Annotated in this window: 46 protein-coding genes, 1 tRNA gene and 2 pseudogenes (2 of these 49 running past the window's edge); 16 read left to right on the top strand and 33 right to left on the bottom strand. The window is 71.7% G+C overall.

Features of this window, described 5'->3' with window-relative positions:
- Positions 1-151, bottom strand: partial view of a hypothetical protein gene (locus ACZ6WH_RS22090; protein ID WP_469730003.1) — the 5' portion only. The gene continues 419 nt to the left of window position 1, outside the view; the window shows 151 of its 570 coding nt (coding positions 1-151); its start codon is at positions 149-151; its stop codon lies off the left edge, out of view.
- 399 nt (positions 152-550) lie between these two features.
- On the opposite strand from ACZ6WH_RS22090, the gene ACZ6WH_RS22085 reads away from it, so the two are divergent.
- A complete protein-coding gene (locus ACZ6WH_RS22085; protein ID WP_469730002.1) occupies positions 551-1,291 on the top strand; it encodes a response regulator transcription factor in 741 nt (246 codons plus the stop codon).
- A gap of 5 nt (positions 1,292-1,296) precedes the next feature.
- Positions 1,297-2,724 (top strand): sensor histidine kinase, encoded by a 1,428-nt coding sequence (locus ACZ6WH_RS22080; protein ID WP_469730001.1) that lies wholly within the window; start codon positions 1,297-1,299, stop codon positions 2,722-2,724.
- Positions 2,725-2,775: 51 nt separating this feature from the next.
- Here ACZ6WH_RS22080 and ACZ6WH_RS22075 read toward each other — a convergent pair whose 3' ends face one another.
- Together ACZ6WH_RS22075 and ACZ6WH_RS22070 are read right to left on the bottom strand one after the other, a co-directional pair.
- Complete coding sequence (locus tag ACZ6WH_RS22075; protein WP_469730000.1) at positions 2,776-3,582, bottom strand: polyphosphate polymerase domain-containing protein; 807 nt, start codon at positions 3,580-3,582, stop codon at positions 2,776-2,778.
- Positions 3,579-4,325, bottom strand: coding sequence for a DUF4956 domain-containing protein (locus ACZ6WH_RS22070; RefSeq protein WP_432856559.1), 747 nt, complete (start codon positions 4,323-4,325; stop codon positions 3,579-3,581). Before ACZ6WH_RS22070 ends, ACZ6WH_RS22075 begins: the two co-directional genes overlap by 4 nt.
- A gap of 318 nt (positions 4,326-4,643) precedes the next feature.
- Between ACZ6WH_RS22070 and ACZ6WH_RS22065 the strand changes: the two genes are divergently transcribed.
- Together ACZ6WH_RS22065 and ACZ6WH_RS22060 are read left to right on the top strand one after the other, a co-directional pair.
- Positions 4,644-5,627, top strand: coding sequence for a phosphatidylinositol-specific phospholipase C (locus ACZ6WH_RS22065; RefSeq protein ID WP_469729999.1), 984 nt, complete (start codon positions 4,644-4,646; stop codon positions 5,625-5,627).
- Between the two features lie 145 nt (positions 5,628-5,772).
- Complete coding sequence (locus tag ACZ6WH_RS22060; RefSeq protein ID WP_469729998.1) at positions 5,773-7,719, top strand: serine/threonine-protein kinase; 1,947 nt, start codon at positions 5,773-5,775, stop codon at positions 7,717-7,719.
- 87 nt (positions 7,720-7,806) lie between these two features.
- On the opposite strand, the gene ACZ6WH_RS22055 is transcribed toward ACZ6WH_RS22060, so the two are convergent.
- Complete coding sequence (locus ACZ6WH_RS22055) at positions 7,807-9,093, bottom strand: adenylosuccinate synthase (RefSeq protein WP_361553709.1); 1,287 nt, start codon at positions 9,091-9,093, stop codon at positions 7,807-7,809.
- A gap of 299 nt (positions 9,094-9,392) precedes the next feature.
- Between ACZ6WH_RS22055 and ACZ6WH_RS22050 the strand changes: the two genes are divergently transcribed.
- Positions 9,393-10,346 (top strand): diacylglycerol kinase family protein, encoded by a 954-nt coding sequence (locus tag ACZ6WH_RS22050; RefSeq protein WP_469729997.1) that lies wholly within the window; start codon positions 9,393-9,395, stop codon positions 10,344-10,346.
- An 81-nt stretch (positions 10,347-10,427) separates the two neighbouring features.
- Here ACZ6WH_RS22050 and ACZ6WH_RS22045 read toward each other — a convergent pair whose 3' ends face one another.
- The gene (locus ACZ6WH_RS22045; RefSeq protein WP_432856569.1) at positions 10,428-10,958 is read right to left on the bottom strand and encodes a GbsR/MarR family transcriptional regulator; all 531 of its coding nucleotides are present in this window, start codon (positions 10,956-10,958) and stop codon (positions 10,428-10,430) included.
- A gap of 123 nt (positions 10,959-11,081) precedes the next feature.
- Between ACZ6WH_RS22045 and ACZ6WH_RS22040 the strand changes: the two genes are divergently transcribed.
- A complete protein-coding gene (locus ACZ6WH_RS22040; RefSeq protein ID WP_469729996.1) occupies positions 11,082-12,092 on the top strand; it encodes an ABC transporter ATP-binding protein in 1,011 nt (336 codons plus the stop codon).
- The gene (locus tag ACZ6WH_RS22035; RefSeq protein WP_469729995.1) at positions 12,089-13,726 is read left to right on the top strand and encodes an ABC transporter permease; all 1,638 of its coding nucleotides are present in this window, start codon (positions 12,089-12,091) and stop codon (positions 13,724-13,726) included. The genes ACZ6WH_RS22040 and ACZ6WH_RS22035 overlap by 4 nt, the downstream gene beginning before the upstream one ends.
- Positions 13,727-14,195: 469 nt before the next feature.
- On the opposite strand, the gene ACZ6WH_RS22030 is transcribed toward ACZ6WH_RS22035, so the two are convergent.
- The 13 genes and pseudogenes from ACZ6WH_RS22030 to ACZ6WH_RS21970 all read right to left on the bottom strand — a co-directional run bounded on the left by ACZ6WH_RS22030 (position 14,196) and on the right by ACZ6WH_RS21970 (position 29,434).
- Entirely contained in the window at positions 14,196-14,852 is a 657-nt protein-coding gene (locus ACZ6WH_RS22030; RefSeq protein WP_399718233.1) for a response regulator, read from the bottom strand.
- A 332-nt stretch (positions 14,853-15,184) separates the two neighbouring features.
- Positions 15,185-16,453 (bottom strand): annotated as a pseudogene (locus ACZ6WH_RS22025) (sensor histidine kinase); the annotation flags it as partial.
- Positions 16,454-16,799: 346 nt separating this feature from the next.
- Positions 16,800-18,014: a cytochrome P450 gene (locus tag ACZ6WH_RS22020; RefSeq protein WP_469729994.1), complete on the bottom strand. Its 1,215-nt coding sequence runs from the start codon at positions 18,012-18,014 to the stop codon at positions 16,800-16,802.
- Between the two features lie 148 nt (positions 18,015-18,162).
- Positions 18,163-19,275, bottom strand: a complete 1,113-nt coding sequence (locus ACZ6WH_RS22015) for an alpha/beta hydrolase family protein (RefSeq protein WP_469729993.1) — start codon at positions 19,273-19,275, stop codon at positions 18,163-18,165.
- Positions 19,272-20,636 carry a kynureninase gene (gene kynU / locus ACZ6WH_RS22010; RefSeq protein WP_469730020.1) on the bottom strand — a complete coding sequence of 455 codons (1,365 nt, stop codon included), beginning with the start codon at positions 20,634-20,636 and terminating at the stop codon, positions 19,272-19,274. The genes ACZ6WH_RS22015 and kynU overlap by 4 nt, the downstream gene beginning before the upstream one ends.
- Before the next feature lie 496 nt (positions 20,637-21,132).
- Positions 21,133-22,020: a tryptophan 2,3-dioxygenase family protein gene (locus tag ACZ6WH_RS22005; RefSeq protein WP_469729992.1), complete on the bottom strand. Its 888-nt coding sequence runs from the start codon at positions 22,018-22,020 to the stop codon at positions 21,133-21,135.
- Positions 22,021-22,252: 232 nt separating this feature from the next.
- Positions 22,253-22,666: a DUF3151 domain-containing protein gene (locus ACZ6WH_RS22000; RefSeq protein WP_469729991.1), complete on the bottom strand. Its 414-nt coding sequence runs from the start codon at positions 22,664-22,666 to the stop codon at positions 22,253-22,255.
- 409 nt (positions 22,667-23,075) lie between these two features.
- Positions 23,076-24,098 carry a class II fructose-bisphosphate aldolase gene (gene fbaA / locus ACZ6WH_RS21995; protein WP_432856588.1) on the bottom strand — a complete coding sequence of 341 codons (1,023 nt, stop codon included), beginning with the start codon at positions 24,096-24,098 and terminating at the stop codon, positions 23,076-23,078.
- 247 nt (positions 24,099-24,345) lie between these two features.
- Positions 24,346-24,888 (bottom strand): orotate phosphoribosyltransferase, encoded by a 543-nt coding sequence (pyrE, locus tag ACZ6WH_RS21990; RefSeq protein WP_432856590.1) that lies wholly within the window; start codon positions 24,886-24,888, stop codon positions 24,346-24,348.
- Positions 24,889-24,956: 68 nt separating this feature from the next.
- Positions 24,957-25,826: an aldose epimerase family protein gene (locus tag ACZ6WH_RS21985; protein ID WP_469729990.1), complete on the bottom strand. Its 870-nt coding sequence runs from the start codon at positions 25,824-25,826 to the stop codon at positions 24,957-24,959.
- Between the two features lie 138 nt (positions 25,827-25,964).
- Positions 25,965-27,029 carry a CoxG family protein gene (locus ACZ6WH_RS21980; protein ID WP_469729989.1) on the bottom strand — a complete coding sequence of 355 codons (1,065 nt, stop codon included), beginning with the start codon at positions 27,027-27,029 and terminating at the stop codon, positions 25,965-25,967.
- 93 nt (positions 27,030-27,122) lie between these two features.
- On the bottom strand, positions 27,123-28,817 hold the full coding sequence (locus tag ACZ6WH_RS21975; protein ID WP_469729988.1) for a polyamine aminopropyltransferase: 1,695 nt from the start codon (positions 28,815-28,817) through the stop codon (positions 27,123-27,125).
- A 98-nt stretch (positions 28,818-28,915) separates the two neighbouring features.
- Positions 28,916-29,434, bottom strand: coding sequence for a DUF2617 family protein (locus tag ACZ6WH_RS21970; RefSeq protein ID WP_432856599.1), 519 nt, complete (start codon positions 29,432-29,434; stop codon positions 28,916-28,918).
- 749 nt (positions 29,435-30,183) lie between these two features.
- Between ACZ6WH_RS21970 and ACZ6WH_RS21965 the strand changes: the two genes are divergently transcribed.
- On the top strand, positions 30,184-31,362 hold the full coding sequence (locus ACZ6WH_RS21965) for a pyridoxal phosphate-dependent aminotransferase (RefSeq protein ID WP_432856602.1): 1,179 nt from the start codon (positions 30,184-30,186) through the stop codon (positions 31,360-31,362).
- 67 nt (positions 31,363-31,429) lie between these two features.
- On the opposite strand, the gene ACZ6WH_RS21960 is transcribed toward ACZ6WH_RS21965, so the two are convergent.
- Both ACZ6WH_RS21960 and clpB read right to left on the bottom strand, forming a co-directional pair.
- A complete protein-coding gene (locus ACZ6WH_RS21960) occupies positions 31,430-31,954 on the bottom strand; it encodes a YbjN domain-containing protein (RefSeq protein ID WP_399718200.1) in 525 nt (174 codons plus the stop codon).
- Between the two features lie 115 nt (positions 31,955-32,069).
- On the bottom strand, positions 32,070-34,742 hold the full coding sequence (gene clpB / locus ACZ6WH_RS21955; protein ID WP_469730019.1) for an ATP-dependent chaperone ClpB: 2,673 nt from the start codon (positions 34,740-34,742) through the stop codon (positions 32,070-32,072).
- A 243-nt stretch (positions 34,743-34,985) separates the two neighbouring features.
- Between clpB and ACZ6WH_RS21950 the strand changes: the two genes are divergently transcribed.
- The 3 genes from ACZ6WH_RS21950 to ACZ6WH_RS21940 all read left to right on the top strand — a co-directional run bounded on the left by ACZ6WH_RS21950 (position 34,986) and on the right by ACZ6WH_RS21940 (position 36,809).
- A complete protein-coding gene (locus ACZ6WH_RS21950; RefSeq protein WP_432856606.1) occupies positions 34,986-35,567 on the top strand; it encodes a Uma2 family endonuclease in 582 nt (193 codons plus the stop codon).
- Between the two features lie 54 nt (positions 35,568-35,621).
- Positions 35,622-36,026 (top strand): TIGR03618 family F420-dependent PPOX class oxidoreductase, encoded by a 405-nt coding sequence (locus ACZ6WH_RS21945; RefSeq protein ID WP_399718196.1) that lies wholly within the window; start codon positions 35,622-35,624, stop codon positions 36,024-36,026.
- Between the two features lie 378 nt (positions 36,027-36,404).
- Positions 36,405-36,809, top strand: coding sequence for a hypothetical protein (locus ACZ6WH_RS21940; RefSeq protein ID WP_432856610.1), 405 nt, complete (start codon positions 36,405-36,407; stop codon positions 36,807-36,809).
- A 123-nt stretch (positions 36,810-36,932) separates the two neighbouring features.
- Here the strand turns inward: ACZ6WH_RS21940 and ACZ6WH_RS21935 are convergent, their stop codons facing one another.
- From ACZ6WH_RS21935 to dnaK, 4 genes are read right to left on the bottom strand one after another with little or no spacing between them, the layout of a single operon-like run.
- Entirely contained in the window at positions 36,933-37,391 is a 459-nt protein-coding gene (locus tag ACZ6WH_RS21935) for a heat shock protein transcriptional repressor HspR (RefSeq protein WP_361553942.1), read from the bottom strand.
- 2 nt (positions 37,392-37,393) lie between these two features.
- Complete coding sequence (dnaJ, locus tag ACZ6WH_RS21930; protein WP_469729987.1) at positions 37,394-38,578, bottom strand: molecular chaperone DnaJ; 1,185 nt, start codon at positions 38,576-38,578, stop codon at positions 37,394-37,396.
- A 39-nt stretch (positions 38,579-38,617) separates the two neighbouring features.
- Complete coding sequence (gene grpE / locus ACZ6WH_RS21925; protein ID WP_432856612.1) at positions 38,618-39,262, bottom strand: nucleotide exchange factor GrpE; 645 nt, start codon at positions 39,260-39,262, stop codon at positions 38,618-38,620.
- On the bottom strand, positions 39,259-41,115 hold the full coding sequence (gene dnaK / locus ACZ6WH_RS21920; protein ID WP_469729986.1) for a molecular chaperone DnaK: 1,857 nt from the start codon (positions 41,113-41,115) through the stop codon (positions 39,259-39,261). The genes grpE and dnaK overlap by 4 nt, the downstream gene beginning before the upstream one ends.
- 441 nt (positions 41,116-41,556) lie before the next feature.
- Here dnaK and ACZ6WH_RS21915 point away from each other — a divergent pair, with 441 nt between their 5' ends.
- From ACZ6WH_RS21915 to ACZ6WH_RS21900, 4 genes are all read left to right on the top strand, one after another.
- Positions 41,557-43,848, top strand: a complete 2,292-nt coding sequence (locus ACZ6WH_RS21915; RefSeq protein ID WP_469729985.1) for a (Fe-S)-binding protein — start codon at positions 41,557-41,559, stop codon at positions 43,846-43,848.
- Positions 43,849-44,018: 170 nt separating this feature from the next.
- The gene (locus ACZ6WH_RS21910; RefSeq protein ID WP_469729984.1) at positions 44,019-45,347 is read left to right on the top strand and encodes an FG-GAP repeat domain-containing protein; all 1,329 of its coding nucleotides are present in this window, start codon (positions 44,019-44,021) and stop codon (positions 45,345-45,347) included.
- A gap of 163 nt (positions 45,348-45,510) precedes the next feature.
- On the top strand, positions 45,511-46,755 hold the full coding sequence (locus ACZ6WH_RS21905) for a hypothetical protein (protein WP_469729983.1): 1,245 nt from the start codon (positions 45,511-45,513) through the stop codon (positions 46,753-46,755).
- Between the two features lie 154 nt (positions 46,756-46,909).
- Positions 46,910-47,881: a Yip1 family protein gene (locus ACZ6WH_RS21900; RefSeq protein WP_469730018.1), complete on the top strand. Its 972-nt coding sequence runs from the start codon at positions 46,910-46,912 to the stop codon at positions 47,879-47,881.
- A 129-nt stretch (positions 47,882-48,010) separates the two neighbouring features.
- Here the strand turns inward: ACZ6WH_RS21900 and ACZ6WH_RS21895 are convergent, their stop codons facing one another.
- The 3 genes from ACZ6WH_RS21895 to dcd form a co-directional block, all read right to left on the bottom strand.
- Entirely contained in the window at positions 48,011-49,549 is a 1,539-nt protein-coding gene (locus tag ACZ6WH_RS21895; protein ID WP_469729982.1) for a ricin-type beta-trefoil lectin domain protein, read from the bottom strand.
- 192 nt (positions 49,550-49,741) lie between these two features.
- Positions 49,742-50,239 carry a phosphoribosyltransferase gene (locus ACZ6WH_RS21890; RefSeq protein ID WP_361553628.1) on the bottom strand — a complete coding sequence of 166 codons (498 nt, stop codon included), beginning with the start codon at positions 50,237-50,239 and terminating at the stop codon, positions 49,742-49,744.
- 96 nt (positions 50,240-50,335) lie between these two features.
- Positions 50,336-50,911, bottom strand: coding sequence for a dCTP deaminase (gene dcd, locus ACZ6WH_RS21885; RefSeq protein ID WP_469729981.1), 576 nt, complete (start codon positions 50,909-50,911; stop codon positions 50,336-50,338).
- Between the two features lie 581 nt (positions 50,912-51,492).
- Here dcd and ACZ6WH_RS21880 point away from each other — a divergent pair.
- Positions 51,493-51,566, top strand: a tRNA-Gly gene (locus ACZ6WH_RS21880).
- 51 nt (positions 51,567-51,617) lie between these two features.
- Here the strand turns inward: ACZ6WH_RS21880 and ACZ6WH_RS21875 are convergent.
- The 6 genes and pseudogenes from ACZ6WH_RS21875 to ACZ6WH_RS21850 form a co-directional block, all read right to left on the bottom strand.
- Positions 51,618-52,058: pseudogene (locus ACZ6WH_RS21875) on the bottom strand (tyrosine-type recombinase/integrase); the annotation flags it as partial.
- Between the two features lie 128 nt (positions 52,059-52,186).
- Positions 52,187-54,313, bottom strand: a complete 2,127-nt coding sequence (locus ACZ6WH_RS21870) for an ATP-binding protein (RefSeq protein WP_469729980.1) — start codon at positions 54,311-54,313, stop codon at positions 52,187-52,189.
- A gap of 404 nt (positions 54,314-54,717) precedes the next feature.
- Positions 54,718-54,945, bottom strand: coding sequence for a hypothetical protein (locus ACZ6WH_RS21865; RefSeq protein ID WP_469729979.1), 228 nt, complete (start codon positions 54,943-54,945; stop codon positions 54,718-54,720).
- A 196-nt stretch (positions 54,946-55,141) separates the two neighbouring features.
- Positions 55,142-56,437, bottom strand: a complete 1,296-nt coding sequence (locus ACZ6WH_RS21860; protein WP_469729978.1) for an alpha/beta hydrolase — start codon at positions 56,435-56,437, stop codon at positions 55,142-55,144.
- 152 nt (positions 56,438-56,589) lie between these two features.
- Positions 56,590-56,976 carry a DoxX family protein gene (locus tag ACZ6WH_RS21855; protein ID WP_399718130.1) on the bottom strand — a complete coding sequence of 129 codons (387 nt, stop codon included), beginning with the start codon at positions 56,974-56,976 and terminating at the stop codon, positions 56,590-56,592.
- A gap of 133 nt (positions 56,977-57,109) precedes the next feature.
- Positions 57,110-57,262, bottom strand: partial view of a hypothetical protein gene (locus ACZ6WH_RS21850; protein ID WP_469729977.1) — the 3' end only. It continues 261 nt past the right edge of the window; only the last 153 of its 414 coding nucleotides appear in the window; the start codon falls outside the window, past its right edge — the gene reads right to left on this strand; it ends in the stop codon at positions 57,110-57,112.

Raw genomic sequence — 57,262 nt, 5'->3', positions numbered from 1 at the left:
GCTTCTGGCGGACCCCGTCGTCGTCCAGCGGCTCGGCCCGGCTGTTCCGCGACCCCATGTCGGTGTTGGCCAGAGACCATGCGCCCAGGCCGCCCGCTCCCGCGAACGCGCAGACCCATACGGCGGTCACCACCGCGCCTCGCCACTTCATCGCGCGTCCTCCTTTCCCGTTCCTCTGTCCTGTGTTTCCTGGTGTTGCTGGTGTTATCTGATGTTTCTGGTGTTCCATATGTTGCTGATTCGCCGGGGCCTCGTCCGGTCCTGGCGGCTGCCTGGTCCTGTGTGGTCTCGGTGGTTTCACTCTGCCTGCTCGGGCCGGTGCCGGGCGGTTTTCCACAGGGCGGATTCGCCGGTGGCCGGACTCGATCGGGTGAGCCGGTTGTCCACAGCGTCCGCGCCCCGGCGGCGAAACCCTCCGCGACGTACGCGTGGAGCCCATCGGACCAGGCACGATCCAGACTCCCGCACCGTTCCCTAACGTCCGGTTAAGGCGGCCACAAAGCCTGTGGTCGATCGCCCGGGCGAGATCATCGCTGGTTACCGTGGCGTCATGTCCCACCTGCTCGTCGTCGAGGACGACCCCCAATTGCGCAGCGCGCTGGTGCGGGCGCTGCGGGACCGCGGTCATGCCGTGGCCACTGCCGCGACCGGGATGTCCGGCCTCGATGCCGCGGTCACCGACCGGCCCGACCTGATCGTGCTGGATCTCGGGCTGCCCGACGTGGACGGCGCCCAGGTTCTGCGGATGCTGCGGGCGGTCAGCGACGTACCGATCATCGTGGCCACCGCGCGCGACGAGGAGGGCGACATGGTCGCGGTGCTCGACGACGGCGCGGACGACTACATCGTGAAGCCGTTCGGTGCCGCGCAGCTGGACGCGCGGATCAAGGCGGTGCTGCGCCGGCTGGGTACCGCCGAGCCGGAGGCGCCGCTTCGGGTCGGCGGGCTGGTCCTGGACACGGCCGCGCGCGAGGTCGTGCTGGACGGCGCGCCGCTGGATCTGACGCCGCGGGAGTTCGACCTGCTGGTCTATCTCGCCCGCCGCACCGGTCAGGTGGTGTCGCGCCGGGAGCTGCTCGCGGAGGTGTGGCAGCAGCCGCTCGGCGGCGCGGACAAGACGGTGGACGTGCATCTGTCGTGGTTGCGCCGGAAGCTCGGGGAGACCGCGCAGAAGCCGCGGTACTTGCACACCGTCCGTACGGTGGGCGTCAAGCTCGCGGCCCCCGAGGGCGACGACGGGGGCGGCGACGGTGAGGGCAGTGGCGGCGGCGCGTCGCGGCGTGCGGAGTAGTTGCGATGCGTCTTCGGATCCTGCTGGTCACGGCTCTGACCACCGCGCTCGTCCTCGCGGCCCTTCTGGTGCCGCTCGCGATCCTCACCCGTAGTCATGCCGCGGACCGGGCCACCGCCGATGCGACGGCCCGTGCGCAGTCGCTGGCGGCCGGTATCGGTACGGCGCTGGCCCATCCCGGCCCTGAGGGCAGTCGGTCGACTGCCGCTTCGCTGGTCACGGCCGCCAACGGACCGGATCTCCCGCAGACGTCGGTGATCCTCGCCGACGGGACGGTGCTGGGCCCGCCGTCGCGCGTCACGGATGCCGTGCGCCTGGCGCGTTACGGGCGTGCGTTCGCGTACGCGCCTCCCGGGGGCGGCCAGGTCGTGCTGGTTCCCGTGCAGGGCGCCTCGGGCGGTACCGCCGTCGTTCATGTCGCGCTGTCCGACGAGCAGCTGTACGCGGGGACGCTGCCGTCCTGGCTGGCGTTCGCCGGTCTCGGTGTCGGACTGGTGCTGCTGGGGCTGCTGGTCGCGGACCGGCTGGGGGCCCGGCTGGTCGGTTCGACGCAGCGGCTGGCGAAGGTCGCCGACCGGCTGGCGGCCGGTGATCTGACGGCCCGCGCGGAGCCGGAGGGGCCGCCGGAGCTGCGTCTGGTGGCCGGCGAGCTGAACAATCTCGCGGGCCGCATCGAGGGCTTCCTCACCGCAGAGCGGGAAAACGCGGCGGATCTGGCGCACCGCCTCCGTACGCCGGTCGCCGCGCTGCGTCTGGATGCGGAGGGGTTGCGTGATCCGGGGGAGGCGGAGCGGATCGCCGCGGACGTGGCGGCGTTGGAGCGGAGTGTGGACGAGGTCATCCGTACGGCGCGCAAGCCGTTGCGGGAGGCCGCGGGGTACGGAGGTGCGGGTGGTCCGGGTCGTGCGGGGGCCGGTGCGCCGTGTGCCGATCTGGTGGCGGTGGCCCGTGAGCGGGCGGATTTCTGGCGGCCGCTGGCCGAGGACCAGGGGCGCACGCTGGACTTTCACGCTCCTGATGCGCCGGTGTCCGTACGGGCGGACGAAGCGGAGCTCGCGGCGGCGGTCGACGCACTCATCGGGAACGTCTTCGACCACACGCCGGAGGGTGTCGGTATGCGCCTCTCCGTGGCCGCTGCCGAGCACGGGCACGAGGGCGGGGCGGCGAGTGGCGGTATCGGGGGCGGCGGTGTGCTGGTCATAGAGGACGACGGGCCCGGCTTCCCCGAGGGGCACGTCCCGCAGCGGGGCAAGAGCGGCGGTGGTTCGACGGGGCTCGGCCTGGACATCGTGCGCCGTGTCGCGGAGGAGTCCGGGGGCCGCACGGTGTTGACCGCGGCGCGTCGGGCCGGCGGCCGGGACGCGGCCTCCGGCGACGGGGACGAGGGCCGTGGTGCCCGGGTGGAGGCGCACCTCGGCGGTCCGTCGGCGTGATGCCCGCCCGGGCCGTCCTCCCGCCGGGCCGTTGCCGTCACGCGGTCCCCGTCACGCCGCGTGCGGCTGGGCCGGGGTGAAGACCGTGCGGGTGGCGCGGCGCCAGGCGTTGGCGGTGAGGTCGGGGCGGAGCGCGGAGAGCGCGCCGCAGTACTTCGTGAACTCGGCCGGGCGGACTCCATAAGCGTGCAGCAGCCGGTCGGCTTCGGTCAGATGGCCGTCGGTCTTGGACTCGACCAGGACAAGTCCGCTGTCGGCGCGGACGGAGCGGCCCGTGCGCGGATCACGGCAGACCATGCCGGCGTCGCAGGTGATGCGCTGGCCGTCGGCCACGAAGGTGGCCCGCTGGTAGTCGGTGACCAGCGAGGTGGCGAGGTCGGTGGGGGCCGCCAGGTTGTAGTTGCGGTGCAGCACCGAGGAGAGGAAGTCGCGCGGTGCCCGGTCCAGCGCGGTGTCGCCGGGGAGCATCGGCTGCCGGAACTTGACCGTTTCGCCGCGTCCGCTCTTCAGCTTGATCTCGAACTGCCGCTCGCCGGTGTCCTCGTAGAGCCGCTCGCGGATCTTGTAGCGGAGCCGCCGTCCCTGCCGGTGGTCGTGGAAGGCCCGCAGGTCGGGGGTGTCGTAGTAGAGGGAGTTGTACCGGAACCAGCGCCGGCCGTTGATGCACAGCGACTTGAAGGGGCCGCCGGGGCGCTTGGGGTCGGTGAGCCGGGCGGCGAAGTCGGCGAAGGTCTCGACCGGCACGAGGTAGCTGTTGTCGTGCCGGGCCAGCAGTTCGGCGCGGGCCTGGACCTCGGCGAGGGTGATGGGGTGGGCGGCCAGTGCGGCACGGGCGATGGCGCGTACGGCGGGGTTCACACGGTCTCCTTCGAGGCGTTGGCGGTACGTCCGGAGGGGAGTTCGGTGGTGCGGTCGGGGTGGTGCGCGGTGGTGCCGTGGTCGGGTACGTGGGGCGAGCGGTCGGCGCGGTACTGAGTTGCCGGTTCCCCGGGCGCCTGGTGTTCGGTCGCCTTGTGAGGCGTACGAGCGACGGCGAGCGAACGTTCCATCTCGCGGTAGCGGACGTCGACGACCGTCACGTCCCGGACGAAGTCGACCTGCTTGATGGTCCAGTTGAGCGGCTCGCCCACCCGGCGGGCCAGGTCGGCGCGGAGTGCGGCCGGGTCGGTGTGGACGACGTCGAGCGTGACGACCGTGCGGCGGCTCCGCGTGAGCAGCTTGGGGTGGTCGGCGCACCAGATGACGAAGAGCAGCAGCACGGTGAAGATCGCGGCGAAGCCCAGGTTCAGCTGCGGGAGCCCGCACAGCAGGCCGAGGACGAGGGTCGTGAAGTAGTACGCGACCTCTTCGTGCTGGATGGAGTCCGAGCGGAGCCGGATGATCGACAGCACGCCGAAAAGGCCGAAAGCCAGCGCTGTGCCGCCGCTGCCGTTGACTTCCGCGAGCGCCGCGACGACCGAGAAGAGCGCGACGTTCAGGGCCAGGTAGGCCGGTACCAGGTCGCGGCGCCGGTGCCGTGGGTAGTACACGGCGAAGGTGAGCACGCACACCGCGGCGAGATCGAGCCCGAGATGGGCGGCCAGCTGTCCGAGAGTAGTCATCGCTTTCCTCGTCCGGTCACGGGTGGCCGACCCGTCCGGCGGCCACGTCTCCTGCGATTCGCTCCCGGGGCGCGGCGGGGAGCCGCGCCTCGGGAGGCACAGGAAAAACGTAGGAACCGGCGGGTTAAAGGCGCCCCCCATCGGCGTTAAGGAAGTCGAGCCGCGGGTCGACTGCGGCAATGAGCCGCCCCACGGGTTTCTTCAGTCCCGCCCGTCCCTGCTGTCGCTGCGGCTACTCTCCTGTTCACCACACGCAGCTCCGCCGCCGAGGCTCGTGCCGTGTGGTGCCGGGCCGCATGCCACTGGGAGGGGTTCCGCATGCCCATCAGCCGTCGAGGGTTCGTCGCCGCGGCCATGGCCGGCTCCGCCACCGCCCTGCTCGCCGGTGCGCCCGCCCGCGCGCTCACGGCCCCGGCCGCCCCCGCGGCCGGCCGCTCCGCCGCGGCGGCCGACCCCGCCCGGTGGATGTCCGCGCTGCCGGACGGCGTCGCGCTGACCCGGCTGACCATCCCGGGGACGCACGACACCTGCGCCACGGACCCGATGAACGGTACGGAGTGGTCGCACACCCAGAACATGGGCATACCGGAGCAACTGCGGCGCGGCATACGGTTCTTCGACATCCGCCTCGGTACGCCGCCGCCCGACGTGCCCGGTGAACTCGGCGTCTATCACGGGTCGTACTACCAGGACATCACGTTCAACACCGTCCTCGATCAGTGCCGGGACTTCCTGCGGTCCACGCCGGGCGAAACCGTGCTGATGCGCGTCAAGAACGAGCACGGGCTGACCGACGCCCAGCTCAGCGACAAGTTCGCCGAGTACCTCGGGCCGAAGGGGTACGGGGACCTCTTCGCCATCCGGCCCACGCTGCCGGCGCTCGGCACCGCACGTGGCAAGGTCGTGCTGATCACCCAGTTCGCCTCCGGGCTGAGCGCGCCCGCCTGGCCCGCGGGCGACAACGGCACCTTCTCCAACGAGTGGTTCGAGCTGCAGGACCACTACGCGACATCGGTCGACACCAAGCGGCAGGACATCCTGCGGCACTTCGACGCCGCGACGGCCCATCAGGACTCCGACCGGCTCTACCTGAACTTCACCAGCCTCGCCCCGGACGCGGCCAATGGCTTCCGCTGGCCCAAGCACCTCGCCGACGCGGTCATGCCCGCCGTCCTGGACTACTTGGCCGCACCTCGGCCGGGCGTCCACCTCGGCGTCGTCATCATGGACTTTCCCGAATTCCACCCCCCTGCCGTCGAGTCGCTCATCGCCCGCAACTTCCCCCCGAGCACGACTGCCTGACAACGAACCCGCCGGACCGATCGTTCCCGCCTCGTGACGCCCCGGCTGCCCACGTGCGATCCCCGGCCGCCTACGCTCGGCTGACGATGCCGTAACGCCACAGGACGCGACGGCAACGGCAGAGCGAACGGGGAGGGTGCCGGGCATGGACGGTCTCAAGGGGCTGACGGCCGAGGACCCGCGGACGATCGGCGCCTACCGCCTCCTCGGCCGGCTGGGCACCGGCGGCATGGGGCGGGTGTACCTGGCGCGCTCCGAGGGCGGCAGGACCGTGGCCGTGAAGCTGGTCAGGGCCGAGCTGGCGGTCGAGCAGGAGTTCCGGGACCGGTTCCGGGCCGAGGTGGCGGCGGCGCGGCGAGTGGGCGGCCGGTGGACCGCTCCCGTGCTGGACGCGGACACCGAGGCGGACGTCCCGTGGGTGGCGACCGGGTACATCGCGGGCCCGGCGCTGAGCGAGGTCGTGGAGGGCACGTACGGGCCGCTCCCGGAGGACTCGATCAACCGGCTCGCCTACGGGCTGTCCAGCGCGCTGCTCGACATCCACGGCGTCGGCCTGGTGCACCGCGACCTCAAGCCGTCCAACGTCCTGCTGACCATCGACGGCCCGCGTGTCATCGACTTCGGTATCGCGCGGGCGCTGGACGCGGTGAGCGAGCACACCCAGACGCGCGCGGGCATGGTCGTGGGCTCGCCGAGCTTCATGTCGCCCGAGCAGGTGCGCGGTGAGCGGATCACGCCCGCCAGCGACGTCTTCTGCCTGGGCTCGGTGCTCGCGTACGCGGCGTCCGGGCGGATGCCCTTCGGGTCGCTCGTCTCGGGCGTGCATTCGGTGCTGTTCCGGGTCGCCGAGTCCGACCCCGACCTGGACGCCGTTCCGGAGTCGCTGCGGGAACTGATCAGCGGCTGTCTGGCGAAGAGCCCGGAGGGGCGGCCGGCGCCGGAGGAGATCATCGCGTCCATCGGGCCGGTGAGCAGCGGCAGCGCGGCCTCGCCCTGGCTGCCGGCCGAACTGATCGCGCGGCTGGGGCAGCACGCCGTACGGCTGCTGGACACGGACACGCCGCCTTCGGGGCAGCCGGCGCGCACCCGCACGGTGGAGGCGGTCGGCGCGTCCCCTTCGGAGCATGCGGAGTCCCGCACGACGGTGCTGCCGGCCGGTTCGGGATCGGGATCGGCATCGGCATCGGCATCGGCATCGGGCGGCGCGTACGGGCCTGACGGCGGGCACGGGCCGGGTGCCCCGCACAGTGGCTCGCACGGCGGCCCGGACAGCTCCGGGAGCGGCGCTGCGGCCCCCGCTCCGGCCGCGTCCCGGCGGCGCCGCTGGCCCCTGGCGCTCGGTGCGGTCGCCGTGGTGATCGCGGCCGCCGGTGTGGCGACGTTCACCGTGCCCGCGCTGGGCGGCGGCGGTCGGAGCGGCGGCGGCTCCGACATCCCGGCGGCCTACGTGGGCACCTGGACCGGTGCCGTGGAGCGGGACGGCGTGCCCACGGGGCAGCAGCGGCGGTTCGTGATCTCGCACGGTTCGATGGGCGAGGTGGTCGCCAACAGCATCAGCCTCGGCGCCACGTACGAGTGCAAGAGCGACGGGAAGCTCGTCTCCGTGTCGGACGCGGACGGGCTGCGGCTGGACACCACCGTGGTGCACTCCGCGCCCGAGGGGCGCTGCTCGGCGCTGGGTGAGCACAGCCTGAAGCGCGGGCCTCGCGGCACCCTCATGTGGAGCGCGGCGGGGCGTACGGCGACGCTGCGTCCCGCGGGCCACGAGGTGGTGCCGACGGCGTATCTGGGCACGTGGGAGCGGCCGAACGCCGACGGTGTGGGCACGCAGCGGGTGACGATCGAGCGCGCCCCCGTGGGCAGCGCCGCCGTGACGATCGAGGTGCGGGGCAGTGGCGGGCACTGCACGGCCCGTGCGGACTTCTACTCGGCCGACGGGAAGCTGACGGTCGGCCCCTCCGTGGTGCAGCGGCGCGCCCCCGGGTGCACGGCCAGCAGTTCCTCGTACTTCAGGATCGCGGGCGACGGCTCTCTGGTGCGCGAGTTCCGCGGCAACGACAAGCAGCCGCGTTCCTACACGAAGGTGCAGTGAACGCGGCTGCCGGCCGTCACTCCGAGGGCGGCCCGCCACAGGGCGCGCGGCCCCGTGGGGCAGGGGCCACGGGCCCCTTCGGGTGCCTCAGTCCAGGAACGAGTTGATCTGGATCGTCTCGTCGCGGCCGGGGCCGACGCCGATGGCGGAGATCGGGGCGCCCGACATGTCCTCCAGCGCCTTCACGTACGCCTGGGCGTTCTTCGGGAGCTCGGCGAAGGTCTTGGCCTTGGTGATGTCCTCGGACCAGCCCGGGAGCATCTCGTAGACCGGCTTCGCGTGGTGGAAGTCGCTCTGGTTGTGCGGCAGCTCCTCGACCCGCTTGCCGTCGATCTCGTACGCGACACAGACCGGGATCTGCTCCCAGCCGGTCAGCACGTCGAGCTTGGTCAGGAAGAAGTCGGTGAGGCCGTTGACGCGGGTCGCGTAGCGCGCGATGACCGCGTCGAACCAGCCGCAGCGGCGGTCACGGCCGGTGGTCACACCGCGCTCGCCACCGATGGTGCGCAGCGCCTCGCCGTCCTTGTCGAACAGCTCGGTCGGGAACGGGCCGGCGCCGACCCGCGTGGTGTACGCCTTCAGGATGCCGATGACCCGGTTGATCTTCGTCGGGCCGACGCCGGCACCGGTGCAGGCACCGCCGGCGGTCGGGTTCGACGAGGTCACGAAGGGGTACGTGCCGTGGTCGACATCCAGCAGGGTGCCCTGGCCGCCCTCGAAGAGGACGACCTTGCCGTCGTCGATGGCGTCGTTGAGGATCAGGGTGGTGTCGGCGACGTAGCCCTTGATCTGGTCGGCGTAGCCGAGCATCTCCTCGACGACCTGCTCGGCGACCACCGCACGGTGGTTGTAGAGCTTGGCGAGCACCTGGTTCTTGAAGTCGAGGGCCGCCTCGACCTTCTGGAGCAGGATCGACTCGTCGAAGAGGTCCTGCACCCGGATGCCGGTGCGGTTGATCTTGTCGGCGTAGGTCGGGCCGATGCCGCGTCCCGTGGTGCCGATCTTGCGCTTGCCGAGGAAGCGCTCCGTCACCTTGTCGACGGTGATGTTGTACGGCGTGATCAGGTGCGCGTTACCGCTGACCAGCAGCTTGGACGTGTCGACGCCGCGCTCGTTCAGTCCGCTCAGCTCGGAGAGCAGGACCGCCGGGTCGACGACGACACCGTTACCGATGACCGGGGTGCACCCCGGCGAGAGGATCCCGGAAGGGAGCAGGTGCAGTGCGTACTTCTGGTCGCCCACAACGACCGTGTGGCCGGCATTGTTGCCGCCCTGGTAGCGCACTACATAGTCGACGGACCCACCGAGCAGGTCGGTGGCCTTTCCCTTGCCCTCGTCACCCCACTGAGCACCGAGCAGCACAAGTGCGGGCACAGGCGTACACCCCTTCCGGGCGGGGCATGTCCAACGTGCGAGCGGCTCACTGCCTGGTGCAGCCGCCGCGCGAGCCGTCGAACCGGTGCCCCGGATAGACGAAGCCCCTGGCGCAACAACGACAGGGGCTCTTGCACCGAGAGATTACCCAACATTTCTCTCGGGCGACGAACAGGACAGTCCCGGGGCGCCCGGCCGGCGCCGGGGCACGGGGGCCCGCGGCGGTCGCGACGACCGTTTTGCCCCCTTCCCGTCCGAGTCCGTTCCCCGAGAGAACGCAAGCCCTAGGAAGGACCGAGGTGTCGGCTCCAGACCTTGCCGGGCGCTCCCTGCTCGTGGTCATCGACCCGGTCGCCCGCCGTGTGGACGGCGAGTCCGTACGCATCGCCAAGGACGTCCTGTGTGCGGCCGCGACCACGAAGATCTGCTTCCCGGACGACCCCGGAGAATTCGCCCGGGTGCTCGCCCGAAGGGGGCATCGCCGCCCCGTGGTGATCGGCGACGACCGCGCCCTGATGCGCACGGTCGAGCTGCTCCACAAGGAGCGTGAGCTGGCCCGGGTGGCGCTGTCGCTGGTGCCTGTCGGGGCGCCGGCCGGGGTGGCGCTGTGCCGGGCGCTGGGCGTCCCCACCGACACCGTGACCGCGGCGCGCGCCGTCCTGGACGGCCAGGAACGCGCCCTCGACCTGCTGTCCGACGACAGCGACGGGATCGTGCTCGGCGGGCTGCGCATCCCGGGCGGCGATCTGGCCGAGCAGCCCGCGCCGGAGCCGTGTGCGGCCGCCGAGGAGCCGACTGTGCCCTCGCAGCGGTCCTGGTGGATGCCGGCCGCGCGGACCGCGCGAGCGGCCCTCTCGCTGCTGGCGGCGCCCGTCCCGGGCGGCGGCGGGGGCCGCGGCCGACGCGGCGAGCGGGTGCTGCCGCGGCTGCGGGTGGAGGCGGACGGCGTGGTGCTGGCGGATCTGGACCGTCCGGTGCACCGGGTGTCGGTCGCGCCGGTGGGGTGCACGGCGGCGCACGGCGCTGAGCCGAGTGTCGGGACGGCGTGCGCGTCGCAGGAGCCGCAGGGGCTGGCCGAGGTGGTCGTGCAGTGGCAGGCGGCGGAGGCGCCGGTACGGGTACGGGCGCGGGCCGTGACGGTGTCCGGGCCGGATTTCCGGTACCGGGCCGACGCGATGATCGGCGGGCCGGTCAGGACGCGGACATGGACGGTCCAGCCGTCCGCGTGGCGGCTGACGCTGCCCCGGACGTGATCTTGCCGCGGAGGTGACGCTTCTCACGCCCCGGACGGTGGATGCGCAGAGACCCGCGCGCCCGCTCGCGGGCGCGCGCCCTCACCGGGGGAGGCGGCCCTCGTCCTCGGCATCCTGCTGGGCGCGCAGCTGATCGCGGTGCGCCCGCCAGCGCTCCATCATCACGGTCAGCTCCTGCTGCATGAACTCGAAGAACGCGAGGGTCTCGCCGACCCGGCGGCCCGCCGGTGAGCTCTCGCCGAGGCTGTCCACGCCCTCGCGCAGCGCGGTCTCCAGGCGGGTCATGTTGCTGTCCTTGCGGGTCAGCGCCTCGTGCCACTGCTCGCTGTGCACCCGGTACCGGTCGCGTCGGGAGCCGGGCTCGCGCTCCCGGCCGACCATGCCGACCTGCGAGAGGTAACGGATCGCCCCGGAGACGGCGGCGGGGCTGATGTGCAGCCGCTCGCTGATCTCCGCGGAGGTCAGCACGCCGGAGTCCGAGGCGAGCAGGCAGGAGAACACCCGGGCGGGCATCCGCTGCATCCCCGCGTCCACGAGCTGCGCGGCGAAACGCTCCACGAACTGGGAAATGGCCTCGTCGTCCCGCCGTTCCACCCTCTGCTCCTCGCTCATCCGCTCATCCTCTCCCGAACCCCCGGCGACCGGGGTCGCGTGCTCCGGCTCCGCCGCGCGTCCCTCAATTTTATACGCTTCCTTAACTTCACAAATTTGTGAAAGTAGCGTATGTTCAAAATCATGACCACAGCAACCGACCCAGCAGCGGCGGTCCACGTCGCCGGTCTCCACAAGTCGTTCGGGCGCACCCGCGCGCTCGACGGTCTCGACCTCACCGTCACCCCCGGCGAGGTACACGGCTTCCTCGGCCCCAACGGCTCCGGGAAGTCCACCACCATCCGCGTCCTGCTGGGCCTGCTGCGCGCCGACCGCGGAGACGCCCGCCTGCTGGGCAAGGACCCCTGGCGCGACGCGGTCGCGCTGCACCGCCGCATCGCGTACGTGCCCGGGGACGTGACGCTGTGGCGCAACCTCTCCGGCGGCGAGGTCATAGACCTGTACGGCAGGCTCCGCGGCGGACTCGACAACGCCCGCCGGGCGAAGCTGCTGGAACGGTTCGAGCTCGACCCCACCAAGAAGGGGCGCACCTACTCCAAGGGGAACCGGCAGAAGGTCGCCCTGGTCGCCGCCTTCGCCTCCGACGCCGACCTGCTGATCCTCGACGAGCCGACCTCCGGTCTCGACCCGCTGATGGAGGAGGTCTTCCAGGAGTGCGTCCTGGAGGCACGGGACCGCGGGCGCACGGTCCTGCTCTCCAGTCACCTCCTGTCCGAGGTCGAGGCGTTGTGCGACCGGGTCAGCATCATCCGCAAGGGCCGGACCGTGGAGAGCGGCTCCCTCACCGACCTCCGCCACCTCACCCGTACCTCCGTCTCCGCCGAACTGGCCGGCCCGCCCGACGGACTCTCCCGCCTCCCCGGGGTGCACGACCTCGATGTCCAGGGCAGCCGGGTCCGGCTCCAGGTCGACACCGACAAGCTCGACGCGGTGCTGCGCTCCCTCACCACCGCCGGAGTGCGGAGCCTGACGAGTACGCCGCCGACGCTGGAGGAGCTGTTCCTGCGGCACTACCAGGACGAGTTGGGCGGCGAGCCGGGCGATGGGGACCGCCGCGCCGCCGACGGCAATGGCGCTGCCGCCGAGGCTCCCGGCACCACCCCGTCCGAAGCCGAAGGGGTGACCTCGCGATGACCGCCGTGCTCGCCGGGCCCGCCGCCCGGAGCGGGAGCCGCGACCTGGCCGGCACCGGCACCCTGCTGCGTCTCGCGCTGCGCCGCGACCGGCTGATGATCCCGCTGTGGGTGCTGCTCCTCGGACTGACGGTGGCCAGCCTGGGCGGTTCCTTCGAAGCGCTCTACGACACGGCGGCCCAGCGCGCCGGGCTGGCGCAGTCGATGAACGCCAACGCCTCGATGCGTGCGCTGTACGGGCCGGTGTTCGGCGATTCGATCGGCGGGCTGGTCGCCTGGCGGATGGCCGGCTTCGGGGCGGTGCTCGCCGCCGTCATGAGCCTGCTGATCGTCGTACGGCACACCAGGGAAGAGGAGGAGACGGGCCGTCAGGAACTGCTGTCGGCCGCCATGGTCGGCCGGCGCGCGCCGATCACCGCCGCACTGCTGACCGCGCTGCTCGCCAACGCCGCGCTGGCCCTGGTCATCGCCGCCGGGCTCACCGCGTCCGGCCAGCCGGCAGCGGGATCGCTGGCGCTGGGCCTGGCCGTCGGCGGCTGCGGAATCTTCTTCGCGGGCGTCGCCACCATCGCCGCCCAGCTCACCGAGAGCGCGCGGCTCGCCAAGGGGCTGACGGGCGCGGTCGTGGGCCTCGCCTTCGTCCTGCGGGCCGCGGGCGACGCCGCGACCGCCGACGGCTCCTCGCCGCTGACCTGGATATCGCCGATCGGCTGGCCCCAGCATCTGCGTGCCTACGCCGGCGAACGCTGGTGGGTGCTGCTGCTGTTGGCCGCCGGCACCGTCCTCACGGCCTGCGCGGGTTACGCGCTGACCGCTCGGCGCGACATCGGGATGAGCTTCCTGCCCGCCCGGCCGGGACCGGCCCGCGCACCGGCGTCGCTGAACGGCGCGTTCGGCCTCGCCTGGCGGCTGCAGCGCATGACACTGCTCGGCTGGGCGGCCGGATTCGCGGTGGCCGGAGGGGTGTTCGGCGGCATCGCCGACGGTGCCTCCGACATGGTCGGCGACAACGAACAGACCCGCCGGATCCTGGAAAGGATGGGCGGCGCCCAGGCGCTGACCGACACGTTCCTGGCCACGATGGTCGGCATGCTCGGGATGGTCGCGGCCCTCTACGCGACGGGCGCGGTGCTGCGGCTGCGCGCTGAGGAGACCGGCGACCGGGCCGAGCCGGTACTGGCCTGCGCGGTCGGGCGGTTGCGCTGGACGTCGAGCCACCTGCTGATCGCGTTCCTCGGCACGGGCGTGGTGCTGGCGGCCGGCGGAGCGGGCCTGGCGATCGGGTACGGGAGCACCGTCGGCGACATGGGCGGACGGTTCGGCCCGATCATGGGCGCGGCGCTGGCACAGATACCGGCGGTCTGGGTCCTGACCGGACTCGCCACGTTCCTGTTCGGCGTCCTCCCGAAGTGGGCGACGGCGGCCTGGGGACTGGTCGGCGCGTCCTTGGCCCTCGGCTGGATCGGCCCCGCGCTCGACCTCCCGCAGTGGGCGATGGACCTCTCCCCCTTCAGCCACCTCCCGAAGCTCCCGGGCGGCGACGTGACGGCGGCCCCCTTCCTGTGGCTGCTGCTGATCGCCGCCGCGAGCACGGCCACCGGCCTGATGGGGGTGAGGCGCCGGGACATGGGGTGACGCCGGGAACGGGGTGAGCCGGGGAGTGGGGTGACGGCGAGGGGCGGCCCACCGGGGGGAGGGCGCCAGGGGGGAGAGCACCGGGGGGCAGCGCGCCGAGGGAGGGCGCCCGGGCGGGCCCGGAAACGGGGGTGGGACCCGCCTTCCCCGCCGGCCCCTCCCTGCCGGTTCCTTCCCGCCGGCCCCTCCCTGCCGGTTCCTTCCCGCCGGCCCATCCCCGCCGGTTCCTTCCGTCGGCCCCTTGCTGTCGGCCCACTCCGTTCCCTTCCGGGGATGCTCGATTCCATCCCAGGGGTGTTCGGTTCCCTTTCTGGGGGCTCGGTCGCTGACCCCACAGCGATATCCACACCCTGTGGATATCGTTCGGATTTTGCCGGCCGACGGTCCCCGGGGCTGCGGCTGGCGATTGGGGGGTGGGGGGGGGCTCGGGGGCTCGGGGAGGATTGGGGGCTCGGGGCGGGGTGGTGGCTCAGGCGCCCGGGGTCACCAGGCCGGTTTCGTAGGCGAAGACGGCGGCCTGGGTGCGGTCGCGGAGGCCCAGCTTCACCAGGATGCGGCTCACATGCGTCTTGATCGTGGATTCGGCGATGACGAGATGGGCGGCGATCTCACCGTTCGAGAGGCCCTGGGCGACCAGGACCAGGACCTCCGTCTCCCGCTCCGTGAGGTCGCCGACGCGGTCCTGGGCTGGCGGCCGGGGCGTGCCCAGCCGGGAGAACTCCGAAATCAGCCGCTTGGTGACGGTCGGCGCGAGCAGCGCTTCGCCCGACGCGACGATCCGTACGCCCTCGGCCAGCTGGCCGGCGGAGGCGTCCTTGAGGAGGAAGCCGCTGGCTCCCGCGCGGAGCGCTTGGTAGACGTACTCGTCCAGGTCGAACGTGGTCAGGACCAGCACCTTGGCGTCCGCGTCGGCGGCGACGATCTCGCGGGTGGCGTCGAGGCCGTTGACCTCCGGCATGCGGATGTCCATCAGGACGACGTCCGGGCGGAGCGCGGCGACCTGTTCGACCGCGTCGCGTCCGTTCACCGCCTCGCCGACGACCTCGATGTCCGGCATCGCGTTGAGGAGCACCGAGAAGCCCTCGCGGACCATCACCTGGTCGTCGACGATCAGGACTCTGATCATTCCTGCGGCCTCTCCGGTCATTCCTGCGGCCTCTCCGGCGAGGTGTCCGGCTTGTTCAGCGACACGGTGGACTGGGCGTCAGTGGTGGGGTTCCGCGTAGTGGGGTACTCCGCAGTGGGGTACTCCGCAGTGGGGCGCCGCCCCGTGGTGGGTTGCCGCATCGGGCGGGTGGACGACAGCGACGGCGAGGGCGACGGCTCCTTCGTACCAGAAGAAGCGGGTGTCCCGGCCGCACCGAGCCCGACCGGTCCCCCTCCCTGCTCGCGAGTCGCGCCGGGCCCCGTCGGTCCCCGCTCCTGCTCGCGAGTCGCTCCGGCCTCTCTCGGTGCCCCGGTCGTCCCCGGCGAGTCGGGGGTTTCCGGTGTGGGGGCTGCCGGGAGGAAGACCGTGACTTCGTAGCCGCCGTCCGCCGTCGGGCCGTTGGTCATCTCGCCGTTGAGCATGCCGACGCGTTCGTGCATCCCGAGGACGCCGTGGCCCGCACCGGGCGAGGGCTTGGCCAGGCGGTTCGCGGGGCCGTTGACGATACGGAGGCCGAGACCGCCGAGGACGTACGCGACTTCCACCCGGGCCTCGGCGCCCGGCGCGTGCCGCAGGGCGTTGCTCAGCGCCTCCTGGATGATCCGGTACGCCGACAGTTCGACGCCCTGCGGCAGTTGCCGTACCGCGCCGGTGACGACGGCCGTGACGCTGAGCCCCGCCCCGCGCACGCTGTCCAGCAGTCCGTCCAGGTCGGCGAGGGTGGGCTGCGGGGCCTCGGGGCCGGCGAAGGCGTCCGGGTCCTCGGAGCGCACGACGCCGAGGATGCGCCGCAGTTCGGTGAGCGCGGCCACGGCGTTCTCGCGGATCGTCGAGAAGGCGGTGGCCAGTTCGGGAGGCGTGTCGCTCACCCGGTACGGCGCGGCCTCCGCCTGGATGGCGATCACCGACATGTGGTGCGCGACGACGTCGTGCAGCTCGCGGGCGATGGTCGCGCGCTCCTCCAGCGTGGTGCGCCGCGACCGCTCCACCGCCGTGACCGTACGCGTCTCCTCGACCTGCTGCCGTTCCTCGCGCCACGCGCGCACGGCCGCGGCCGCCAGCAGCACGACCCCGCTCGCCACCGCCACCTGCGGCAGCAGGGAGGTGTCGGAACCGAGGACGGTGGTGCCGGGCACGAGCGCGGCGAACGTCACCGCCCACATCGCCGCCGCCAGGCGGGGCCGGGTACGCAGGACGACCAGGGTCATCGTCGCGAGGTGCCCCATGACGGAGAGCAGCCAGGCGCCTCCGCCGCCGCCCAGCAACCCGAAGCACACGGCCGGCAGCGACACCCAGAACGCCCCCACCGGGCGGACGAGTGTCATCGCCGTCGGGCCCGCCACGAGCACGCCGAAGATCAGCGTGAACAGTGCAGGCCCGACGGAGCTCACCTGCACGGCGGCCATCAGCAGCACGAAGGCGTAGCCGAGAACCACCGCGTGCGGGAACCAGCGCAGACAGCGGCCCACCCGGGGCGGCAGCCACGGCACCAGGGCCGCCACCCGGTCGGCGTCCAGCGGGGGCAGCGGGCGGAAGGCGAAGGGGTGGGAGAACAGGTCGCGGCGGAGGCCGCTCAGCACGCCGCTCACGATGCGTGCTTCGGGGTTCGGGCCGGTCCGGGCGTACCCGGCATCGCCCTGCTTCCGGCGGGTGCCGTCCACAAACTGAGGAGTCTCGTTCACGCACACCACCGTATGTACGGGGGCGGTCGGCGGCGTCCGGCCCGGTGGGGATCTGCGCGGGTCCGTCTCAAGTACTACACGGCATGATCGGCTACTGCACGGCGCGATCGGCGCCCCGGCCCGCCGCCGGTATTCCCACCCGGCACGCCGCCGGGGTTCCCACGCGGCACGCCCGCCGCCGGTACCCCCACCGGTGCGCCGCCGGCCGGTACTCCCCCGGCCCACGGCGCCCCCGGCGCTCCCCTCAGACCTCCACCAGGAGTTCCCGCACCCCCCTGATCACGAAGTTCGGCTTCCAGGAGGGCTCCGAGGTGAGGCGGAGGGTGGGGGCGGCGCGGAGCAGGGCGGCGAAGGAGGCGGCCAGTTCGAGGCGCGCGAGCGGGGCGCCCAGGCAGTAGTGGATGCCGGCACCGAGGGCGACGTGCGGGTTGTCCGGGCGGGAGAGGTCCAGCTCCTCCGGCCGGTCGAAGCGCGCCGGGTCGCGGTTGGCCGCGCCGAAGAGGAGGGCGACCTCCGCGCCGCGCGGGATGACCGTGCCGTCGAGGTCGATGTCGTCGAGCACCCAGCGTTCGAAGAGCTGGAGCGGGGTGGCGTACCGCAGCAGTTCCTCGATGGCGGTGGGGAGCAGCGCGTCCGGGGCCGCGCGGAGTGCGGCGAGCTGCCCTGGGTTCCGGAAGAGGGCGAGCCAGCCGTTGGTGGTGGTGTTGACGGTGGCTTCGTGGCCGGCGTTGAGGAGCAGCGCGCAGGTGGAGATCATTTCCTGTTCGGTCAGCCGGTCGCCCTCGTCGTGGGCGGCGATCAGGCCGCTGATCAGGTCTTCGCCCGGCTCCTTGCGCCGGGCGGCGATGAGTTCGCGGAGGTAGGCGGAGAATTCGAGGGACGCCTCCACCGCGCGGCGTGCCGTCTCCTCCGGCGGATTCAGCTCGTACATGCCGCAGATGGCGCCGGACCAGGGGCGCAGCAGGTGGCGGTCGGCCTCGGGGATGCCGAGCATTTCGGCGATGACCGCGACCGGGAGGGGTTCGGCGACCGCGGTCAGCAGGTCACCGCCGCCCGCCGCGACGAAGTCGTCGACCAGTCCGTCGGCGAGGGCGCGGACGACGGGGGCCAGCTGCTCGACGGTGCGGGGCGTGAACGCCTTGGAGACCAGGCGGCGCAGCCGGGTGTGGTCGGGGACTTCCGTGTCGAGCAGGGAGTTGCTGTTGAGGGCGTGGAAGGGCTCGTGCGCGGGTGGGGGCGGGGTGCGGCCGAACTCCTCGTGGGTGAAGCGGTGCAGGTAGGTGCGGCCGAGGCGGCGGTCCCGCAGGAGTGCGCCGACGTCGGCGTGGTGCGGTACGAGCCACTGGTCGGAGGGCGGGAAGTAGTGCACGCGGCCGGCGGTGCGCAGTTCGGCGAGGCCGGGGTAGGGGTCGGCGACGAACTCGGGCGACCAGGGGGCAAATGCGGCTACGTCTGCCATGGGTGGACGGTACCGCCGGGGACGGCCCGCCGGTCAGGGGCGGTGCGGCCGAATTGCCCGCCGGTCAGGGGCGGTACGGACGGATCGCCCGCCGGTCAGGGGCGGTACGGACGGATCGCCCGTCGCCCGGGTCGGCTTCCGGGGCGACCTACGGGGCGGCTTCCGGCGCACCCGATCGGGATTCCGGTGCGGATTCCGGTACGGATTCCGGTACGGATTCCGGTACGGATTCCGGTACGGATTCCGGTACGGCTCCCCGTGCGGCTCCCGCGGCGGTGAACAGCGCCTCGCGCAGCGCCGCGAAGGCGTCCGTACCCGGGGTGACGGCGGCGTAGTGCCCCACGCCGGGCTGTTCACGCAGCACGACGGGGGCCGTGCCGCCGCCGTGCGCCGCCACGTACCGCCGCGACAGTTCCACCGGTACGTCGGGGTCGTCCGTGCCGTGCAGGAGCGTCACCGGTACGCGGGGCGTCAGCCGTACGGGGTCGGTCTCGGCGATGCGTGCCGTCAGCGCCGCCGACGTGAGCGGCGCGGGCGTGTGCGGCGCGCGCGTGCGGGGTGCGCGTGTGTCGGTGCTCAAAGACTCCGCCACCACGCCGCTGCTCAGGAACTCCGCCACCGCGCCGTTGCTCAGGCCGAGGTCGTGGGCGCGGGCGAGGTCGGCGACCGGGGCGAGGGCGACGGCCGCGGTGATGGGGCCGGGGCGCGCGGCGGCCCAGAGGGCGAGGTGGCCGCCGGCGGAGTGGCCGGCGACAAGCACAGGCGTGCCCGCGGGAACCTCGGCGGCCGCCGCCCGCACCGCGTGGGTCACGTCGTCGAACGTCTCCGGAAGGCCGCCGCCTCCGCCCGCGCGGCGGTACTCGGCGAGCGCGACGTACAGGCCGTGCCGGGCCAGCGCGGCGGCCGCCGGGGACAGGTGCGTACGGTCGTAGGCCACGCGCCAGAAGCCGCCGTGCAGCAGCACGACCAACGGCGCGATCCGGCCGCCGGCCGACGGGACGGGTGCCGCGGCCGACGAGGCAGGTGCCATGGCGGATGGGACGGGTGCCGTGGCCGGTGGTCGGTACAGGTCGACGACCTGGTCCGGGTGGCCGCCGTAGACGAGGCGGTCGTCCGGCGCTGCGGGCGGGAGACCCAGCAACGCGGCCTCCTCGGTCTCCTCATCCCCCGCCGAGCCCGCCGAGCCCGCCGCGGCTCCCCCGCCCACCACCACGGCCTCGTCCTGCGCCGGACCGCTCATGTCGTGAGCCGGACCGCTCATGTCGTGACCGGTCCCTGTTCCGGGCCGCCCGCGGCGACCGCTGAGGCGCTGCCGTCGCCGGGGACGTACGCCACGATCTCGGCGAGGGTCCGGGCGGCGTGTTCCGCGTCGGCGAAGGAAGTGTAGAGCGGGGTGAAGCCAAAGCGCAGCACGTCGGGGTGGCGGAAGTCGCCGATCACGCCGTGCCGGATCAGTTCGCCCATCACCTCGGCGGCCCCGGCGCACTCCAGCGCGACCTGGCTGCCGCGCTCGTCGTGCCGTTCCGGGGTCACCGAACGCACCCGGCCGTGGGGCACGTAGGCCCGTACGCAGGCGAGGAAGAAGTCGGTGAGCGCGAGGCTCTTGGCGCGTACGTCCTCGATGGCGACGCCCTCCCAGACCTCCAGCGCGGCTTCCAGAGCGAGCAGCGAGAGGATGTCCGGGGTGCCGACGCGGCCGCGTTCGACACCCGGTGCGGGGGTGTACTCGGGGTCCATGCCGAAGGGATCGGCGTGGGAGTTCCAGCCGGGGAGCGGTGAGTCGAAGCGCGGCTGGTGCTCGGCCCGGATGTACAGGTAGGCGGGGGCGCCGGGGCCGCCGTTGAGGTACTTGTACGTGCAGCCGACCGCGAGGTCCACGCCGTGCGCGTCCAGGTCGACGGGCAGGGCACCCGCGCTGTGGCACAGGTCCCAGACGGCGAGGGCGCCCGCTTCGTGCAGGGCGGCGGTGATGCCGGGCAGGTCGTTGAGCCGCCCGCTGCGGTAGTCGACGTGGTTGACCAGCGCGGCGGCGGTACGGTCGGACGCTTCGGCGGGCATCAGCGCGGCTTCGACGGGGCGCAGCGTGCAGCCGGTGAGGCGGGCGGCGGACTGTGCGATGTAGCCGTCGGTCGGGAAGGTCGCGGCGTCGACGAGGATCTCGTCCCGCCGGACGCCGTTGGCCGCCGTACCGGCCTCGTCCGCCATGCCTCCGGTCTCGTCCGCCATGCGCCCGGCCCCGTCCGCCATGCGTACGGCGGCGACCAGGGCCTTGAAGACGTTGATGCTGGTGGAGTCGCCGACCACGACCTGTCCTGGGGCGGCGCCGAGGAGCGGGGCGATACGGTCGCCGATCCGCTCGGGCGCGGTCCACCAGCCGGATTCCGACCAGGAGCGGATGCGCAGCTCGCCCCATTCGCGGGAGATGACCTCGCGGACCCTCTCGGGGACCGCGTGCGGCAGCGCGCCGAGGGAGTTGCCGTCGAGGTAGACGGCCTCGTCGAGCACGAACTCCGTGCGCTTGCCGCGCAGCGGGTCGTCGGCGTCCATGCGCGCGGCGTGGGCGGCGAAGTCGTCGCGGACGGCTGCCGCGGCGACGGCGTGGCCGGACAGGGTGTCGGCCATGTCCGCCACGTCAGCCGCCTCGGCCGCCTCGGCCGTGTCGAGCGGATCGATTCTGTCGGTGGTCGCGCCACCCTCGGTGCTCTGGTTCTGCTGCACGTCGTCACCCTCCGCCGCTGCCCGGCCGTATCGCTGTGTGGTGCGGGGCCGCTCGTTCCCGGTCATGGTGCGGGGTCGCTCGTCTCCGGTCTCCTCGCGCTGTCCTGCGGGGTCCGGCCGCGTCGCCGTGTCCCGGGGGCCGGGGCCGTTCGGGCCCCCTCCGCCCGGGCCGTTCGCGACCGGCCCGCCCGGCTCCTCACCGGTCGTGCCGGGCCGGCCGGTGGCGACCGGCCCGTCAAGAGTGAACGGACCACCGGTGACGACCGGCCTGTCCTCGACGGCCGGCCCCTCAGCGGTGAACGGCCCGTCGTTGGCGGCCGACTCCTCCATGGCGGCCGGCCGCCCCGTCACGGGTGCCCCGTCCGGCGGGGTCGAGTACCGCTGACGGGCGGTCGGCCCGTCAGACATGGCTCCGGGCCGTCCACAGCTCCGGGAAAACGTTCTTGCGGGCCCTCTTCTCCAGCCAGGCCACACCGGACGAACCGCCGGTGCCCATCTTCGCGCCCATCGCCCGGCGGGTGGCGACCAGATGGTCGTTGCGCCATCGCCAGACCAGTTCGGCGACGTCGGTGAGGACCTCGCCGAGCCCGATCAGCTCACTCCGCGGGTCCCCGGCGTAGACCTCCGCCCAGGCGGCTTCGACGGCGGGGTTCGGCTCGTACTTGAGCGTGGGGTCGCGGTGCAGGACGGACACCGGGACGGCGTATCCGCGGCGGTCCAGCAGCCGCAGGACCTCGTCCCACAGGCTCGGCTCGTGCAGCGCCTTCTCCAGCTCGGCGTACTCGCGGGGCGCGCCGCGGTGCGGGACGAGCATGGAGGCGGATTTCTCGCCGAGCAGGAACTCCAGCCGCCGGTACATCGCGGACTGGAAGCCGGAGCCGTCGCCGAGGGCGCCGCGGTAGGCGTTGAACTGGGCGGGCGTCAGCCGGGCCAGCGGTTTCCACGCGGCGTTGAGCGCTTCCAGCTCGTAGGTGGAGCGGCGCAGCGCGTCGATCGCGGTGGGCAGGTCGTCGCCGCGCAGGGCCTGGGCCGCGGTGTGCCACTCGTGGACGATGACGGTGAACCACAGCTCCATGACCTGGGTGGTCACCAGAAAAGCCATCTCTCCGGGGTCGTCGGAGAGCAGGTGCTGGGAGTGCGTGAGCAGCTCCGCCTGGACGTAGTCCTCGTACGGCGTGGTGCCCGCGAAGTCGAGATTCGGGTCCGCCTCGGCCCGGCCGCCGACCGGGCAGCGCGGGGCCGGCTCCGGGGACGGGGACGCCTGGGACGCTGATGACGAGTACGACATCAGGAACTCCTCGTGATGCATGCCTCCGGGTAGCGGTCCGCCCCTTCCTGTCGGCATCGGAGCCCCGGTCCCCTCGTCAGGTCCGGCTCACCGGACCTGTTGCGCATCTTCCGCAACTCTCCGGGGTTTGGCAAGGGCAGCCCCGGCCGACTCGCGGGGCCCGAACCGGCTCAGGACCGGCCGGAAAATGTCGCGGGCCGGTCCTGAGCGGGTGATCTCCCGGGTGGGTACCTCAGGAGAGCGTGTCGGCGGCGGTCGGCGAGGACTCGCGCAGGAAGGACGTGCAGCGCTCGTACTCCTCCTGCTCGCCGATCGCCTGGGCGGCGCGGGCGAGCGCGTGCAGCGCCCGCAGGAAGCCGCGGTTCGGCTCGTGCTCGAACGGGACCGGGCCATGGCCCTTCCAGCCGGCCCGGCGCAGCGAGTCCAGGCCGCGGTGGTAGCCCGTGCGGGCGTACGCGTAGGACTCGACGGTCCGGCCGGCCTGGAAGGCGTCGTCCGCCAGCTGTGCCCAGACCAGCGAGGACGCCGGGTACTTCGCGGCGACGTCGGCCGGAGCGGCGCCCGCGGCGAGCAGCTCGCGGGGCTCCGGGTCGTCGGGCAGATGGGTCGGGGGCGGTCCCCCGAGCAGGTTCTCGTGAATGGCCATGAGTCCAAGTCTGCCTGGTCCGTGCGGCGGGCGACGCCTCGGAGGTGGCCGTTCGGCCGGGCGCACGGAGGATCGTCCACGCGCGCAGCGGCCCCGGCCGCACCACCGTGTGCGGCCGCACCGTATGCGGCCGCCGAACCGATCCCCCGCCACCGGGCCCACCGAATGCGCCGCCCGGCCCACCGCATCCGGCCGTGCCCGGCTCACCGAATGCGGACCGGGCACGGCCGGACGCGGGCCAGACCTGAGCCCGGCCCACCCGAGCACGGTCCCGGCATGCCGAAGGGCCCCGTACGCATGACCTTCTGCGTACGGGGCCCTTCGGCATGCTCCACGGCAGCGCCGGTGCTGTGCCGCAGGCGCCGGTGCTCTGCCACAGACGCCGGTGCTGTGCGGCGCCGCGCCAGAGTTACTTGATCTTGGTGCCGGTGGAGCGCAGGTTGGCGCAGGCCTCGGTGACGCGCTTGGCCATGCCGGCCTCGGCCAGCTTGCCCCAGCTGCGCGGGTCGTAGACCTTCTTGTTGCCGACCTCGCCGTCGACCTTCAGGACGCCGTCGTAGTTGCGGAACATGTGGTCCGCGACCGGGCGGGTGAAGGCGTACTGGGTGTCGGTGTCGAGGTTCATCTTCACGACGCCGTTCTCCAGCGCGGTGGCGATCTCCTGCTCGGTGGAGCCGGAGCCGCCGTGGAAGACGAAGTCGAACGGGGACTGCTTGCCGTACTTGGCGCCGACGCCCTCCTGGAGGTCCTTGAGGAGCTCGGGGCGGAGGACGACGTTGCCCGGCTTGTAGACGCCGTGCACGTTGCCGAAGGAGGCGGCGAGCAGGTAGCGGCCCTTCTCGCCCAGGCCCAGCGCCTCGGCGGTGCGGATCGCGTCGTCGACGGTGGTGTACAGCTCGTCGTTGATCTCGTGGGTGACGCCGTCCTCCTCGCCACCGGTCGGGGTGATCTCGACCTCAAGAATGATCTTGGCGGCGGCGGCCTTGGCCAGCAGCTCCTGGCCGATGGAGAGGTTGTCGGCGAGGTTCTCGGCCGAGCCGTCCCACATGTGGGACTGGAAGAGCGGGTTCTCGCCCTTGGCCACGCGCTCGGCGGAGATGTCGATCAGCGGGCGGACGTAGCCGTCCAGCTTGTCCTTGGGGCAGTGGTCGGTGTGCAGCGCGACGGTGATGCCGTACTTCGCGGCCACGACGTGCGCGAACTCGGCCAGGGCGACGGCGCCGGTCACCATGTCCTTGCTGTACTGGCCGCCCAGGAACTCCGCACCGCCCGTGGAGATCTGGATGATGCCGTCACTCTCGGCCTCGGCGAAACCGCGCAGCGCCGCGTGCAGCGTCTGGGTCGAGGTCACGTTGATGGCCGGGTAGGCGAACTTGCCTGCCTTCGCCCGGTCGAGCATCTCGTTGTAGATCTCGGGGGTTGCGATGGGCATCTGTCCGCTCCTTGTGTGTGCGGGTACCGGGTACGTTCTGGGCCCTGACCAGGGGGCGACGTCATCGTCGCGGCCCATCTTCCCAGACTTGCCGGATACCTCCACATCGCGCCGCCACCCGGACGGCGCAAAGGGCGGGCTGTTTCACGTGAAACAGCCCGCCCCGTGGCGAAACCGCAGGTCAACGCGCGCACCACCGAAAAACTCGGTCGGTGCCGACCTCGCCGGCGTGACCGCCGCGGATCTCTCAGGCGAGATCCAGGTCGGTGAGCTCGTAGCCGGTGATGTACTTCAGGCCGGCCCCGGCGATGGCCGACTCGGCGCCGCGGTCGACGATCGTCGCGACGGCGACGACCTCGGCGCCCGCCTCACGGGCCGCCTCGACGGCGGTCAGCGGGGAGCCGCCGGTGGTGGAGGTGTCCTCGACCACCAGGACGCGGCGGCCCTTGATGTCCGGGCCCTCGATACGGCGCTGCATGCCATGGGTCTTCTGGGACTTGCGGACCACGAAGGCGTCCAGCTTCTGCCCGCGCGCGGCGGCGGCGTGCAGCATCGACGTCGCGACCGGGTCGGCGCCGAGCGTGAGCCCGCCGACCGCGTCGTAGTCGAGGTCGGCGGTGATGTCCAGCATCACCTGGCCGACCAGCGGCGCCGCCTCGGCGTCCAGGGTGATCCGGCGCAGGTCGATGTAGTAATCGGCTTCCTTGCCGGAGGAAAGCGTCACCTTGCCGTGCACCACGGCCTTGTCCTTGATCTGCCGCAGCAGCTCGCCACGTACGTCGTCGGTCATGCGCACGAGCTTAGGACAGCGCGGGGACCGGTTCCGGACACGGCTCCGGCGCGGAGCCCGACCGCGGGTCAGGCCAGCGAACGCCAGGTCCAGGTCGTGGAGATCTCCAGCGGGTCGATGGGTGTGACCAGGCGCGGCAGGGTGTTCAGCCCGTTGGGCGGGCCGGACTGCGGCTCCACGCACACGGCCGCCTCCTGCTCGTCGTACACCACCACCCACTCGGCACGGCTGGTGACCTTCAGCTCCAGGCGGCCCGGCCAGGTGAGGGTGACAGCCACGCCCTGCGGCATCCCGAAGCAGTCGTCCCAAGGGCCGGGGCGGGGGTCGACGCGCTGCCCGGTCGGGAGGTGGTCGGGCCCGCGCTCCTCCTGCCACTCGGGGTCGAAGTCGATGCGGACGCCGTCGCCGCCCTCGCCGCCCTCGCCGCCGTCGCCGAGGTCGCGGAGGAACCAGGGGTGCCAGCCGGCCTGCGCCGGGAAGGAGTCGCCGTACGTCTCGACGCCCATGCTCAGCGTCAGCGAACCGCCGTCCTCGGCCAGCTCCACCAGCTGGGTGACCTTGCCGGGGTACGGCCAGGGCGCGGCCGGGTCGTCCAGGTCGTACGTGAAGGCCCCGGTGGTCCCGGTCGTGCGCGCGGTGCGCCAGGAGAGGTTGCGGCCGTTGCCGTGGATGGCGTGCGGCGGGGAGTTCACCGGCATCTGGTGCGTCTCGCCGCCGTTGCGGAACCGGCCGTTCTCGATCCGGCCGCACCACGGCACCATCGGGAAGCAGCCGTACTTGTCGCCCTGCCTGAGCAGCTCCGTGCCGCCGATCCGCAGACTCTCGATGCGGCAGCCGTTGTCCGGACGGACGGCCACCTCGGTGTCCCCGGCGGCCAGCCGTACGGTGCGCGCCACGCGCGGCTTGCGGGCGGGCTCTGTGCGGTTCTCAGTGCTCACGGCTCGACCTTAACGGTGCGGCGGACGAGCGGCGGGCCGGGCACGCGGGCCCCGGGGCCACGGTCAGCGCCGGGCCGGGCACACGGACCCCCGACCACCATCAACGCCAGACCAGGCACACGGGCCACCGGGCCCCCGTCACCGGCGGCGGCGCAGGACCCGGCCGACCACCACGGCGGAGGCCAGGACGACGGCGGCCGCGGGGGCCGCCCAGCGGAGGGTCGCCGAGGCGGTGGAGGCGTCGGGGGCGGGCACGGGGGCGTAGCGGCCGCGCGGCGGGGCGTGGTCGACCTCCTCTGCGCTGCGGCCGATCATCGTCCGGCGGGCGTGCGCGGCCTCGGCGGGCGGCTCGGCCGGGATGCCCAGCTCCTCCTCGGCGAGCGGGTCCAGCGAGGAGGGCGGGATCTCGGTCTCGAAGACGCCGGACCGCGGCGGCGCGTCCACCAGGTCGCCCGCCTCGTCCACGTCCTCCGCGTCGGAGTCGTCCACTCCGGTGATGTCGTCGGGGTCGTCCTCGGCGCCCGGTTCCCTGCCCCCGTCCACCCCGCCGAGGGCGTCGGCGGCGTCGTCCTCGGCGAGCACGTCGTCCTCGTCGCCTGCCGGGTCCGCACCGGTCGCGCCGGACTCCTCGGGTACGTCCGCCGGCTCGCCCCCGAAGACCGCCACCCCGTCGGCGGCCGTGGTGACCCCGGCCGCCGGCCCCGCACCCGGGGCGGCCTGCGCGTCGGACCCGTCCGGCTCCCCCGCGGCGACCGGCCGGAGCGACAGGTCCTCGGTGAGAGTGGTGGCGAAACGCTCCAGGAGGCGGCGCCCGGCCGAGCGGACGGCGTCGTCAGCGGCGCCCGCGAGACGCCCCCCGGACCGCAGGGCCGCGGTGCAGGAGAGCGTCGTGCCCTTGCCGCCCTCGTCGGACGCCACCCGGACGGTGACGTCCAGCTCGGCGAAGCCGTCGCCGCGCACCTCCGTACCGCGCACCGCGGCGTCGAACGCGTCCGGCTCGCCGTCGCGCGGGGTCACCCGCAGCGAACCGCGGTAGGTGATGGTGGAGCCGCCGACCCGCAGCCGCAGCCGGCCCTCCGGAACTCCGGGCGCGTGGTCCGCGTCGAGCTGGGCGCCCGGGACACAACGGGCCAGGCGTCCCGGCTCGGTGAGCGCCTGCCGCACCGTGCCGACGGGAAACGGAACGTACACCTCATGCTCCATGACATCGGAGCCTACCCAGCACGCCCCGCACCGTGCCTGCTCCCGCGCAACTTTCTCGGCATGCCGTCGCCGCCGTCGCCGTCCGGGACGCGGTCATCCGCCGTACCGCGGGTGCACCAGGGTCGACGGCGGCAGGCCCGGCGGGCGGGCCCGGTCCGGGGCGAGGCGGCCGGAGCGCAGTACGGCCGGCGTCAGCGCGCGCAGCGGCGGCGCGGCGGGCGAGAGTGCCGGTACCGGGGTGGCGCGGCCCGACAGGACGAAGCCCCAGTCCCGGGCGGATCCGGCGGCCGTGCCGCCGGATCCGGACTGGCCCCGGTCGGGTCCGCCCGAGAACGCGTGGCGGCGGCCCGGCATCCGGTACGCGGCGGTGCGCAGACCCGCGGCGCGCACGGTCGCCTCGACGGTCCAGAAGTTGCGCGGCCGGGCGCCGGGCGGGCCCGCGTGCACCGCCAGCCGGCCGTCCGGGGCCAGCACCCGGGCCGCGAGCCCGTAGAACTCCTGGGAGTACAGCTTGGTGCCGGCGGTGATGGCGGGGTCGGGCAGGTCGGAGAGGATCACGTCGTACGGGCCGTCCCGGCGCACCTCGTGCCGTGCGCCCCAGCGCAGCCAGTCGAAGACGTCGGCGGTCACCACGCGCACCCGTGGGTCGTCGAGCGCGTGGCGGTTCAACCGGGCGAGGCCGGGGTCGGTGCGGGCCAGCCGGACCAGGGCGCCGTCACGTTCGACGACGGTGACGGACTCGACGTCGGCGTAGCGGAGCAGTTCGCGCGCGGCGAGGCCGTCGCCGCCGCCGAGGACCAGCACCCGGCCGTGCGGGCCGCCCGCCATCGCCGGGTGGACGAGCGCTTCGCGGTACCGGAACTCGTCGATGGCGCTGGCCCGCAGCCGGCCGTCGAGGTAGAGCGCGAGGGGCGTACGGGCGGCCTCGCCGCCGCTCCGGCCCGCGCGCCCGCCGCCCGTGCCGCCGGTCAGCACGACTTCCTGCACCTCCGTCTGGAGGGCGACCCGCGGCTCGGTGGCGTACACCGCTTCGCGCGCGGCCCGTTCGAAGGAGCCGGCCAGCACCGTGCACGTGGCGAGCAGCGTAAGCACCAGGACGTTGGCGGCCAGCAACGACCGGCGGGCCCGCGGGGAGAGGTCGCGGCCGAAGAGGCCGAGGACGAGCGCCCCGCCCGCGACGGCGTTCACCCCGCCGGTGACCAGGGCGCCCGTCAGCTGGCCGAGCACCGGCAGCAGCAGGAAGGGGAAGGCGAGCCCGCCGACCAGCGCGCCCACGTAGTCCGCCGCGAAGAGGTCGGCGACCGCTCCGCCCGCGTCCTGATTGCGGATGCGCTGGATGAGCGTCATCAGCAGGGGCACCTCGGCGCCGATGAGCACGCCGATCAGCAGCGAGAAGCCGACGAGCACGGGCCGGGACTGGCCGAACCAGGCGAAGGAGGCGTACAGCGCCATCGCCGAGACGCCGCCGACCAGGGCCAGCGCCGCCTCGACCGCGCCGAAGCCGACCGCGGCCCGGCAGCGCAGCCGTTTGGCCAGCAGTGAGCCGACGCCCATCGCGAAGACCATCACGGAGAGCACGACGGAGGCCTGGGTCACGGAGTCGCCGACCAGGTAGGAGGAGAGGGCGACCAGCTCCAGTTCGTACACCAGGCCGCAGGCGGCGCAGAGGAAGACCACGGCGAGGACGAGGAGGCGGCCGATTCCGGCCGGTACCGGCAGCCGCGGTGGCCTGACGATCTCCGGCGGCTTGCGGGCGCCGGAGGTGAGGGCCGCTGGCGGATCGATCATGTTGCGAACGCTACGTGACGCCCCTGTCGCGCCTCGTCACCCACAGGAGTGCATTGGATTCGCGCGGAACGGACGCCGCGCCACCGCCGCGCTCCCGCTCACAGCGCCGCCACCGCCCGTACGCCCACGCGCGTACGGGTCGCCACCAGCCGCCCCTCCTGGGGGTAGGCGTGCCAGGTCCGCCAGCGCACCTGGCCGCCCTCGCGTTGCGCAAGCATCGCGGTGAAGGCGTGCGGCGCACCGGGGAACGTCCCTGCGAGCCCGTACGGATGCTCGGCCACCAGTGCGAGCAACTCCTGTGCCCTGCCCGCGAACGATCCGCGGGAGAGTGTCTCCACATGCGCGGCGAATTCGTACTCCCAGTCGCCGATGCGCTTCGCCACACCGAGCGGGAGCGGGGTGCTGCTGCCGGGCATGCACGCCACCGTCTCCGAACAACTGCCGTGCTCCTCCTGGAGGAGCACCTGGTGCGAGGCGCCGAGCAGCCTCAACTGCACACTGGAGTCGCCCAACTGCAGGTCGAGGACGGCGAGGGCGGGCAACGGCTCCCGGCCGAGTGCCCAGGCGAGGTCGGCTGCACGGGTGTCGGTGTAGGCGGTCTTGATGGTGGTGAGCATGGGTCGGCTCCGCAAGCACGCAGTGGATGGTGGGCCGGCCCGCCCCGGAGGAGGACCAGGGATACGACTTACCGGCTGCCGGCTCGTGACCACGTGGGGTCCGAGAACTGGTGGATTCTCACAAGAGAGGGAATCATGAAACTCGCGGGGCCCACAGCCTTTTTACCCATCTTCGCCGGGTTTCCATCCCTCAGAGGGCCTCTCAGTTCAGTTGTTCAACAGGCTTGCGCCCGGCGGTTGTTGAGAACCACCGGGCGCATATGCTGTGGGGCATGAGCCGGTTGCATGTTCCATACCGGCCAACCGTGCGACCGCTTCAGGACGCGCGGGGGAACCGCTCAGGAACCGCCGCCTCCGCCTCCACCACAGCCGCCGCCACCGCCGCCGCCCCCGCAGGACGAGCTGCCCCCGCAGGACGAGCCCCCGCCGCAGGACGAGCCACCGTGGTGACCGTGGTGGCCGCCGCCGGACCCGTTGTCACCGGCCCACCAGGACCCGGACGAGGAGCCGCCGCCCCCCGCGGCCCACCCCCGCCTCTTGTTGCGGCCCCGCGGCGACTCGTTGGCCGCGGCCGTCCGCGCCATCCAGACCACGGCCGCCACAAAGACGCAGATCACCAGGAAAATCACAAAGCCTGCCATGTGCCTCACCCCCGTACATCGGTTCTTGCGTGCGGATCACATGCCCGGCCTGGCCGATCCCAAAAGCGGAGTTGAGGAACTCCAGAGGTTCGGCGGAGGATGACGCCCATGGGACGACCGCTGCTCAACCGCCGCCTGGCCGAATTCGGCACGACGATCTTCGCCGAGATGTCCGCGCTCGCCGTGCGGACCGGCTCCATCAACCTCGGCCAGGGTTTCCCCGACACCGACGGGCCCGAAGAGGTCCGCGAAGCGGCGGTACGCGCGCTGCGCGACGGCCGCGGGAACCAGTACCCGCCGGGCCCCGGCATCCCCGAGCTGCGCACCGCCGTCACCGCCCACCAGCAGCGCTGGTACGGCCTGACGTACGACCCCGACACCGAGGTGCTGGTCACCGCTGGCGCCACCGAGGCCATCGCCGCGTCCCTGCTGGCGCTGCTGGAGCCCGGCGACGAGGTGATCGCGCTGGAGCCGTACTACGACTCCTACGCCGCGTGCATCGCGATGGCCGGCGGCACCCGCGTGCCCGTCACCCTGCGCCCCTCCCCCGAGGACGCCACCTACCGCCTCGACCTGGACGAGCTGCGCGACGCGGTCACCGACCGCACCCGCCTGATCCTCCTGAACACCCCGCACAACCCCACCGGCACCGTCCTCAGCCGCGACGAGCTGGCCGCCGTCGCCGAGCTGGCGTGCGAGCGCGACCTCCTGGTCGTCACGGACGAGGTCTACGAGCACCTGGTGTTCGAGGGCGAGCACGTGCCGCTGGCGTCCTTCCCCGGGATGCGCGACCGCACGGTCTCCATCGGCAGCGCGGGCAAGACCTTCTCCTTCACCGGCTGGAAGGTCGGCTGGATCACCGGCTCGCCCGAGCTGGTGAGCGCGGTCCGCTCCGCCAAGCAGTTCCTCACCTACGTCTCGGCCGGCCCCTTCCAGTACGCCGTCGCCGAGGCGCTCGCGCTGCCGGACTCCTACTTCCACGGGCTGCGCGAGGACCTGCGCCGCAAGCGGGACATTCTGGCCGACGGGCTGGCGGAGGCCGGCTTCCGGGTGTTCCGGCCGAGCGGCACGTACTTCATCACCACCGACATCACCGCGCTGGGCGAGCAGGACGGCCTGGCGTTCTGCCTGGGCCTGCCCGAGCGCTGCGGCGTGGTCGCGGTGCCGAACGCCGTCTTCTACGACGACAAGGCGGCGGGGCGCAGCCTCGTACGGTTCGCCTTCTGCAAGAAGGACGAGGTGCTGCGCGAGGCGGCAACCCGGCTCAAGCAGCTGTCGGCCGGCTGACCCCGCATGCGCGAGGGCCCCGGAGCACTGACTGCTCCGGGGCCCTCGCGCTGCCGTACGAGAAGCCTCAGGCCTCGTCGTCCGGCTTGGCGTCGTCGACGTCGGCCTCCAGGCCGAGCTGCTCGACGAGCCACTTGTCGAACTCGATGGACGCGCGGATCCAGCTGACCGTGCTGGAGACGAAGTGCTCCAGCGAGACGCCGGTGCCGACCAGCATCGACGCCTCACCGATCAGACGGACCGTGCCGTCGTCATGGGTGTGGGTGTAGGCCTTGGGCCACAGGGTGCGGCGGTTCCAGTCGTCGATCGCCTCCAGCAGCTTGGGCTTGAGCTCGATCGCGTGGGGCCGGTCGTAGAAGGTGCGGACGGAGAAGATCTGCTGCTCCTCCTCGCCCCGGAACATGAAGTACGTGCGGAACTGCTCCCACGGGGCGGCGAGGTCGCCCTCGTCGTCGACGACGTACTTCAGCTCCATCTGGTCCAGAAGCTGCTTGACCAGTTCCTGGTCAGGCACGATGGGACCCTCCGGCCCCGTCGGCTGCGGTTCGGGCTGGCCCCCGAAATTAGGAATCGAGGACGGGTCGATAGTCACCGTGGAAGTCCCTTCGTATGGTCCCGGCCATCCTCCCCCACACCCGCCCCGTCCTGGCAAGCGGACGGGGCGGGTCGGGTAGCGGGCGCCGCGGCGCGGTACGGGCGTACGCAGGTCAGGCCGCCGCCACCGGCTCCCGCTCCGCCGTCACCGACAGATGGTCGCCGTCGACGTCCACCCGTACGGTGTCGCCGTCGTGCACGTCGCCCGCCAGGATCGCCCGCGCGAGCTGGTCGCCGATGGCGGTCTGGACGAGGCGGCGCAGCGGCCGGGCGCCGTAGGAGAGGTCGGGCCCCGGAGAACCGGCCCGGTCCGGCCTGTCGATGACCGGCTCCTGGCCGAGCCAGGCCAGCCAGGTCAGCGCCGCGTCCGAGACGTCCAGCGTCAGCCGCCGGTCGGCGAGGCGCCTCTGCAGGTGGTCGATCTGGATCTGCGCGATCCGCTGGAGCTGGTCGGTGCCGAGCGGGTGGAAGACCACCGTGTCGTCCAGCCGGTTCAGGAACTCCGGGCGGAAGGCGGAGCGGACCGTCTCCAGCACCTTCTCCGTCTTCTGCTCCTCCTTGAGCAGCGGGTCCATCAGGAAGTTGGAGCCGAGGTTGGAGGTCAGGATCAGGATGGTGTTCCGGAAGTCGACCGTGCGGCCCTGGCCGTCGGTGAGCCGGCCGTCGTCCAGCACCTGGAGCAGGATGTCGAAGACCTCGTGGTGGGCCTTCTCCACCTCGTCCAGCAGCACGACGCTGTACGGGCGGCGGCGTACGGCCTCGGTGAGCTGGCCGCCCTCCTCGTAGCCGACGTAGCCGGGAGGCGCGCCGACCAGGCGGGCGACGGAGTGCTTCTCGCCGTACTCGCTCATGTCGATGCGGACCATCGCCCGCTCGTCGTCGAACAGGAAGTCCGCGAGCGCCTTGGCCAGCTCGGTCTTGCCGACGCCGGTCGGGCCGAGGAAGAGGAACGAGCCGGTGGGCCGGTCCGGGTCGGCGATCCCGGCGCGCGTACGGCGTACCGCGTCGGAGACCGCACGCACGGCCTCGGTCTGCCCGATCAGCCGCTTGCCCAGCTCGTCCTCCATGCGCAGCAGCTTCTGGGTCTCACCCTCCAGCAGACGCCCGGCCGGGATGCCGGTCCAGGCGGCGACCACGTCGGCGATGTCGTCCGGACCGACCTCCTCCTTGACCATGGATTCCTTGGAGCCGCCGGCCCCCTTGGCGGCCTCCTGCTCGGCCTCGGCAGCGGCCGCCTCCTCCAGCTCCCGCTCCAGGCCGGGGATCTCGCCGTACAGCAGCTTGGAGGCGGTGTCGAAGTCGCCGTCGCGCTGGGCGCGCTCGGCCTGCCCGCGCAGCTCGTCGAGCTTCTCCTTCAGCTCGCCGAGGCGGTTCAGGCCCTGCTTCTCCTTCTCCCAGCGGGCGGTGAGGCCGCGCAGCTCCTCCTCCTTGTCGGCGAGGTCCTTGCGCAGCTTCTCCAGGCGCTGGACGGAACCGGCGTCCGTCTCGTTCTTCAGCGCCAGCTCCTCCATGCGCAGCCGGTCCACGGAACGCTGCAGCTCGTCGATCTCCACCGGGGAGGAGTCGATCTCCATGCGCAGCCGGGACGCCGACTCGTCGACCAGGTCGATGGCCTTGTCGGGGAGGAAGCGGGAGGTGATGTACCGGTCGGAGAGCGTGGCGGCGGCGACCAGCGCGGAGTCCGCGATCTGCACCTTGTGGTGCGCCTCGTACCGGCCCTTCAGGCCACGCAGGATCGCGACGGTGTCCTCGACCGTCGGCTCGGCGACCAGCACCTGCTGGAAACGCCGCTCCAGCGCCGGGTCCTTCTCGATCCGCTCGCGGTACTCGTCCAGCGTGGTCGCGCCGACCATCCGCAGCTCGCCGCGGGCCAGCATGGGCTTGAGCATGTTGCCCGCGTCCATGGCGGAGTCGCCGCCGGCGCCCGCGCCGACGACCGTGTGCAGCTCGTCGATGAACGTGATGATCTGGCCGTCGCTGGACTTGATCTCCGCCAGGACGGTCTTCAGCCGCTCCTCGAACTCACCGCGGTACTTCGCGCCCGCGACCATCGCGCCCAGGTCCAGCGCCACCAGCCGCTTGTCGCGCAGCGACTCGGGCACGTCGCCCTTCACGATGCGCTGGGCCAGGCCCTCCACGACGGCGGTCTTGCCGACGCCGGGCTCGCCGATCAGCACGGGGTTGTTCTTCGTACGCCGCGACAGCACCTGCACGACGCGGCGGATCTCCTGGTCCCGGCCGATGACCGGGTCGAGCTTGCCCTCGCGCGCGGCCGCGGTGAAGTCCGTACCGAACTTCTCCAGCGCCTTGTACGTGCCCTCCGGGTCGGCGTTGGTCACCCGCTGGCCGCCGCGCGCCTTCTCGAAGGCGTCCAGCAGCTTCTTGGCGGAGGCGCCCTGCTGGTCCAGCAGCTCGCCGGTGGCACCGCCCTTGGCGGCGATACCGATCAGCAGGTGCTCGGTGGAGATGTAGTCGTCGCCCAGCTCCTTGGCGCGCTGCGCCGCGTCCGCTATCACCGCGAGCATCTCGCGGTCGGGCTGCGGCGGGGCGACGGTCGAGCCCTGGATGCTGGGCAGTGCGGCGATCCGGCGCTCGGCCCCGGAGCGCAGCGCGGCGGCGTCCGCGCCGACGGCGGCCAGCAGGTCGGTGATGTTCTCGTTGTCCTGCCCGGCGAGCAGCGCGAGCAGCAGGTGGGCGGACGTCATGTCCGCGTTGCCCCCGGTCACGGCCCGCTCATTGGCGGCGCTCAGCGCCTCCCGGCTCTTGTTGGTCAGCTCGGCGTCCACGTGCTCGCGCTCCTCCTCTTGTCCGGCCTGCACGTCTGCGGCCCTGCGACCGCCCTTGCCCAGCACAACGTGCGATAAGTTGAGTCTATTCCACTCAAGGCTACAACGCCGACCTTTCCCGGCCGCCGGGGCCTGGGTTCCCGCCGGTGACGGGCCCCACTCGTACGGATGATCCGTTCCGATCATCGGCCCGGCCGGGGATCCGGTCCGCCATGCTGGCCTTCCGCGACAAGGAGGTGCAGCATGACGGCTATGGCGTACGAGCCGACGGCCAGTGACGAAGAAACCCTCCTGGACTACTTCCTCAAGCTGGAGACCCCCGTGGGGTTCCGGCCTGAGTTCATCGAGGGGGAGATCGTTGTGTCACCACCGACGGATGGCGATCACGAGGACTGCCTGAGCATCATCCAAGGGCAGGTGACCCGGGAGTCCGAGACCGACATGCAGGTCTCCGGCTACAAGGGGCTCGTCCTCCCCGGTGAGGGAGACCACCCCGAGGATCATGTGATCCCCGATGCCACCATCGCTCCGTGCGCGCTACGCCTTTTCCGGGGCGCTCCGCCGTGGATGCCCAGCGACGGCGTCGCGATGGTCATCGAGGTGACATCGAGCAAGCCGAACAAGGACCGCGGCCCCAAGCGCCGGGGCTATGCCCGCGCCGGCATCCCGCTCTACCTCCTCGTCGATCGGGACAAGTCCACGGTCACGCTTTTCAGCGAGCCGAATGACGGGGACTACGGCGGGATCCAAGCAGTGTCCTTCGGCAAACCCCTCCCCCTCCCCACCCCCTTCTCCTTCGACCTGGAGACGTCCGACTTCCTCTGACGGCGTGGCCGCCGCGCCGCCGGGGCTCACCACACACCCCCGTAAGGTGCAGGCATGGCCCAAGACCTGCGGAATCCCGACCCCGAGTACCTCGCCTTCTGGCGCGAGCGGCATGTGTGCACCCTGACCACCATGCGGCCGGACGGAACACCGCACGTCGTGCCGGTGGGGGTGACGTACGACCACGAGCAGGGACTGGCCCGCGTGATCACGAGCAAGGGCGGCACCAAGGTCCGCAACGTCCTGGCGGCGGGCGACGGCGGTGCGCGCGCCGCGGTGTGCCAGATGCAGGGGCGGCGCTGGGCGACCCTGGAGGGCCTGGCCACGGTACGTACGGACGAGGCGAGCGTGCGGGACGCGGAGGCCCGGTACGCCGTGCGGTACGAGCGACAGCCGCGGCCCAACCCCGAGCGCGTGGTCATCGAGATCCGGGTGACGAAAATGCTGGGGCGGGGCTGAGGGTCCGAGCCCGCGCGCCGGCCGTGCGTGGCCGAAATCGGATCGCGTTCTTCCGAATCTTCAGTTCAGCCTGCTAGTGAATATGTGACCAGGCCCGCGCGCTATTCGATCCATTCCGGGCCGAATACGTCAGCTGGAGGCCAGATGAGGTCAGCAACGCGCACCAGCACGACAGACGAGAAAGCCTCCCCCACCCCGGGCCGACGCCCCCGTGCCGAATCGTGTCCGCGCTGCGGCGGCCAACTGGCCGTCAACCAGGACGGATGGAAGATCTGCCACGCCTGCGGCTACGCCTCGCCGCCCGGCACAGCGCCGCAGCCGCGCTCCGCTCACAGCGGTATCGTCACTCCCACAGACGCCGGGTCCCGGGGGGGCAGGATGAATGCGGTGCGAGTGACGGCGATCGCGTGCTTGATGCCGCTCGCCGAGCTGGACGACGATCCGTTCCTGGTGGACGACCGCAGCCAGCACGAGATGTGCGCCCGCTGGGCCGAGGACCACGACTACCGCCTCACCTGCCGGCTGAGCCTGCACCACCTGCGCGTCGACCACTGCGCCCTGTGGCAGGACGTGGAGGCGGGCCTGGTCGACGTCTTCGTCGTACCGAACCGCCGCGCCCTGGAGAACGCCGTCGACTCCGCCGAAGAGTTCACCGCCCGCTGCGCCGCGGCAGGTATCCGCCTGGAGACCGCCGACGGCACCGAGCCGGTCTACACCTCGGAGATGAAGTCCCGGGTGCACCGGCGGCTGTCGATGCCGACGGCCGGGTACAACGGCTGCTGACCCGGCCGCCCACCCGGCGTACGGACACGTCGTAGGGACAGGTCGTACGGACACGTCGTACGGCGGGAAAGGCGAACGGGCCGGGTCCAGAAGAACCCGGCCCGCCCCCTCGGAGCACAGCGGCTACTCGGACGTCCGCTTCGGCCGCCACACGACCAGCGCGCTGGTCTGCTGCACGTCCTGGTACGGCACCAGGTCCCGGCGGTAGCTGGCGTGCACCGCCGCCTCCCGCTGCTGGATCGCCGCGGCGGCACCCTCCACGGCGCTCTGCAGCTCGGCGACGCGCTGCTGCAGCGCCGTGACCTGGTTCTCCAGTTCGATGATGCGCTTGATGCCCGCGAGGTTGATGCCCTCGTTCTGCGACAGCTGCTGCACCTGGCGGAGCAGCTCGATGTCACGGGCGGAGTACCGCCGGCCGCGCCCGGCCGTACGGTCCGGGGAGACCAGACCGAGCCGGTCGTACTGGCGCAGCGTCTGCGGGTGCAGGCCGGAGAGCTGAGCCGCGACGGAGATGACGTACACCGGCGACTCATCGGTCAGTTCATATGGATTACGACTCCGACGCCCGCCCCGGCTGTCCATCATCAAGCTCCCTTCGCGGCCTGGAAGAGCTCCGACCGTGGGTCCTCACCCGCGGTCGCCTCGCGATAGGACTCCAACGCGTCCTTCGCCTTGTCGCTGAGGTCCTTGGGCACGACCACCTCGATGGTGACCAGGAGGTCGCCCCGTGTGCCGTCCTTGCGCGCCGCACCCTTCCCGCGCGCACGCATCGTCCGGCCGTTCGGTGTCCCGGCCGGTATCTTCAGCGTGACCGGCGGACCGCCCAGGGTCGGCACCTTCACCTCGCCGCCGAGCGTGGCCTCCGGGAAGGTGACCGGCACGGTGACGGTGAGGTTGTCGCCCTTGCGTCCGAACACCGGGTGCGCGTCGACGTGCACGACGACGTACAAGTCGCCGTTGGGCCCGCCGCGCTCGCCCGGAGCGCCCTTGCCGCGCAGCCGGATCCGCTGCCCGTCGGTGACGCCCGCGGGGATGCGCACCTGCATCGTGCGCGCGCTGGTCGCGCGGCCGCTGCCCTTGCACACGTCGCAGGGGTGCTCCGCGATCAGGCCGCGGCCCTTGCAGTCGGCGCACGGGTCGGTGAGCGAGAAGCCACCGCCCGCGCCCCGGCTGACCTGGCCGGTGCCCACGCAGGTCGGGCAGACCCGCGGGGTGCCGTTCTTGTCACCCGTGCCGGAACAGGCCTTGCAGGGGGCCTGGCTGGACATCCGCAGCGGGACCGTGGCCCCGTCCACCGCCTCGGTGAAGCTGAGCGTCACCTCGGACTCGACGTCCTGGCCGCGACGGGGCTGCGTACGCGTACCCGCGCCACCGCCCCTGTTGAACAGGCCGCCGAAGACGTCCCCGAGGCCGCCGCCGAAGCCGCCGGCACCGCCGGCGGCACCGCCCTGGGCACCCCCGAAGAGGTCACCCAGGTCGAAGTTGAAGCTGCCGCCGCCGGCGCCGCCGGGACCGGCCCGGAAGCCGCCGTTGCCGAACAGCGCCCGCGCCTCGTCGTACTCCTTGCGGCGCTTGGGGTCGCCCAGGACGTCGTTCGCCTCGGAGACCTCCTTGAAGCGCTCCTCGGCCTTGGGGTCGCCCTTGTTGGCGTCCGGGTGGTTCTCCCGGGCCAGCTTGCGGTACGCCTTCTTGATCTCGGCGTCGGTGGCGTCCTTCGGGACGCCGAGGACCTTGTAGTAGTCCTTCTCGACGAAGTCCTTGGTGCTCATCCCCGACGTCCCTCCTCCCGTACTGTCCTGCTTCTCACGTCAGCCCTCGTCCGGGCCACCGCTCTCCTCGTCCGACGTCTCCTCGGACTTGGCGGGCTGGGCTCCCGGCTGCGGCTCGGCGACGGCGACCCGCGCAGGGCGAATCGTTCGCTCGCCGATCCGATACCCCGGCTGCAGGATCGCGACGCACGTCGTCTCCGTGACGTCCGGTGCGTACGAGTGCATCAGCGCCTCGTGGATCGTCGGGTCGAAGGGCTCGCCCTCCTTGCCGAACTGCTGCAGACCGAGCTTGGCGACGACCGTCTCCACCGACTCGCCGACCGACTTGAAGCCGCCGACCAGCTCGCCGTGCTCGCGGGCCCGGCCGATGTCGTCCAGCACCGGAAGGAGCTCGGACAGGAGGTTCGCCGCGGCGATCTCCTTGACCGTCACCCGGTCCCGCTCGACCCGCCGGCGGTAGTTCTGGTACTCGGCCTGGAGTCGCTGGAGGTCCGCGGTGCGCTCGTTCAGCGCGGTGCGCACCTGGTCCAGCTGGGCCACCAGACCGGCGTCCTGGTTCGCGTCCCCGGCCGGGGCCGGGCCCGCCTTGTCGGCGGACCCGGCGCCCTGCGCCGCATCGTCAGGGGCTGCGGCGTCAGAGGGGACGTCAGGCTTCTCGTCAAAGCCCGGGGTCTCCTCCGTCACGCGGCACCGTCCTTCTTGGGCTTCTCGTCGTCCACGATCTCGGCGTCGACGACATCGTCGTCGGCCTTGGCCTGCTCACCGGCGTCGGCACCCTCGGCACCACCGGCGGCCTGCGCACCCTGGGCGTCGGCGTACATGGCCTGGCCCAGCTTCTGCGAGACGGCCGCGACCTTCTCCGTGGCAGTACGGATCTCGGCCGTGTCCTCGCCCTTGAGCTTCTCCTTCAGCTCGCCGACGGCGGTCTCGACCTCGGTCTTCACCTCGGCGGGGACCTTCTCCTCGTTGTCCTTGAGGAACTTCTCCGTCTGGTAGACGAGCTGCTCGCCCTGGTTGCGGGTCTCGGCGGCCTCGCGGCGCTTGTGGTCCTCGTCCGCGTAGCGCTCGGCCTCCTCGCGCATGCGGTCGACCTCGTCCTTCGGCAGCGAGGAGCCGCCGGTGACGGTCATCTTCTGCTCCTTGCCCGTGCCCAGGTCCTTCGCGGTCACGTGCATGATGCCGTTGGCGTCGATGTCGAAGGAGACCTCGATCTGCGGGACGCCACGCGGGGCCGGCGGCAGACCGGTCAGCTCGAACATGCCGAGCTTCTTGTTGTACGCCGCGATCTCGCGCTCGCCCTGGTAGACCTGGATCTGCACGGAGGGCTGGTTGTCCTCGGCGGTGGTGAAGATCTCCGAACGCTTGGTCGGGATCGTCGTGTTCCGCTCGATGAGCTTGGTCATGATGCCGCCCTTGGTCTCGATACCGAGGGACAGCGGGGTGACGTCCAGCAGGAGGACGTCCTTGACCTCACCCTTGAGGACACCGGCCTGGAGGGACGCGCCGATGGCGACGACCTCGTCCGGGTTGACGCCCTTGTTGGCGTCCTTGCCGCCGGTCAGCTCCTTGACGAGCTCGGCGACGGCCGGCATACGGGTCGAACCGCCGACCAGGACCACGTGGTCGATCTCGGACAGCTGGATGCCGGCGTCCTTGATGACGTTGTGGAACGGGGTCTTGCAGCGGTCGAGCAGGTCGCTGGTGAGCTGCTGGAACTGCGAGCGCGTGAGCTTCTCGTCCAGGTGCAGCGGGCCCTCGGCCGAGGCGGTGATGTAAGGCAGGTTGATCGTCGTCTCCGTGGAGGAGGACAGCTCGATCTTCGCCTTCTCAGCGGCCTCGCGCAGGCGCTGGAGCGCCATCTTGTCCTTGGACAGGTCGACGCCGTGGCCGTTCTGGAACTGCTTGACCAGGTAGTCGACGACGCGCTGGTCCCAGTCGTCACCACCGAGCTGGTTGTCACCGTTGGTGGCCTTCACCTCGACGACACCGTCGCCGATCTCCAGCAGCGAGACGTCGAAGGTACCGCCACCGAGGTCGAAGACCAGAATGGTCTGGTCGTCCTTCTCCAGGCCGTACGCCAGGGCCGCGGAGGTGGGCTCGTTGACGATGCGCAGGACGTTCAGGCCCGCGATCTCGCCGGCCTCCTTGGTGGCCTGCCGCTCGGAGTCGTTGAAGTACGCCGGAACGGTGATGACCGCGTCCGCGACCTTCTCGCCGAGGTAGGACTCCGCGTCGCGCTTCAGCTTCTGAAGGATGAACGCCGAGATCTGCTGCGGGTTGAAGCTCTTGTCGTCGATGTCCACCTTCCAGTCGGTGCCCATGTGGCGCTTGACCGACCGGATGGTCCTGTCGACGTTCGTGACCGCCTGACGCTTGGCGACCTCGCCGACGAGCACCTCACCGTTCTTGGCGAAAGCGACGACGGACGGCGTGGTCCTGGCGCCCTCGGCGTTGGTGATGACGGTGGGCTCACCGCCTTCGAGAACACTGACGACGGAGTTCGTCGTGCCCAGGTCGATGCCGACCGCACGTGCCATTTCGATTCCTCCAGCTGACATTGAGTGGAACTGGCTCAAGGGTGCACCAGAGATCCGGCGCTGTCAAAGGACCTGAGTCGCACGCACTCAAGTCTTCTGCCGGATAGCTGCGCACGGCCACATACGTGCAGGTCAGCGAGGTATCGATGAGAGAAGAGGGGGACTCTCGGCCGGCGGCGGGCGCGGCGCCGGCACCCCCACCCTCCCCCGTACGGATGTCCGGCGCATCTCCGGCGTGTCGCGCTCGCGCCGCCGCGGCGACGCTTACGGCACCCTTAGGTCACCCTCAGCGACACAGATCACCGCCGCAGCTGCTACAGGACGGCATGAATAGTGGGTACCCTCAGCACGGATTGACTAAGTTACTGCTTAGTAGTTGCCCACCCTGTCCCTCACAGAGACCTTCTGGATTCCCCGCTCACGCAGGCCCGAGGAGCCCCCATGCAACTCGCCGCGATCATCGTGTCGCTGGTCCTAATCGCGGTCGGCGTCGCACTGTTCGGCCGCGCAATCGTGCAGCTCTTCCGCTTCATGCGGCTGGGCCAGTCCGTACCCGCCGGCCTCCGGACCAACGACCCGACGCAACGCACCGTCACGGTGGTCAAGGAGTTCCTCGGCCACACCCGCATGAACAAGTGGGGCATCGTCGGCGCGGCGCACTGGTTCGTGGCGGTGGGCTTCTTCTCGCTGCTGCTGACGATCGTCAACGCCATCGGCCAGCTCTTCAAGGCCGACTGGCTGCTGCCCGTCATCGGCGAGTGGGCGCCGTACAACGTCTTCGTCGAGTTCATCGGCACGATGACGGTCCTCGGCATCCTGGTCCTGATCGGCATCCGGCAGCTGAACCGGCCGGGCGGCGCGGGCCGCAAGTCCCGCTTCGCCGGCTCCAACTTCGGCCAGGCGTACTTCGTCGAGGCCGTCATCCTCATCGTCGGCGTCTGCATCTTCATGCTGCACGCGCTGGAGGGCGCCCAGCACCACGTGGACGGCTACGAGGCCTCGTTCTTCATCTCGTACCCGGTGGTCTCCTGGCTGGAGGGCATGGACGTCTCGACGCTCCAGAACCTCACCTATTTCTTCGCCGGCCTGAAGATCGCGACCTCCTTCATCTGGATGATCACGGTCGCCCTGAAGACCGACATGGGTGTCGCCTGGCACCGCTTCCTGGCCTTCCCCAACATCTGGTTCAAGCGCGAGTCCGACGGCGACGTCGCGCTCGGCGCGCTGCAGCCGATGACCTCCGAGGGCAAGGAGATCGACTTCGAGGACCCGGGCGAGGACGACCAGTTCGGCGTCTCCCAGATCGAGCACTTCTCCTGGAAGGGCCTGCTGGACTTCTCCACCTGCACCGAGTGCGGCCGCTGCCAGTCGCAGTGCCCCGCGTGGAACACCGGCAAGCCGCTCTCCCCGAAGCTGCTCATCATGGCGCTGCGCGACCACAGCCACGCCAAGGCCCCGTACCTGCTCGCCGGCGGCGGCAAGGACATGGAGGGCAACGAGCAGGCCACCGAGGAGCAGCTGAAGGACGTGCCCGCGGCTGCGCTGGCCGAGGCCGAGCGCCCGCTGATCGGCACCCTCGAAGAGAACGGCGTCATCGACCCGGACGTCCTGTGGTCCTGCACCACCTGCGGCGCCTGCGTGGAGCAGTGCCCCGTCGACATCGAGCACATCGACCACATCGTCGACATGCGCCGCTACCAGGTGATGATCGAGTCCAGCTTCCCCTCGGAGGCGGGCACGATGCTGAAGAACCTGGAGAAGAAGGGCAACCCCTGGGGCCTGGCCAAGAAGCAGCGCCTGGCGTGGACCAAGGAGGTCGACTTCGAGGTCCCGGTCGTCGGCAAGGACGTCGAGGACCTCACCGAGGTCGACTACCTGTACTGGGTCGGCTGCGCCGGCGCCCTGGAGGACCGGGCCAAGAAGACCACCAAGGCCTTCGCCGAGCTGCTGCACATCGCGGGCGTCAACTTCGCCATCATGGGCGGCGACGAGAAGTGCACCGGTGACTCCCCCCGCCGCCTGGGGAACGAGTTCCTCTTCCAGCAGCTGGGCGCGGAGAACGTCGCGAGCCTGAACGCCGCCTTCGGCGAGGACGACGAGGACCCGGAGACCAAGAAGCCGAAGTCCAAGAAGAAGATCGTCGCGACCTGCCCGCACTGCTTCAACACGATCGCGAACGAGTACCCGCAGCTGGGCGGCGAGTACGAGGTCATCCACCACACCCAGCTGCTGCAGCACCTCATCGACGAGGGCAAGCTGACCCCCGTCACCCCGGTCGAGGGTCTGATCACCTACCACGACCCGTGCTACCTGGGCCGCCACAACAAGGTCTACACGCCGCCGCGCGAGATCATCGCCAAGGTGCCTGGCCTGCGCAACGAGGAGATGCACCGCCACAAGGAGCGCGGCTTCTGCTGCGGCGCCGGCGGCGCCCGGATGTGGATGGAAGAGCGCATCGGCAAGCGCATCAACAACGAGCGCGTGGACGAGGCCCTGTCCCTCAACCCGGACATCGTCTCCACCGCCTGCCCGTTCTGCCTGGTCATGCTCACCGACTCCGTCAACGGCAAGAAGGCTGCTGCCGAAGGCGGCTCCGCCGCGGGCGGCAAGGACATCTCGAACGTCCAGGTCGTCGACGTGGCCCAGCTCCTGCTGGACTCGGTGAAGACCCCGGCCGACCCGGCCGGCGAGGCCGAGACCGCCGACGAGCCGGAGCCCGAGCCGGTCAAGTAACCGCCTCGTACGCTCTTCTGACGGCCGGTCCCGCATCCCGCGGGGCCGGCCGTCGCCGTTCGCCCGGCCCTCCGCGCGCCGGTGTCCAAAACCGGATGAACGTACGGCCGCACGCCGTATGTCCGTGCGACCATGAGGCGCCGGATACGGGTGGGGCGCTGGGGGGCGAAGTGCGGTACCGAGGGTCACGAGCGGCACGGGCGGCGGGAGCCGGACTGTGCTGCGCACTGCTGGCGGCGGGCTGCGGCCTGATTTCGGCGGGCGGCGCCGACGGCCGGCCGGCCGCCCGGCACACCGCATCCGGCCCGCCGCCCCGGCCCGTCCCGCACGGCAAGGGCAGCGAGACCGCCGACGACTTCAACGGCGACGGCCACCCCGACCTGGTGCTGGACACCCTGCTCAACCCCGACGACAGCCACGACGACGATCCCGGCATCGGCATCGTCCACGGCTCGGAGCAAGGCCTCGACCCCGCGGTACGCCGGCTCCTCACCCCCGCCCGGCACGCCGCCGCCACGAAGGGCGTGGCGCCGGCCGTCTTCGACGCCGAGGCCGCCTGCGACCTGGACGGCGACGGCTTCACCGACCTGGTGGTCAGCACGGACCCGCCGTACGACGGCCAGGGCCGGCCGCCGGTCCCCGTACAGATCCTGTTCGGGTCCCCGGCCGGGCTGACCGCGCGTGCCGTGAAGCTGCGCATCCCGGACCGGGCCCGGTTCGGCAACGAGTGGCCCGACCAGCCCGTCTGCGGCGACTTCGACGGCGACGGCGCGCAGGACCTGGCCGTGACCGCGTCCGGGCCGCGGGCGAGCTTCCTGCGCGGCCCGTTCACGCGGCAGGGTGCGCCCAAGGGAGCCGGCGGGCCGCTGGACATCCCCGGGACGGTGCTCGCCGGACTGCCGGCCCCCGTCGACGTGGACCGGGACGGCGCCGACGACCTGCTCGTACGGTCGGGGGCCGCGGGCCGCAACGCGAAGGGCCGGCTGGCGCTGGGTGGCGCACGGGGGCCGGACACGGCGGGCGCCGCGCTGCCGGCGGGGTTCGGGACGGCGTTCGGCCGGTTCGACGGCGGCGCCTCGGTCGACGCGGTGGTCGCCACGGGCGACCGGCTCGCCGTGCGCTACGGCATCGGCACGGCGGCACCGCGGAGCGCGTCCGTCGCGGTGGCGGGACGGTCGGTCGCCGCCGGGGACGTGACCGGCGACGGCCGCACGGACCTGGTCGTCTCGGGCGGCACGGCGCGCCCCGTGTTCCTCCCGGGCTCGGCCACCGGCCTCCGCCCGGACCGCGAGCAGCCCGTACCGAAGCCCCCCGGCATGCCCGCCGACGCCCGCCCGGCAGTGGTCCGGCTGGCCGACTTCGACCACGACGGCCACGCCGACCTGGTCCTCCGCACCGTCCACGGCACCCGCGACGCCATCACCGTCCACCGGGGCACGGCCACCGGCTTCGCGGCCGACCCGACGGTGACCTTCAGCACGGCTGCCTTCACGGAGTGAGCGGGGCGCCGCGTATGCGGCGTGCAACCCCTCGCGGCCCTTCGTGGATCTTGTGATCGCCAACTGCCGTCGAACTCCCGGGAAATGGCCGGTGATGCACGACGGCGGACGGCCCTCATCCGGACGGGACGCGGCTGCGTCCCGCATGCAGCAGGAGAACAGCGTGCCCAAGCACCTTCGTACGGCTCTGGCCGCCGCGACCGCCGCGGCCCTGGCCGGCGGTCTGCTCACCCTCTCCACCGGCCCCGCGGCGGCCGCCGGCAGCGGCCTGCAGGGCGCCTTCAACGGCGATGGCTACCGTGACCTCGCCGTCGCGGCGCCCGCCGCCACCGTCGGCGGCCACAAGAACGCCGGCGCGATAACCGTCCTGTACGGCTCGGCCGACGGCGTGTCCACCGGCCGGCACGCCACCTTCACCCAGGACACCGCGGGGGTACAGGGGGCGGCGGAGACCGACGATTGGTTCGGGCTGAACCTCTCGGCAGGCGACTTCAACTCCGACGGCTACGCGGACCTCGCCGTCGGTGCCCCCGGCGAGGACGTCTCGAGTGACGTCGACGGCGGCACAGTGCAGATCCTGTGGGGCTCGGCGTCCGGCATATCGCGTACCGCCACGGTCCCGGACCCGGCCCCGACGAAGCACGACTCCTTCGGCTCCGCACTGGCCGCGGGCGACTTCGACGGTGACAAGAAGGCGGATCTGGCCGTCGGCACCACGGCGGCGACCCTCCGTGTCCTCAAGGTCGGATTCAGCACGTCGGGCGTCCCGGCCGCCCAGTCAGCGGTCACCCTCCCGGTCCTCAGCGGCTCCGATGCCGGGATCTTCCGCCTCACCGCAGGTCAGGTCAACGGTGATGGACGTACGGACCTCGTCGTCGACGGCTTCCAGGACACCCCGGAGGGCGAGAACTACTACAACGCCAACTACTTCCTGCCCGGCTCGGCCACCGGCCCCTCCACCACCGGCATGCGCAAGCTGCCGGCCGGCCTGATCACCGCCATCGGGGATACGGACGGCGACGGCTACGGCGATCTGGTCACCGGTGTGCACTGGGACGACACAGTGCTTGGGAGCACGAAGGGCGGCAAGGTCAACGTCATCTATGGCTCGGCGAGCGGCCCCACCAGCCGGATCGACTCCATCACCCAGGAGTCCGGCGCGGTGCCGGGCAACTCCGAACGCGGTGACGTCTTCGGGTACGGGGTCTCACTGGGCGACATCGACGGCGACGGCAGGGCGGACCTGACCGTCGGCGCGGGGTACGAGAACGATGGCAACGGATCGGTGATCTCGCTCCCGTCCGACGGAACCCGCATCGGCACTGCGGGTGCCCGCTCGGTCTCCCCGAGCGCGGTCGGCGTACCCACCACGGGCCGGCCGCAGTTCGGCGCCTTCGTGACGGGCTGAGTCCGGAACTGCCCCTCGCCCGCCCCCAGCGGATGCGCCCCGCCGGGAACCCCCTAGGGGATGTCACAGGTCGGCAGCAATGCCCGTCCTGTCCGCTCTCTCCCGCCTGCGAGCCGTCGGGACCAGGTACGTTCGAACCGTGGCTGGATTCAGGATGGGTCGCGGGCGGAACTCCGGCACCGCGCAGCAGGGGCAGCAGGGCCAGGCCCCGTACGGTCAGCAGGCTCCTTACGGTCAGCCTGCTCCGTACGGCCAGGCGCCGTACGGTCAGCAGCAGGCACCGTACGGCCGGCAGGCGCCGCCCCCCGCTCAGGGACAGTGGCAGCAGCACGGCGCGCACGGTGGCGGCCAGGGCACCGGGCAGCACGGCGAGCCCGAGTACTTCGGCGACCCGGGGCACGCCCCGCAGCAGTCGCCCTACGGCAGCGCTCCCCGCCCGGACGCGCCGGGTCACACCCAGCAGTTCAGCGTGGGTGAGGCGCCGGACGCGTACGGCGACCAGTACGACAACGACGCGTACGGCGACGGCCAGTACAGCGGCGGCCACACCTACCAGGCCGGGCAGACGGCGGCGCCGCCGGCCGGTCCGCGCCTGCCGTGGAAGGAGCTGCTGACCGGCATCGTGCGCCGGCCCGACGCGACCTTCTGGCAGATGCGCGACTACGCGGTGTGGGTCCCGGCCCTCATCGTGACCTTCGTCTACGGCCTGCTGGCGGTCTTCGGCTTCGACACCGCCCGCGAGGACGTGCTCAACGCCACGCTCTCCCAGAGCATCCCGTGGGTGCTGATCACCGGCGTGATGTTCGTCATCGGCGGGCTGATCCTGGGTGCCGTGACGCACACCCTCGCGCGGCAGCTCGGCGGCGACGGCGCCTGGCAGCCGACCATCGGCCTGTCCATGCTGATCATGTCGATCACGGACGCGCCGCGTCTGCTCTTCGCGATGTTCCTGGGCGGCGACAGCACGTTCGTGCAGGTCATCGGCTGGCTGACCTGGCTCGCCGCCGCGTACCTCTTCACCACGATGATCCGCCGGTCGCACGACCTGCCCTGGCCGAAGGCGCTCGGCGCCTCCGCGATCCAGCTGGTCGCGCTGCTGGCCCTGGTGAAGCTCGGCACGCTGTAGCGGCAGCGGCGCTCGCCGCCCGCGTCGGCGACTCATCCTGAGGAAGGGCCCCGTTCCCGAGGGAACGGGGCCCTGTCGCGTACCGGCCGGCGCTCAACCGCGCTGAACTCCCGCTCGGTCCGCGTTGTTTCACGTGAAACGCTGCGTAGCCGCGCCCTCACACTTCTGCAATCGCAGCGCGTCCTTCGCCGAGGCCAGCGTCAGACACAGATCGCGGGCAGCCTCCGGACGGAGGGTCTGCCCGTCCTTCACGAACCGCTGGTTGGCCGCGCCGGAGCAGTTCCACAGCACCAGACCGGTCCCGGCCTGGTACTTCGCTCCCGGCACGTCCAGGCACCGGTCCTGGGTCAGCTCCACGTACATCGACTGCCGGTCGCTGTCGTACCACCAGCCCTGGTTCCGCTGGCCGTTGCAGTCCCAGCCGCCAACGCTCGTACCGTTGCGTGAGCTGCCGCCGGCCGCGTCGACACAGCTCCCCGTGCCGGCGTTCTTCAGCGGTCCGAAGGCGTCGTCCCACGCCCCGGCGTACAGCTCGGGCTTCCCCGTGCCCGTCGGGTCGGCGCAGGACGCCTCACGCAGACCGGAGGCATGGAGCTGGGTCAGGCAGGAGGCGAAGGCGGCGTGCCCGCGCGCGTTCGGGTGGAAGGACTGCCGTACGGAGTTGGCGTCCGGCGGGAACGGGTGGGAGAGGTCGACGTACAGACCGCGCGCCCACGGGTTCTCCATGCACACCTCGTGCCCGTGGAAGAGCCGCGAGTTGTCGAGATAGACGGCGCCCGACGCCTGGGCGGCCTTGCGCATGCCCTTCTCGAAGGCGGGGACGGCGGCGTTCCGCCCCCACGCCGAGTCGGAGGTGTACCCCGTGCACCCGCCCGGCAGCTTCCCCGGGTAATCCGGGTTGTCCTCGATATCAGGACCGATCGGGCTCGGGTAGCCCATCACCACGAGCTGGTAGTCACCGTCCGCGTACCCGGCGTCCCGCATCACCGTCCGCAGGTCGCCGACCGTCTGCTCGACCTTGGGCACCAGCCCGTCCACCCGCGCCTGCCACCCCGGCGCGTACTTCGGCTCACAGGTCCCCTGCAGCGTCAGCCACCGGGTGACGCAGTCCGTCATCACCGGCCCGAACTGCAGGTCGTCGTTGGCCCCGGCCACCAGCACGACCATCTTCAGCCGGGTGTTCCGGGCCTTGATCGCCAGGCTGTCGCTCTGCACCAGCTCATCGGCGTACTGCTTGCTGCCACCGGCCTTGATGTTCCCGGTGTACGCACCCGAGCAGGAGACGTTGTACGTCACGTCCGCGGCGATGCCGGTCCGGTGGATGGCCGCGTCCGGCGACCGGTGGCACCAGTTGTCCGGCCCGTCGGTCCCCGGCTCGTACGTCCCGACGCCCTCGCCCGAGATCTCACTGTCGCCCAGCGAGATCAGCGAGGTCTTGCGCTGGTCCAGCGGCCGTTCGGCCGGATCACCGTAGAGTTCGGCGGCCTCCTGGGCCCGGATCTTCTCCAGCTCGGGCGGCAGCGGCTTGCTCTCCGCGACGGCCCGCGCCCCGTACGGCGGCTGCGCCGCCACGCTCGTCCCCGTACCGGCGACGGCCGTACCACCGGTCAGCACCATCACGGCGGCGGCTGCGGTCACCAGCCGCCGCCCTCGTCTCGCACGCACCATTGGGCCTCCCCTCCGGTCTGCTGTTACCGCCGGTTTCTACTCGTAGGTAGACCCCGGCGGAACATCCGGCGCAGGATTGGCCCGAATTCGCCATACACCTCAACCGGCGCACGGAAAGCGGCAGTTGACCCTCACAGCAAGCAACAGGAAGCCGACCGTCACAGCACGGGAACGGCCTCCGGGCGCGGCCCCTCAGGCGTCGAGGACCTGGCCCTCGCGCCGGACGACCGGCGGCTCGACGCTCCACGGGAAGTTGATCCAGTCGTCCGTGCGCTGCCAGACGTACTCGCACTTCACCAGCGACTGCGACTTCTCGTAGATCACCGCGCTGCGCACCTCGGCCACGTTCCCCTGGCAGAAGTCGTGCACCAGCTTCAGCGTCTTCCCGGTGTCGGCGACGTCATCGGCGATGAGCACCTTCTTGTCGGAGAAGTCGATCGCGTTCGGCACCGGAGCCAGCATGACCGGCATCTCCAGCGTCTCGCCGACGCCCGTGTAGAACTCCACGTTCACCAGGTGGATGTTCTTGCAGTCCAGCGCGTACGCCAGACCGCCGGCGACGAACACGCCACCGCGCGCGATGCTCAGCACGATGTCGGGCTCGTACCCGTCGTCGGCGATCGTCTGCGCCAGCTCGCGGATGGCGACACCGAAGCGCTCGTACGTCAGATTTTCCCGGACGTCAGTCACGTATCTCTCTCAGCCCTCTAGCGATCCCGCCCCGCGGCGCGGCTCCCCTGCGAGCGCACCGCCGGGCCACTGCTCTCCCCCGCCGCCGTACGGTCATCAGACCTGCGTACGGTGGAAATTCTTGTACGACCGCGAGGGCGTCGGCCCGCGCTGCCCCTGATAGCGGGAGCCGTAGCGCTCCGACCCGTACGGGAACTCGGCCGGCGACGTCAGCCGGAACATGCACAGCTGCCCGATCTTCATGCCCGGCCACAGCTTCATCGGCAGCGTCGCGACATTGCTCAGTTCCAGCGTGACGTGGCCGCTGAAACCGGGGTCGATGAAGCCGGCCGTCGAGTGCGTCAGCAGCCCCAGCCGCCCCAGCGAGCTCTTGCCCTCCAGCCGGGACGCGATGTCCTCGGGCAGCGTGATGACCTCGTACGTCGAGGCCAGCACGAACTCGCCCGGGTGCAGGATGAAGCACTCGCCCTCTTCGGGCACGACCTCCCGCGTCAGGTCGGGCTGCTCGACGGCGGGGTCGATGTGCGGGTACCGGTGGTTCTCGAACACTCGGAAGTACCGATCGAGGCGCACATCAATACTCGACGGCTGGACCATCGACTCGTCGTAGGGATCGATACGCACCCGGCCCGCGTCGATCTCGGCCCGGATGTCCTTGTCTGAGAGAAGCACGCCACGAGGATACGCGTCCGGTACCCGGGGCTCCGCATCCCGCTTCCGCCCCGCCTCCCCGCCCCGTGCCGCCCCGGCCCGTCCCGCCCCGGGACAGCTCCCCGACAGCCCCTGGACGCTCCCGGACAGCCGTGAGGGCCCGGCCCCCCTGGGGGGCCGGGCCCTCACGTCCTCTTCAGCGCTTCTCCATCTGCACAGGGACCGCGTGACGCAGCCGCGCACAGCGCGGGCACCGCAGCAGCCGACCGGGACCGAGCCGGTCGGTGGTCTGCATGGGGAACGAAGCGGTGCTGAACACGTGCCCCTCGGCACAACGGACGACGGTGCGCTCCATCAGGTCCCTCTCCCAAACGCGTGGACAACAAAAGCCACATTAGGGGATGAACTGGGCGCACTCCCAAGCGGCACTCCGAACGCGGGAAGAGTCCCCACCGTACGCCTCAACTCCCGCGGCCCGCACCCCGCATACGACCCCCGCGCCGCCCCCGGACATGACAAAAGCCTCACGGCCAAATGCACCGGAGGCGAGGGATGGGGTACAGTGTGCGACGATGCACCGCCCTGCAAGATCAGGCGGTCACGCGGGTGTAGTTTAATGGTAGAACATGAGCTTCCCAAGCTCAGAGCGCGGGTTCGATTCCCGTCACCCGCTCCAGAGTTGAGGCCCAGGTCAGCGACCTGGGCCTTGTTCGTTGCCTGGACCGCGTCAGGCGTCGCGCACCAGATCCGCACCAGAAGGTCCGTCGGCGGCCTGCTCAGTACGGGGACTGGCACCCTTCCGGCGCTCGGCCCGCACCAGATCGTCCAGCCCGCCGGCGACCTCCTGCTGTCGCTCGACATCCGAGTGCTGAGAGATCAGCGCGGCTCTGGTCGAGGACTGCCCGGCGCGAACCATCGTGTCCTTGAGCGTCGCCCCGGACCGCGTCGCCAAGGTGTGCCCGGTGTGACGAAGGTCGTAGAACCGGAAGCCCTCCGGCATCCCGACCCGCTCACGCGCCTTCCGCCATTTCCGGCCGAAGCTGGACCGCCGGAACGGCTTCCCCTTCTCACCCACAAAGAGCAGCCCTTCCGCTGCCTTGTCCTTCTCGGCGTACCAGTGCAGGTGACGCCGCAGATCGGTACGGAGAAAGGCCGGCAGGACGACGATCAACAGCAGGCTTGGAAGGCCTCGCTCATTGCTGGGCTCATGCCAGAGCTGGGCCACTGTGTTTCCTTGATCGAACTTGTAGACGGTGGTCCATCTGCCCCTCGTCCGTCGCTGAGGGGTCAGAGGGGTCAACTGTCGGGTGAGGCAACGGCGAGGGCGTGGGCGACGCACTCTTCGGGTCTGGTGTTCAGCCCAGTCTTGTAGGCCGCATCGTAGGCCGCGTCACCTATGGATTCGCGGATCTGTTGTGCGCAGGCTTGCCGAGCGGCGATGAGTCCAGGCGTTCCCATCTGGGTCAGGCCGAAGGAGCGCCAGAGGGTGTCGGCGATGCCGAGCAGCCGCGCGGCTGTGTGCGGATCGATGGCAGCGACGGCCGGGGCCAGTGCGTCCAGGGCCAGTGCGGCTCCCAGGATGTCGTGCAGCCTCCACTTGATCTTGAGGGAGGCGCGGGCGTGCCGGACGGCCGTGGGCGGATCGCCGTTGGTCAGCGCGGCCATGGACAGGAAGTACAGGGCGTAGCCCCGCATCCACTCCTCGCCGCGTGACTCGCTCTCCTGGTGCAGGACGGTGGCCGTCGTCTCGGCCTGGTCGAACTGGCCCAGCTGGAGGTGGGCGAACCACATGGAGCAGCGGATCAGGGACCTGGCGGCAAGGGAGCCGCCACCGCAGTCGGGCGAGCGGTTCGCCTCGTCGAGAAGGGCAATCGTGCGGGCCGGCCGGCCGGTCATCGCCGGTTGCGTCCCTTTGAGGTAGAGCGCGGCTGCGGCCGCGGCCGGGTCACCGAGTTGTTCGGCCATGGGCGTGCAGAAGCCCTGCAGCGCGGTGACAGCTTCGAAGTCGCCTTGGCCGAGGGCCACCAGCCCACGGGCCCACAGAGCCCAGAACCGTTCCGGGCCGGGCCCGCCGTCCGGCTTCTTGCCGAGGGCCCGGTCCAGGTAGTGGCTCCCTTCGCGCAGGAAGCCACAGCCGAACCAGAAGAACCACAGGTTGCCCGACATCTCCAGTGCGACGCGCGGGTCCGGATGTGCGAGGCAGTGCTCCAGTGCAACGCGAAGGTTCGCGTGTTCGGCAGTCAGGCGCTCGGACCAGACCACCTGGTCGGGGCCGAACCACTCCCGCTCGCCGGTGCGGGCCAGGAACCGGTAGTAGTCCCGGTGCCGCCCCTGAAGCCTGGTCTGTTCACCGAGCCTTGTCAGCCACTCCTGTCCGTACTCGCGCACGGTGTCCAGCATCGAATACCGGGGCCCGCGGGTGGTGCCCACCCGCTGGAGAATCGACTTGTCCACCAGAGCGGACAGCACCCCGGCCACCTCCCCGGCTTTCAGTGGCCCACCGGCGCAAACCCACGCCGCCGCTTCCTGTTCGAAGCCGCCGGCGAACACCGACAGGCGTGCCCAGGCAAGCCGCTCAGGTGACGCGCACAGCTCATGGCTCCAGCCGATCGTGGTCCGCAACGTCCGGTGCCGCGACAACGCCAGATGCGGCAGCATGCCCAGGTCGCCGGCGAGCGCATCGAAGCGTGACTGCAACCGATACAGCAACCCCGGTACGGAAAGTTCGGTCAGCCTGACTGCGGCCAGCTCCAAGGCGAGCGGGATACCGTCCAGCCGACGGCAGATCTCCTCCACATCCGCCCGGTTGTGCTCGGTCAGCTCAAACCCCGGCACTACGGCAGCGGCCCGCCCAACGAACAGGGCCACCGCCTCACTCGGCTCTTCCAGTCCGGCGACTGCCGCGTCGGTAGCAGGCGGTGGCAGACGCAGCGGGGGCACCCGCAGCAGCCGCTCGCCACGGATGGTCAACGGTTGCCGGCTGGTGGCCAGGGCACGCACGCCGGGCGCAGCCGCCAGCAATACCTCCACCGCCTGCGCACAGGGCGGAAGCAGTTGCTCGCACCCGTCGAAGAGCAGCAGCAGTCGACGGCACGCCAGCCACTCACACAGCACCTCGTGCAGGGGGCGGGTGGTCTGATCGGCCAGTGGCAGCGCCTCGGCCACCACGCCGTACATCAGCTCCGGCTGTTGCAGGCCACCCAGCTCGACCAGCCAGGCCCCATCCGGGTACTCCGCGCCCGCGCCTTCGCACGCCTGCCGGGCCAAGCGGGACTTGCCCACTCCGCCCACGCCCGTCAGCGTCGTCAGCCGGGAGTCAGCCAACAGCAGCTTCAGGGCATCCAGCTCGGCCTGGCGTCCCACGAACTCCGTCGGCTCGGGCGGCATGTTTCCCCTCGGCCCCTCCACGATGGCCGCACCCACGGGAGCCCTCCTCGACACGTCGCCTGGTCTCAGGAACAGCCAGTCTGACCGCCACCGACCCGACCATGAGACTCTGGCGAAAGTCTCCCCAACGAGATCAAGAAATGATCGCTCGAGACCGTTCCCTGACCGGCTTCGAGAATCGGCTCCCGGGCCACGTGCGCCCGAGGCCAGTCGGGATTCAGGGAGAAGCAGAGCTTGCTGACTGTGGCGGAGGCGAGCCGGTGGGGCGATCGTACGGCGGGCCCCTGCATGAGGACGCCGCAGTTTGTGCACGACAGGCGCACCAGAAGCGCACCGGTCGGGGCGGGGAACATTCGATTCCCGTCACCCGCTCCAGTGGTCAAGGCCCAGTCCAGGGGATTTCCTCGGCTGGGCCTTTGTGTTGTTCGGGATGAGCTCGGTCAGTCGGTTTTGGTCGGCTTCCAGTCCGGGTGGGCGGGCATGGGGGGTGTGGTGGTTCCGTAGAGCCAGGCCTTGAAGTACGGGGTGAGGTCCTGGCCTGAGACGCGGTTGGCTACGTCGATGTAGTCCTGGGTGCCGGCCGAACGGCCCTGGTACGTGCGGAAGAAGGTGGTCTCGATCTTTCGGAAGGTCGGCTCGCCCACCTTGTTCCGGAGGCCGTAGAGCATCAGGGCGCCGGGCGCGTCCGTGTTGAAGAGCAGGCTTGTGGCCTTCTTCAGGCGGGCGGGCCGTCCGAGGCGCGCTGCTTCGCGTCTCCCGCGTACTCCTTCTTCATCGCGGCGTCGACGGCGTCACCGTCGTGGGAGGCGGCGTAGAGCATCTGGTAGTAGGTCGCGTGGCCCTCGCCGAGCCATGGGGGTGGAGTCAGACGAATCTGCGGGCCACCTGGGGGAGGGCTGTGCGGACACTCGTGTTGTGGTCGGCGTTGCCGAGGTCGGTGAGGTGGTGGGTCGCGCCGTGGGATGTCAACTGCGCTTGGCAGTGGCGGGCGTTGGTGTACGCGACGTCCTTGTCGCCCGTGGCGTGGTAGAGGTGCACGGGTACGTCCGGGCGCCAGTCGCAGGTGGTGTCCAGGGCGTTCAGGCGGCGGCGCAGTTCCCCCTCGGGGCGCCGGACCTTCTCCAGGAACGCCTCGGTGAAGAGGTCCTTGGAGGCCGGCGGGAGCGCGGCGGCGATCTCCGATGAGGTGTGGTCGCCGTCGAAGAGCGTCTCCACGGTCTTGTCGTACGGGGCCCGGAAGGCTGCGGACGGTACGTCGTACAGGTCGTACAGGCGGTCCCAGGCGACCGTGAAGTAGGCGAGGTAGAGCGCGGACCGGACGATGTCGTCGTTGGCGGCGGCGGCCTCGAAGGTGCTGAGGTCGAAGGGGCCGGCGATGGGCGCGAGCGCGCCCAGCCGGAAGTAGGGGTCGGCGCGCTCCTGGAGCGCCCGGCCGACCATCATCGTGGCGGGCCCGCCCTGGGAGAAGCCGCTGATCTGTACGCGCCGGGACACGGTGCGGCCGTCGGCGCGCACGACCGCACGGGTGGCCCGGAGCGCGTCGAGCGCGGCGCCGACGGTGGCCCGTGGATCGCCGTACGGGTGGGTGCCCGGCCCCTCCCCCAGGCCGAGGTAGTCCGGCGCCGACACCGCCTTGCCCGTCGCGGCGAACAGCAGCGCGGCGGCCCGGTCGGTGGAGTTGTCGTTCACCGAGGCCACGTCGCCGCGGTACACGGTGGTGCCGTGCAGCCAGGAGACCGGCCGGAGGCGGCGCCGGCCGTTGTCGGGCACGGCCACCAGCGCGCTGGCGGTGGTGGGCGCGCCCCGGGCGTCGAGGGTCCGGTGGACGACGCGGTGCGCCCGTACGCCGTACCGCACCCGGGCCGCGTCGATGCCCGCCTTCTGAAGCCGCGCGGCGACCTCCCGTGCCGTCAGGTCGGCCACTTCGGTGACGGAGACGACGGAGCCGCGCGCGGCCGGTCGCTGGTGGACGGCGGAGGCGGCCACCGAAGGGCGAATGCCGGGGCTGTCGGCGGTGGTGGCGAAAGCGGTGGCGGTGGTGGCGGTGGCCGGTAAGGACGGTGCCAGGAACGTCGCGGCGCATGCGGTGGCGAGCACCGCGGTGGCGGCGAACCGCCGTCCACGGCGTCCTGCGCGCAGCCGGGAGCGGGTCGAGGTCATGCCCGTACTCTGTCGCTCCCGCCCCACCCGGCACATTGGGGCAAGTCCCCGGAGCTGCATGGGGAATGCGCGAGGAGCCACATGGGGCATGTGCCAGGAGCCGCCGGGGGTTTACCCCCGACACGCGGCGAGGCCGGGCCGGTCAGCCCCGCTCACCGTCCCGCCCTGCGGGCGACATCGCGGGCCCACAGGATGAGCGGGGCCTGCAGCGGGAGACGCGCGAAGGCCGCGTTCCGCAGCGGGGCGGGGCGGTGGCGCCAGTCGACGGCCATCTGGACGTTCGCGGGGAAGACGCCGACGAAGAAGGCGGCCGTGGCCAGCGCCGCCACCCGCCGGGTCCGGGGGTGGGCCACGCCGGCCGCGAGGGCCAGCTCGGCCACGCCGCTCGCGTACGTCCAGCCGCGCGCCGAGCCGGGCAGGGCGCGCGGCACGGTCGTGTCGAACGGCTTCGGCGCGGCGAAGTGCAGCACCCCCGCACCGGCCAGCAGGCCCGCGAGCAGCTTGGGTGAACGGGCGGTGCGGTCGGCGGTGCGGGACATGACGCCTCCTGTGCGGGCCGGGGTGCGGCCGGACGTGCCGGCCGGGGTACGGCCCGGGGAACGGGCCGGGAGACGCGACATTACTCCGGAGTAAGTTGGCTCGTAAGGGACTCGGGCCCCGCCGTGACCGGTGTCACCGTTCGTGGATGTGCTGGTCCCGGCCCGCCTGGTAGACCCGGGCCGAGCCGGACGCGGTGGCGTGCTGAGTGATCACCGGCGCCGCCGGGGCCGCGCCGGGGGAGGCCTCGTCGAGCAGTGCGCGCAGGTCGTCGGCGACGTCCGGACG

The sequence above is a fragment of the Streptomyces sp. NPDC050806 genome (genome assembly GCF_055586425.1).
The sequence above is the reverse complement of the archived record's forward strand: the minus strand, read 5'-3'. Positions and strand labels throughout refer to the sequence as shown.

Bases quoted from the DNA above. Each gene is read 5' to 3' on its own strand.
- ACZ6WH_RS22085 (WP_469730002.1), top strand. From the start codon at position 551: ATGTCCCACCTGCTCGTCGTCGAGGACGACCCCCAATTGCGCAGCGCG.
- ACZ6WH_RS22080 (WP_469730001.1), top strand. From the start codon at position 1,297: ATGCGTCTTCGGATCCTGCTGGTCACGGCTCTGACCACCGCGCTCGTC.
- ACZ6WH_RS22070 (WP_432856559.1), bottom strand. From the start codon at position 4,325: ATGACTACTCTCGGACAGCTGGCCGCCCATCTCGGGCTCGATCTCGCC.
- ACZ6WH_RS22065 (WP_469729999.1), top strand. From the start codon at position 4,644: ATGCCCATCAGCCGTCGAGGGTTCGTCGCCGCGGCCATGGCCGGCTCC.
- ACZ6WH_RS22060 (WP_469729998.1), top strand. From the start codon at position 5,773: ATGGACGGTCTCAAGGGGCTGACGGCCGAGGACCCGCGGACGATCGGC.
- ACZ6WH_RS22045 (WP_432856569.1), bottom strand. From the start codon at position 10,958: ATGAGCGAGGAGCAGAGGGTGGAACGGCGGGACGACGAGGCCATTTCC.
- ACZ6WH_RS22040 (WP_469729996.1), top strand. From the start codon at position 11,082: ATGACCACAGCAACCGACCCAGCAGCGGCGGTCCACGTCGCCGGTCTC.
- ACZ6WH_RS22035 (WP_469729995.1), top strand. From the start codon at position 12,089: ATGACCGCCGTGCTCGCCGGGCCCGCCGCCCGGAGCGGGAGCCGCGAC.
- ACZ6WH_RS22030 (WP_399718233.1), bottom strand. From the start codon at position 14,852: ATGATCAGAGTCCTGATCGTCGACGACCAGGTGATGGTCCGCGAGGGC.
- ACZ6WH_RS22020 (WP_469729994.1), bottom strand. From the start codon at position 18,014: ATGGCAGACGTAGCCGCATTTGCCCCCTGGTCGCCCGAGTTCGTCGCC.
- ACZ6WH_RS22015 (WP_469729993.1), bottom strand. From the start codon at position 19,275: ATGAGCGGTCCGGCTCACGACATGAGCGGTCCGGCGCAGGACGAGGCC.
- kynU (WP_469730020.1), bottom strand. From the start codon at position 20,636: ATGGCCGACACCCTGTCCGGCCACGCCGTCGCCGCGGCAGCCGTCCGC.
- ACZ6WH_RS22005 (WP_469729992.1), bottom strand. From the start codon at position 22,020: ATGTCGTACTCGTCATCAGCGTCCCAGGCGTCCCCGTCCCCGGAGCCG.
- ACZ6WH_RS22000 (WP_469729991.1), bottom strand. From the start codon at position 22,666: ATGGCCATTCACGAGAACCTGCTCGGGGGACCGCCCCCGACCCATCTG.
- fbaA (WP_432856588.1), bottom strand. From the start codon at position 24,098: ATGCCCATCGCAACCCCCGAGATCTACAACGAGATGCTCGACCGGGCG.
- pyrE (WP_432856590.1), bottom strand. From the start codon at position 24,888: ATGACCGACGACGTACGTGGCGAGCTGCTGCGGCAGATCAAGGACAAG.
- ACZ6WH_RS21980 (WP_469729989.1), bottom strand. From the start codon at position 27,029: ATGGAGCATGAGGTGTACGTTCCGTTTCCCGTCGGCACGGTGCGGCAG.
- ACZ6WH_RS21975 (WP_469729988.1), bottom strand. From the start codon at position 28,817: ATGATCGATCCGCCAGCGGCCCTCACCTCCGGCGCCCGCAAGCCGCCG.
- ACZ6WH_RS21970 (WP_432856599.1), bottom strand. From the start codon at position 29,434: ATGCTCACCACCATCAAGACCGCCTACACCGACACCCGTGCAGCCGAC.
- ACZ6WH_RS21965 (WP_432856602.1), top strand. From the start codon at position 30,184: ATGGGACGACCGCTGCTCAACCGCCGCCTGGCCGAATTCGGCACGACG.
- ACZ6WH_RS21950 (WP_432856606.1), top strand. From the start codon at position 34,986: ATGACGGCTATGGCGTACGAGCCGACGGCCAGTGACGAAGAAACCCTC.
- ACZ6WH_RS21945 (WP_399718196.1), top strand. From the start codon at position 35,622: ATGGCCCAAGACCTGCGGAATCCCGACCCCGAGTACCTCGCCTTCTGG.
- ACZ6WH_RS21940 (WP_432856610.1), top strand. From the start codon at position 36,405: ATGAATGCGGTGCGAGTGACGGCGATCGCGTGCTTGATGCCGCTCGCC.
- ACZ6WH_RS21935 (WP_361553942.1), bottom strand. From the start codon at position 37,391: ATGGACAGCCGGGGCGGGCGTCGGAGTCGTAATCCATATGAACTGACC.
- dnaJ (WP_469729987.1), bottom strand. From the start codon at position 38,578: ATGAGCACCAAGGACTTCGTCGAGAAGGACTACTACAAGGTCCTCGGC.
- dnaK (WP_469729986.1), bottom strand. From the start codon at position 41,115: ATGGCACGTGCGGTCGGCATCGACCTGGGCACGACGAACTCCGTCGTC.
- ACZ6WH_RS21915 (WP_469729985.1), top strand. From the start codon at position 41,557: ATGCAACTCGCCGCGATCATCGTGTCGCTGGTCCTAATCGCGGTCGGC.
- ACZ6WH_RS21900 (WP_469730018.1), top strand. From the start codon at position 46,910: ATGGGTCGCGGGCGGAACTCCGGCACCGCGCAGCAGGGGCAGCAGGGC.
- ACZ6WH_RS21895 (WP_469729982.1), bottom strand. From the start codon at position 49,549: ATGGTGCGTGCGAGACGAGGGCGGCGGCTGGTGACCGCAGCCGCCGCC.
- ACZ6WH_RS21865 (WP_469729979.1), bottom strand. From the start codon at position 54,945: ATGCTCTACGGCCTCCGGAACAAGGTGGGCGAGCCGACCTTCCGAAAG.
- ACZ6WH_RS21860 (WP_469729978.1), bottom strand. From the start codon at position 56,437: ATGACCTCGACCCGCTCCCGGCTGCGCGCAGGACGCCGTGGACGGCGG.
- ACZ6WH_RS21855 (WP_399718130.1), bottom strand. From the start codon at position 56,976: ATGTCCCGCACCGCCGACCGCACCGCCCGTTCACCCAAGCTGCTCGCG.